This is a genomic window from Nocardioides bruguierae (assembly GCF_023656415.1).
In the GTDB taxonomy this organism is placed as follows: Bacteria; Actinomycetota; Actinomycetes; order Propionibacteriales; family Nocardioidaceae; genus Nocardioides; species Nocardioides bruguierae.
On record NZ_JAMOIL010000003.1, the window covers coordinates 172,651 to 230,321 of the forward strand.

General features: G+C 73.5%; 44 protein-coding genes (1 of these 44 running past the window's edge). 33 read left to right on the forward strand and 11 right to left on the reverse strand.

Annotation, left to right across the window (positions count from 1 at the left end; all coding sequences use genetic code 11):
- The 15 genes from gcvT to M8330_RS04505 form a co-directional block, all read left to right on the forward strand.
- On the forward strand, nt 1-208 hold the final stretch of the coding sequence (gcvT, locus tag M8330_RS04435; RefSeq protein WP_250826354.1) for a glycine cleavage system aminomethyltransferase GcvT. Its footprint begins 887 nt before the window's first position; 208 of the gene's 1,095 nt are visible here — the last part of the coding sequence; the start codon falls outside the window, past its left edge; it ends in the stop codon at nt 206-208.
- Nucleotide 209: 1 nt separating this feature from the next.
- A complete protein-coding gene (locus tag M8330_RS04440) occupies nt 210-533 on the forward strand; it encodes a hypothetical protein (RefSeq protein ID WP_250826355.1) in 324 nt (107 codons plus the stop codon).
- 128 nt (nt 534-661) lie between these two features.
- Entirely contained in the window at nt 662-4,441 is a 3,780-nt protein-coding gene (locus M8330_RS04445) for an Ig-like domain-containing protein (RefSeq protein WP_250826356.1), read from the forward strand.
- Between the two features lie 42 nt (nt 4,442-4,483).
- Nucleotides 4,484-5,338, forward strand: a complete 855-nt coding sequence (locus M8330_RS04450) for a PhzF family phenazine biosynthesis protein (protein ID WP_250826357.1) — start codon at nt 4,484-4,486, stop codon at nt 5,336-5,338.
- 25 nt (nt 5,339-5,363) lie between these two features.
- Nucleotides 5,364-6,176: a thymidylate synthase gene (locus tag M8330_RS04455; protein WP_250826358.1), complete on the forward strand. Its 813-nt coding sequence runs from the start codon at nt 5,364-5,366 to the stop codon at nt 6,174-6,176.
- Complete coding sequence (locus M8330_RS04460; protein WP_250826359.1) at nt 6,176-6,682, forward strand: dihydrofolate reductase; 507 nt, start codon at nt 6,176-6,178, stop codon at nt 6,680-6,682. The genes M8330_RS04455 and M8330_RS04460 overlap by 1 nt, the downstream gene beginning before the upstream one ends.
- Before the next feature lie 22 nt (nt 6,683-6,704).
- On the forward strand, nt 6,705-7,652 hold the full coding sequence (locus M8330_RS04465; RefSeq protein WP_250826360.1) for an LLM class F420-dependent oxidoreductase: 948 nt from the start codon (nt 6,705-6,707) through the stop codon (nt 7,650-7,652).
- Nucleotides 7,653-7,719: 67 nt separating this feature from the next.
- Nucleotides 7,720-8,616, forward strand: coding sequence for a 4-hydroxy-tetrahydrodipicolinate synthase (gene dapA / locus M8330_RS04470; RefSeq protein ID WP_250056943.1), 897 nt, complete (start codon nt 7,720-7,722; stop codon nt 8,614-8,616).
- Nucleotides 8,617-8,678: 62 nt separating this feature from the next.
- A complete protein-coding gene (locus M8330_RS04475; protein ID WP_250826361.1) occupies nt 8,679-10,364 on the forward strand; it encodes a ribonuclease J in 1,686 nt (561 codons plus the stop codon).
- Between the two features lie 17 nt (nt 10,365-10,381).
- Nucleotides 10,382-10,987 carry a methyltransferase domain-containing protein gene (locus M8330_RS04480; protein ID WP_250826362.1) on the forward strand — a complete coding sequence of 202 codons (606 nt, stop codon included), beginning with the start codon at nt 10,382-10,384 and terminating at the stop codon, nt 10,985-10,987.
- 439 nt (nt 10,988-11,426) lie between these two features.
- Nucleotides 11,427-14,096, forward strand: coding sequence for an FtsK/SpoIIIE family DNA translocase (locus tag M8330_RS04485; protein WP_250826363.1), 2,670 nt, complete (start codon nt 11,427-11,429; stop codon nt 14,094-14,096).
- Complete coding sequence (locus M8330_RS22325) at nt 14,093-16,261, forward strand: helix-turn-helix domain-containing protein (RefSeq protein ID WP_250826364.1); 2,169 nt, start codon at nt 14,093-14,095, stop codon at nt 16,259-16,261. The genes M8330_RS04485 and M8330_RS22325 overlap by 4 nt, the downstream gene beginning before the upstream one ends.
- Nucleotides 16,262-16,466: 205 nt before the next feature.
- Nucleotides 16,467-17,843: a 30S ribosomal protein S12 methylthiotransferase RimO gene (gene rimO, locus M8330_RS04495; RefSeq protein WP_250826397.1), complete on the forward strand. Its 1,377-nt coding sequence runs from the start codon at nt 16,467-16,469 to the stop codon at nt 17,841-17,843.
- Complete coding sequence (pgsA, locus tag M8330_RS04500) at nt 17,844-18,461, forward strand: CDP-diacylglycerol--glycerol-3-phosphate 3-phosphatidyltransferase (RefSeq protein ID WP_250056952.1); 618 nt, start codon at nt 17,844-17,846, stop codon at nt 18,459-18,461.
- A gap of 265 nt (nt 18,462-18,726) precedes the next feature.
- Nucleotides 18,727-25,653: an ExeM/NucH family extracellular endonuclease gene (locus M8330_RS04505; RefSeq protein ID WP_250826365.1), complete on the forward strand. Its 6,927-nt coding sequence runs from the start codon at nt 18,727-18,729 to the stop codon at nt 25,651-25,653.
- A 117-nt stretch (nt 25,654-25,770) separates the two neighbouring features.
- Here M8330_RS04505 and M8330_RS04510 read toward each other — a convergent pair whose 3' ends face one another.
- On the reverse strand, nt 25,771-27,543 hold the full coding sequence (locus M8330_RS04510) for a glycoside hydrolase family 15 protein (protein ID WP_250826366.1): 1,773 nt from the start codon (nt 27,541-27,543) through the stop codon (nt 25,771-25,773).
- A gap of 216 nt (nt 27,544-27,759) precedes the next feature.
- Between M8330_RS04510 and M8330_RS04515 the strand changes: the two genes are divergently transcribed.
- Entirely contained in the window at nt 27,760-28,086 is a 327-nt protein-coding gene (locus M8330_RS04515) for a helix-turn-helix domain-containing protein (protein WP_250056958.1), read from the forward strand.
- Between the two features lie 91 nt (nt 28,087-28,177).
- Here M8330_RS04515 and M8330_RS04520 read toward each other — a convergent pair whose 3' ends face one another.
- On the reverse strand, nt 28,178-32,962 hold the full coding sequence (locus M8330_RS04520) for an ATP-dependent helicase (protein ID WP_250826367.1): 4,785 nt from the start codon (nt 32,960-32,962) through the stop codon (nt 28,178-28,180).
- 250 nt (nt 32,963-33,212) lie between these two features.
- On the opposite strand from M8330_RS04520, the gene M8330_RS04525 reads away from it, so the two are divergent.
- The 4 genes from M8330_RS04525 to M8330_RS04540 all read left to right on the forward strand — a co-directional run bounded on the left by M8330_RS04525 (nt 33,213) and on the right by M8330_RS04540 (nt 36,014).
- Nucleotides 33,213-33,788 carry a DinB family protein gene (locus tag M8330_RS04525; protein ID WP_250826368.1) on the forward strand — a complete coding sequence of 192 codons (576 nt, stop codon included), beginning with the start codon at nt 33,213-33,215 and terminating at the stop codon, nt 33,786-33,788.
- A 43-nt stretch (nt 33,789-33,831) separates the two neighbouring features.
- On the forward strand, nt 33,832-34,023 hold the full coding sequence (locus M8330_RS04530) for a DUF3046 domain-containing protein (RefSeq protein ID WP_250826369.1): 192 nt from the start codon (nt 33,832-33,834) through the stop codon (nt 34,021-34,023).
- Between the two features lie 105 nt (nt 34,024-34,128).
- The gene (locus tag M8330_RS04535) at nt 34,129-34,971 is read left to right on the forward strand and encodes an S-methyl-5'-thioadenosine phosphorylase (RefSeq protein WP_250056966.1); all 843 of its coding nucleotides are present in this window, start codon (nt 34,129-34,131) and stop codon (nt 34,969-34,971) included.
- The gene (locus M8330_RS04540) at nt 34,971-36,014 is read left to right on the forward strand and encodes an NAD-dependent epimerase/dehydratase family protein (RefSeq protein ID WP_250056968.1); all 1,044 of its coding nucleotides are present in this window, start codon (nt 34,971-34,973) and stop codon (nt 36,012-36,014) included. The genes M8330_RS04535 and M8330_RS04540 overlap by 1 nt, the downstream gene beginning before the upstream one ends.
- Before the next feature lie 26 nt (nt 36,015-36,040).
- Here the strand turns inward: M8330_RS04540 and M8330_RS04545 are convergent, their stop codons facing one another.
- Complete coding sequence (locus M8330_RS04545) at nt 36,041-37,477, reverse strand: hypothetical protein (RefSeq protein WP_250826370.1); 1,437 nt, start codon at nt 37,475-37,477, stop codon at nt 36,041-36,043.
- Nucleotides 37,478-37,623: 146 nt separating this feature from the next.
- Between M8330_RS04545 and M8330_RS04550 the strand changes: the two genes are divergently transcribed.
- The 8 genes from M8330_RS04550 to M8330_RS04585 all read left to right on the forward strand — a co-directional run bounded on the left by M8330_RS04550 (nt 37,624) and on the right by M8330_RS04585 (nt 43,947).
- A complete protein-coding gene (locus tag M8330_RS04550; RefSeq protein ID WP_250826371.1) occupies nt 37,624-38,292 on the forward strand; it encodes a glycosyltransferase family 2 protein in 669 nt (222 codons plus the stop codon).
- On the forward strand, nt 38,289-38,966 hold the full coding sequence (locus M8330_RS04555; RefSeq protein WP_250826372.1) for a TIGR04282 family arsenosugar biosynthesis glycosyltransferase: 678 nt from the start codon (nt 38,289-38,291) through the stop codon (nt 38,964-38,966). The genes M8330_RS04550 and M8330_RS04555 overlap by 4 nt, the downstream gene beginning before the upstream one ends.
- A complete protein-coding gene (locus M8330_RS04560) occupies nt 38,963-39,664 on the forward strand; it encodes a class I SAM-dependent methyltransferase (protein WP_250826373.1) in 702 nt (233 codons plus the stop codon). Before M8330_RS04555 ends, M8330_RS04560 begins: the two co-directional genes overlap by 4 nt.
- A complete protein-coding gene (locus M8330_RS04565) occupies nt 39,661-40,878 on the forward strand; it encodes a molybdopterin-dependent oxidoreductase (protein ID WP_250826374.1) in 1,218 nt (405 codons plus the stop codon). Before M8330_RS04560 ends, M8330_RS04565 begins: the two co-directional genes overlap by 4 nt.
- Nucleotides 40,875-41,345 carry a hypothetical protein gene (locus M8330_RS04570; protein ID WP_250826375.1) on the forward strand — a complete coding sequence of 157 codons (471 nt, stop codon included), beginning with the start codon at nt 40,875-40,877 and terminating at the stop codon, nt 41,343-41,345. The genes M8330_RS04565 and M8330_RS04570 overlap by 4 nt, the downstream gene beginning before the upstream one ends.
- Nucleotides 41,346-41,583: 238 nt before the next feature.
- A complete protein-coding gene (gene recA / locus M8330_RS04575) occupies nt 41,584-42,645 on the forward strand; it encodes a recombinase RecA (protein WP_250056981.1) in 1,062 nt (353 codons plus the stop codon).
- 14 nt (nt 42,646-42,659) lie between these two features.
- Complete coding sequence (locus M8330_RS04580) at nt 42,660-43,457, forward strand: regulatory protein RecX (RefSeq protein WP_250826376.1); 798 nt, start codon at nt 42,660-42,662, stop codon at nt 43,455-43,457.
- 7 nt (nt 43,458-43,464) lie between these two features.
- A complete protein-coding gene (locus tag M8330_RS04585; protein WP_250056985.1) occupies nt 43,465-43,947 on the forward strand; it encodes a phosphoribosyltransferase in 483 nt (160 codons plus the stop codon).
- Between the two features lie 34 nt (nt 43,948-43,981).
- Here M8330_RS04585 and M8330_RS04590 read toward each other — a convergent pair whose 3' ends face one another.
- The gene (locus tag M8330_RS04590; RefSeq protein WP_250826377.1) at nt 43,982-44,716 is read right to left on the reverse strand and encodes a hypothetical protein; all 735 of its coding nucleotides are present in this window, start codon (nt 44,714-44,716) and stop codon (nt 43,982-43,984) included.
- A gap of 107 nt (nt 44,717-44,823) precedes the next feature.
- Between M8330_RS04590 and M8330_RS04595 the strand changes: the two genes are divergently transcribed.
- Entirely contained in the window at nt 44,824-45,624 is an 801-nt protein-coding gene (locus tag M8330_RS04595) for a HipA family kinase (protein WP_250826378.1), read from the forward strand.
- A complete protein-coding gene (locus tag M8330_RS04600) occupies nt 45,621-46,004 on the forward strand; it encodes a DUF3037 domain-containing protein (protein ID WP_250056999.1) in 384 nt (127 codons plus the stop codon). Before M8330_RS04595 ends, M8330_RS04600 begins: the two co-directional genes overlap by 4 nt.
- 33 nt (nt 46,005-46,037) lie before the next feature.
- Here M8330_RS04600 and M8330_RS21790 read toward each other — a convergent pair whose 3' ends face one another.
- The 4 genes from M8330_RS21790 to M8330_RS04625 all read right to left on the reverse strand — a co-directional run bounded on the left by M8330_RS21790 (nt 46,038) and on the right by M8330_RS04625 (nt 49,542).
- The gene (locus M8330_RS21790) at nt 46,038-46,790 is read right to left on the reverse strand and encodes a sirohydrochlorin chelatase (RefSeq protein WP_284704235.1); all 753 of its coding nucleotides are present in this window, start codon (nt 46,788-46,790) and stop codon (nt 46,038-46,040) included.
- 78 nt (nt 46,791-46,868) lie between these two features.
- Nucleotides 46,869-47,615, reverse strand: a complete 747-nt coding sequence (locus M8330_RS04615; protein ID WP_250057003.1) for a phosphoadenylyl-sulfate reductase — start codon at nt 47,613-47,615, stop codon at nt 46,869-46,871.
- Nucleotides 47,612-47,797 (reverse strand): hypothetical protein, encoded by a 186-nt coding sequence (locus M8330_RS04620; protein WP_250057005.1) that lies wholly within the window; start codon nt 47,795-47,797, stop codon nt 47,612-47,614. Before M8330_RS04620 ends, M8330_RS04615 begins: the two co-directional genes overlap by 4 nt.
- Entirely contained in the window at nt 47,794-49,542 is a 1,749-nt protein-coding gene (locus M8330_RS04625; protein WP_250826379.1) for a nitrite/sulfite reductase, read from the reverse strand. The genes M8330_RS04620 and M8330_RS04625 overlap by 4 nt, the downstream gene beginning before the upstream one ends.
- A 350-nt stretch (nt 49,543-49,892) precedes the next feature.
- On the opposite strand from M8330_RS04625, the gene M8330_RS04630 reads away from it, so the two are divergent.
- Together M8330_RS04630 and M8330_RS04635 are read left to right on the forward strand one after the other, a co-directional pair.
- Nucleotides 49,893-51,335: a glycine hydroxymethyltransferase gene (locus tag M8330_RS04630; protein ID WP_250826380.1), complete on the forward strand. Its 1,443-nt coding sequence runs from the start codon at nt 49,893-49,895 to the stop codon at nt 51,333-51,335.
- Nucleotides 51,336-51,358: 23 nt separating this feature from the next.
- Nucleotides 51,359-51,880, forward strand: a complete 522-nt coding sequence (locus M8330_RS04635; RefSeq protein ID WP_250826381.1) for a GNAT family N-acetyltransferase — start codon at nt 51,359-51,361, stop codon at nt 51,878-51,880.
- A 67-nt stretch (nt 51,881-51,947) separates the two neighbouring features.
- Here M8330_RS04635 and M8330_RS04640 read toward each other — a convergent pair whose 3' ends face one another.
- Both M8330_RS04640 and M8330_RS04645 read right to left on the reverse strand, forming a co-directional pair.
- On the reverse strand, nt 51,948-52,691 hold the full coding sequence (locus M8330_RS04640; RefSeq protein WP_250826382.1) for a response regulator: 744 nt from the start codon (nt 52,689-52,691) through the stop codon (nt 51,948-51,950).
- Nucleotides 52,688-54,328, reverse strand: coding sequence for a sensor histidine kinase (locus M8330_RS04645; RefSeq protein ID WP_250826383.1), 1,641 nt, complete (start codon nt 54,326-54,328; stop codon nt 52,688-52,690). Before M8330_RS04645 ends, M8330_RS04640 begins: the two co-directional genes overlap by 4 nt.
- A 176-nt stretch (nt 54,329-54,504) precedes the next feature.
- Between M8330_RS04645 and M8330_RS04650 the strand changes: the two genes are divergently transcribed.
- On the forward strand, nt 54,505-55,887 hold the full coding sequence (locus M8330_RS04650; RefSeq protein WP_250826384.1) for a cation:dicarboxylate symporter family transporter: 1,383 nt from the start codon (nt 54,505-54,507) through the stop codon (nt 55,885-55,887).
- An 89-nt stretch (nt 55,888-55,976) separates the two neighbouring features.
- Here the strand turns inward: M8330_RS04650 and M8330_RS04655 are convergent, their stop codons facing one another.
- A complete protein-coding gene (locus M8330_RS04655; protein ID WP_250826385.1) occupies nt 55,977-57,653 on the reverse strand; it encodes an acyl-CoA dehydrogenase family protein in 1,677 nt (558 codons plus the stop codon).
- Between the last annotated feature and the right edge of the window lie 18 nt (nt 57,654-57,671).

Here is a 57,671-nt window from a genome sequence, read left to right on the forward strand (position 1 = left end):
CGCCCACATGGAGGTCTCCCACGAGGGACGCCCCGTCGGGGAGATCACCTCGGGCACCTTCAGCCCCACCCTGCGCACCGGCATCGGCCTGGCACTCGTGGCCGCGGACGTGCCGGCCGACGCCCGGGTCAGCGTCGACGTCCGCGGTCGCACCCTGGAGTTCGACCTGGTCAAGCCGCCGTTCGTCGAGACCGGCGTCCGGGGCTGACGTGCTGCCGGCGCTGCCGCCCGCCCGGGAGCCGGCCTTCCGGGACCCCGAGCCCGTCGCCCGCCCGTGGTCGTGGCGGTTGCTCGACGACGCCGGGGAGCCCGCGACCTCGGCACCCCGTGACCGGGAGCGGGACGGGGACCGGGACGGTGAGCCGGAGCCCGAGGACGCGGTGAGCGACGTGCCCGCCGGGTTCCCCAGCCGGGGTGACGCCGAGACGTGGCTCGGCACCGCCTGGCGCGGCCTGGCCGCCGCCGGGGTGGCCTCCGTCGTCCTGGTCCAGGAGGGCCGCGAGGTCACGAGGCTGGTGCTGGGCCGGGGCTGAATCGGGGTCGATCCGGGGCCGGTCCAGTCCGCTCGCGGGACCTTGGTCATCCCCGCAGGGGGTCTTCTCAAACGGTTGCAACCGGTGCCGATGTGAGCAGCATCATCCCTGCTCGCGATCGGACCCCCATGCGCTCGTCACGTCCGCGCTCGTCCCGCCGACCCTGGGCGCTGCGCGCCCCGCGGGTCCGCTCCCTCCTGGCGGGCCTCCTGGCCGCCGCCACCACCGCGGCCGGTGTGGTGGCCCTGCCGACCGCTGCCTCGGCCTCCGTGCCGACCTGCGCGTCCGCGGGCCTCACCGTGACCAGCCTCGGCGGCCCGAACTTCTACATCGGCTCGGGCAGCACGCCGTCCTTCCTCTCCGGCTACACCGGCTACCGGGTGCTGAACGCCTCCGGCGCCCCGCTGGACGACCTGTACGTGACGCTGGGCGACTTCACCGGCGGTGCGCTCGACCTGGCCGCCGGGCAGGCGCCGACGCAGCGGGTGGGCGACCTCGCGGACGCCGGCGACGGCGAGCGGTTCTGGTACCTCACCGCCTCCGGCGCGAGCGCGCTGGCCCAGCAGCACACGGTCACGGTCTCCCAGCACCGTCCCGGCCTGCCCTCCTCGTCCGTGCTGTGCACGACCAGCGGTGGCTTCACCCAGGTCGCGCAGACGACCTCGGCCAACGCCAACAAGGTCGAGACCGTCACCGTCGACGGCGGCACGCCGACCATCGGCTCGACCTTCACCGTCACCGTCACCGGCACCACGGGCACCATCGGCGCGGGGGTCATCGGCGACAGCCAGTCGTTCTGGATGACCCCCTCGGTGGACGCGGCGTGGCCGGCGGACGCCTTCCGGCTGATCGGCACCGAGCTGACCATGTCGCCGGACGGCTCGGCGCCCGCGATCACCTGGACCAACACGCTGCGCCTGGCCGACCTCGGCGCCTCGGCGCGCCCCTACACGGCCGTCTACACCTTCCGCGCCGTCGGCTTCACGCACGCGCCGGCCACGGTGCGTCCGGTGCACCAGATCGCCTCGGGCAACCTGATGAAGTACACCGGCTCCTACCCGGCCTCCCTGCCGCCGATCACCCCGCCGGACAACGACCTGACCGCGGCGGCGACCGCCGACCCGGCGACGCTGCCGACCGGTGGCGGCACCACCACCGTCACCACCGCCGTCGCCGGCACCGCCGGCGCCGAGCTCGACGAGGTCGGCCTGACGCCGCCCGACGGGGCGAGCGTGGTGCCCGGCACCGCCACCTGGTGCGGCGAGCCGGTCGGCGACCCCGAGCTGGTCGACGGCGTCTGGGTCGTGACCGGCCCCTTCGTCCTCATGCCCGGAGGCTGCGACTTCGTCGTGGACGTGCTGCTCGACGGCACCCCGGGCGACCAGGACATCACGGTCGAGCCCACCGTCGGCGACAGCATCGTCGGCACCAGCACCGACGTCGTCGACGGCTCCAACGCCGCCGGCGTCACCGTCGAGGTGAACACCCCGCCGGTCACCGTGCCGCGCACCGTGGTGGTGGACCCGGGCGGCTGGGCCTCGGTGCCGCTGCACCTCCTGGCCTCCGACCCTGACGGCGACCCGCTGGTCCTGACCGACGTCGAGCAGCCCCTCGACGGCACCGCCTTCTGGGACCCGTCCGGGATCGACTACCTCGGCGACCCGCTGCCCGAGGGCGACCCGGTCGGCTACACCGTCTCCGACGGCCGCGGCGGCACCGCCACCGGCACGCTGCTGGTGCTCCCGTTCGGTGCGACGCCGACGGCCGCGCCGCAGACCATCACCGTGGAGCCGGTGCCCGACCAGCTGGTCGGCGACGAGGTCCTCGTCCGCGCCACGGCCACCTCCGGCCTCCCGGTCGCCCTGGCGACCACCACCCCCGAGACCTGCTCCGTCGTCGACCACGGCGACGGCACCGCCACCGTGACGGCGCTCGCCGAGGGCGAGTGCGTCCTGGTGGCGACCCAGGACGGCGACGAGGACTGGGCGGCCGCGACGCCGGTCGAGGTCCCCGTGACCGTCACCCGGGCGCCGCAGGTGCTCACCCTGGACGGCGCCCTCCCGACCGGGCTGGAGCCGGGCGGGGAGGTGGACCTGTCCGTGCTCAGCGACGCCGGCCTGCCCGTCGGCTGGACCAGCCTGACCCCGGAGGTCTGCACCGTCGACGAGGCCGGCCACGTCGTGACCCTGGCTGCGGGCACCTGCCGGCTCGAGGCCTCCCAGCCCGGCGACGCCGCGCACCTGCCGGCCGAGCCGCTGGTGCTCGTCCTCACCGTGACCGGAGCGGCCCAGCCGCAGGTGGTCACCGCCTCGGGCCCGGCCCAGGTGCGCGTCGGTGGCACGGCGACGGTGCTCGGCGAGGCCACCTCGGAGCTGCCCGTCACCTTCACCAGCCTCACCCCCGAGACCTGCTCGGTGGACGAGCAGGGCGCCGTCACGGCGCTCGCCGAGGGCGCCTGCGACATCGAGGTCTCGCAGGAGGGCGACGACGCCTGGCTGCCCGCCGAGCCGGTGGTCGTGCGTCTCGCCGTCGTGCCCCGCGACGCCCAGCTGCTCGGCCTCGGTGCGCCGGCCGTCGTCCTCGCCGGGCCCGCCCCGGTGACCGTCACGGCCACCAGCAGTGCCGGGCTCCCGGTCTCCTTCGTCGCCGCCGGCGCCTGCACCGTGCTCGACGTGACCCACGCCGAGGGGGCGAGCAGCGCGACGCTGTCGGTCACCGACCCGGGTGCCTGCGAGGTCGAGGCGCAGCAGCCGGGCGACGCCGACCACGCGCCGGCGCAGCCCGTCTCGGCCGCCCTCGACGTCGTCACCCCCGTCGACGACGTCCTCCGGGTGCCGGCCGGCACCACCGCCGCCGTGGTGGTCGACGTGCTCGACAACGACCCGGCCGGCCCCGTCCCGAGCCGCGTCGGCCGCGCCGAGCACGGTGCCACGGCCCTGCGTGCGGGCACCGTCACCTACCGGCCCCGCGCCGGCTACCGGGGCGCGGACGCCTTCACCTACACGGTCCGCGACGAGCAGGGGCGCACGGCGACGGCCACCGTCTCGGTCCGTGTGGCCAACGCGGCCCCGAGCCTGGTCGTCTCCGACGTCCGCCAGCCCGCCGGCACCACTCGCACGGTGCGGCTCCGGGTGGCCGACCCGAACCGGGACGACGTGGTGGTCACCGCGGCCGTCGACGAGCCGGGCGTCACCGCCACCGTGCGTGAGGGCCGCCTGGTGCTCCGCGCCGGGCGCGAGGTCTCCGGCCACGTGCGGGTGCGGCTGACCGCGACGGACGAGGTGGGCGCGACCGCGTCCGCCGTGCTCGTCGACGTCGTCACCCCGCCGCGGGTGCGGGTGGCCCGCCAGCGCTTCGTGGAGGGTGCCGGCCGTGCCGACACCCGGGTCTCCTGGAGCCCGGCGCCCACCACCGACGCCCGCTACGAGGTCCTCGTCGACGGGCAGCGCGTGTGCGTGACCGCCGACCTCCTGTGCGACCTGGACCGGGTGCTCGGCCCCACCCACCAGGTGCGGGTGCGGGTGCTCGGTCGCGACGGCACCGCCTCGGGCCTGCGCACGGCGACGCGCACCGAGGGCTCGCGGGTGTGGATGGCGACGGTCTACTTCGACCCGGACGAGTGGGAGCTGACCGACGGCCAGCGCACCCGTCTGGAGAAGATCGCCCGCCGCATCGTCGCCCTCGGCTTCGGCCGCGCCTACGTCGAGGGCTACACCGACGCCGACGGTGACGCCGCCTCCAACCTGCGGCTCGCCCACGCCCGCACCGGCACGGTGGCCGCGCTGCTGGCCGGGCGCGGCATCGGCTCGGACCAGGCCTGGTTCGGCGAGGACGACCCGGTCGCCAGCAACGCGACGACCACCGGCAAGTCCCAGAACCGCCGGGTGGAGATCTACATCGGCTGGTGACGGCCCCCCGCTCACGCCCCCGCGCCTGGCAGGCTCGGGGGCGTGAGCACGCACCCGTTCCGCCAGGTCGACGTCTTCTCCTCCGCCCCGCTCGGGGGCAACCCGGTCGCGGTGGTGCACGACGCCGACGGCGTGGACGAGGCGCGGATGGCGGCGTTCGCGCGCTGGACCAACCTGTCCGAGACCACGTTCCTGCTCGCGCCGACGCCGCAGGGGGCAGCCGCCGGGGCCGACTACCGGCTGCGGATCTTCACCCCCGGCGAGGAGCTGCCCTTCGCCGGCCACCCGACCCTCGGCTCCGCGCACGCCTGGCTGGAGGCCGGGGGAGCGCCCCGCGTGGCGGGCCGCGTCGTGCAGGAGTGCGGGGTCGGCACCGTCGCGCTGCGCGTCGGGGAGGACGGCCTGGCCTTCGCCGCCCCGCCGCGGGCCCGCTCCGGTGAGGTGGACGAGGCCGACCTGGCGCGCGTGGCGCGGGCGCTGCGCGTCGCGCGGCCGGCGATCGTCGACGCCCGCTGGTGCGACAACGGCCCCGGCTGGGTCGGCGTCCGGCTGGCCGACGCCGCCGCCGTCCTGGCGCTGGAGCCGGACCTCACCGCCTTCGACGGCCTCGAGGTCGGCGTCGTGGGCACCTACGCCCCCGGGGAGCACCCGGACGGCGCCGCGGTGGAGGTGCGGGCGTTCTGCCCGGGCTTCGGCGTCGACGAGGACCCGGTGACCGGCTCGCTCAACGCCGCCCTGGGGCAGTGGCTGGCCGGCGGGCTGCTGCCGGAGGCCTACACCGCCGCCCAGGGCACCGTGCTGGGGCGCAGCGGCCGGGTCCGCGTGAGCCGGGTCGGGGCGGACGTGTGGGTCGGCGGCGACACGCTGACCACGATCACGGGCAGCGTGACCCTGTAGCCGCGCCAGCGCCTACGCTGAGGCCGTGCGCGCCTACCTCGACCTGCTCACTCGCATCCTCGACGAGGGCGTGGAGAAGACCGACCGGACGGGCACCGGCACGCTGTCGGTCTTCGGCCACCAGATGCGCTTCGACCTGGACGCGGGGTTCCCGCTGGTCACGACCAAGAAGGTGCACACGCGCTCGGTCTTCGGCGAGCTGCTGTGGTTCCTGCGCGGCGACACGAACGTCGCCTGGCTCCACGAGCGGGGCATCTCGATCTGGGACGAGTGGGCCGACGAGGCCGGCGACCTCGGCCCCGTCTACGGCCACCAGTGGCGCTCGTGGCCGACCCCGAGCGGCACCCACGTCGACCAGATCGCCCAGGTCGTCGAGCAGATCCGGGCCACCCCGGACTCGCGGCGCCTCATCGTCTCGGCGTGGAACGTCGCCGACGTGCCCGACATGGCGCTCGCGCCCTGCCACACGATGTTCCAGTTCTACGTCGCCCCGGCGGACGACGGCGGCCCCGACCGGCTCTCCTGCCAGCTCTACCAGCGCTCGGGCGACGTGTTCCTCGGCGTGCCGTTCAACATCGCCTCCTACGCGCTGCTCACGCACATGGTCGCCCAGGTCACCGGCCTGCGGGTCGGCGACTTCGTGCACACCCTCGGCGACGCGCACCTCTACCTCAACCACCTCGAGCAGGCGCGCCTCCAGCTGACCCGCGAGCCGCGTCCGCTGCCCACGCTGGTGCTGGACCCCTCGGTCACCGCGCTGGACGCCTTCGAGCTCGAGCACATCAGCGTCGAGGGCTACGACCCGCACCCGGGCATCAAGGCCCCGGTGGCGGTCTGATGCCCCTGCCCGACGGCACGCGTGTGGTCCTCGTGGCCGCCGTCGCCCGCAACGGCGTCATCGGCGACGGGCCCGACATCCCCTGGTCGGTGCCCGGCGAGCAGAGGACGTTCAAGCAGCTCACGACCGGCCACACGCTGCTGATGGGCCGCACGACGTACGAGTCGATCGGCCGCCCGCTGCCCGGCCGCACCACCATCGTCCTCACCCGCGACCCCGCGTGGCGGCCCGCCCCGGCGCCGGGCTCCGAGGACGTGCTCGTCGTGACGTCGGTGGCCGACGCGCTCGCCGCGGCGGCCGGCACGCAGGGCGACCTCATGGTCGCCGGCGGCGGCAGCGTCTACACGGCGCTGCTCGAGCACGCCGACGCCCAGGTGCTCACGGAGGTGCCGCTCGACCCGCCGGGCGACGTCCGCTACCCCGCCTTCCCGCCCCGCGACGGCTGGGTCGAGACCGGCCGCGAGCCGTTCGAGGGGTTCACCCGGGTCACCTACGAACGGGCCTGAGCCTGCTGGCAGGCTGGTCGCCATGACTGGCGAGAAGACCGACCTGCGCATCTTCACCGAGCCCCAGCAGGGCGCGACCTACGACGACCTGCTCGCGGTGGCCCGGGAGGCCGAGGAGCTGGGCTACGGCGCCTTCTTCCGCTCCGACCACTACCTGACGATGGGCGGCGACGGCCTGCCCGGCCCCACGGACGCCTGGACGACCCTGGCCGGCCTGGCCCGCGAGACCCGGAGCATCCGCCTCGGCACGCTGGTCACCAGCGCCACCTTCCGCCACCCGGGCCCGCTGGCGGTCCAGGTCGCCCAGGTCGACCAGATGTCCGGCGGCCGCGTCGACCTCGGGCTCGGGTCCGGCTGGTTCGAGGCCGAGCACCGCGCCTACGGCATCCCGTTCCCCTCGCTCAAGGAGCGCTTCGAGAAGCTCGGCGAGCAGCTGGAGCTGATCACCGGCCTGTGGGCCACCGAGGGCGGGTACTCCTTCGACGGCACCCACTACCAGGTCACCGACTCCCCGGGGCTGCCGAAGCCGGTCAACCGCAGCGGGCGCGCCGGCGGCGTCCCGGTGCTGGTGGGCGGCTCGGGCAAGCGGAAGACGCCGGCCCTGGCCGCGCGCTTCGCCGACGAGTTCAACACCCCGTTCGCCGCCTTCGAGGACGCGCTCGTGCAGAACGACCGGGTCCGGGCTGCCTGCGAGGCGATCGACCGCGACCCGGCGTCCATGACCCTCTCCGCGGCCCTCGTGCTCTGCGTCGGCGAGGACGAGGCGGAGGTGGCGCGCCGTGCGGCAGCCATCGGCCGCGAGGTGCCGGAGCTGCGCGAGAACGGGCTCGCCGGCACGCCCGAGGAGGTCGTCGAGAAGATCGCCCGCTACACCGAGGCGGGCCACTCGCGCCTCTACCTCCAGGTGCTCGACCTCGCCGACCTCGACCACCTCCGGCTGGTCGCCGAGCAGGTCATGCCGCACGTGTGAGGTCCCCCGCGGCGGCACGGCGACGCGGGGGAGGGGTTCAGGGGGTGCGGGCGATAGCCTGACCCCCATGAGCACCGCCCCCGCCGCGCCCTTCGGGCGCATGCTGACCGCGATGGCCACCGCGTTCCACGACGACGGGTCGCTCGACCTCGAGTCGACGCAGCGTCTGGCCAAGCACCTCGTGGCCACGGGGCACGACGGTCTCGTCGTCTCCGGCACCACCGGGGAGTCGCCGACGACCACCATCGAGGAGGACGGCGAGATCCTCGCTGCCGTCCGCGCCGCCGTCGGCCCCGACGTGCACCTGGTCGCCGGCATCGGCACCAACGACACCCGCACCTCGCTCCAGCTGGCCGCCCAGGCCGGGGAGCGCGGCGCCGACGGCGTCCTGCTCGTGACGCCGTACTACAACAAGCCCGGCCAGGCCGGCATCCTGCACCACTTCTCCCAGGTCGTGCCCGCCGCCGGCCTGCCGGTGATGATCTACGACATCCCCGGCCGCACCGGCTCGCAGATCTCGCTGGAGACCTACGAGGTCATGCGCGAGTGGGAGTCGGTCGTCGCGATCAAGGACGCGGTGGGCGACCTCGTCCGCGGCCTGCGACTGACCAAGATGGGCTACGCCGTCTACTCCGGCGACGACGCCCTCAACCTCGGCTGGCTCGCCTACGGCGCCAGCGGCTTCGTCTCCGTGGTCGGCCACGCCGCCGGCACCCAGCTGCGGGCCATGCTCGACGCCTGGTTCGGCGGCGACGCCCACGAGGCCACCCAGATCTTCTCGCGGCTGCTCCCCGCGATCGACGCCATGATGGGCGTCGCGAACTACGGAGCCACCACCGCCAAGGCAGCACTCGAGCTGCAGGGCGTTCTCGACAACCGCAACGTCCGCTCACCGCTGGTCGCGCTGACCGACGCCGAGGTCACCGACCTCCGCGCCGGCCTCGAGGCCGCCGGGGTGCTCTGAGCCGCGACACACCGCGGACTCCGGCTGCCCTGCGCGGCGGACGAGAACAGAACAGGAACTGCATGACCAACGCCCAGACCAACCTCGGCACCCCGAAGAAGCTGAAGAAGAACGCCCTGCGGGTCACCCCGCTCGGCGGCCTCGGCGACGTCGGCCGCAACATGACCGCCTTCGAGCACGACGGGCGCATCCTGCTCGTGGACTGCGGCGTCCTGTTCCCCGAGGACTCCCACCCCGGTGTCGACCTGATCCTGCCCGACTGGTCCTCCATCCGGGACCGTCTCGACACCGTCGAGGCGCTGGTGCTGACGCACGGTCACGAGGACCACATCGGCGCGACCCCGTACCTGCTGCGCGAGCGCGAGGACATCCCGCTGGTCGGCTCGCAGCTGACCCTGGCGCTGGTCGCCTCCAAGCTCCGTGAGCACCGCCTGCGCGAGACCGTGCAGCACACCGTCGCCGAGGGTGACGTCATCAAGTTCGGCCCGTTCGAGCTCGAGTTCGTGGCCGTCAACCACTCCATCCCGGACGCGCTGGCGGTCTTCATCCGCACCTCCGCGGGCACCGTGCTGCACACCGGCGACTTCAAGATGGACCAGCTGCCGCTGGACGGCCGGATCACCGACCTGCGCTCGTTCGCGCGTCTGGGCGAGGAGGGCGTGGACCTGTTCCTCACCGACTCCACCAACGCCGAGACCCCGGGCTTCACCCCGAGCGAGAAGCAGATCACCCCGGTCATCGACCAGGTCTTCCGCGAGTCCGACCAGCGGATCATCGTGGCCTGCTTCGCCTCGCACGTGCACCGCGTCCAGCAGGTGCTCGAGGCCGCGGTCGCGCACAAGCGCAAGGTCGGCTTCGTCGGCCGCTCGATGGTGCGCAACATGGGCATCGCCCGCGACCTCGGCTACCTGGACCTGCCCGAGAACGTGCTGGTGGACGCCAAGGAGCTGGCGAACATCGCCCCGGAGAAGCAGGTGCTGATCTCCACCGGCTCGCAGGGCGAGCCGATGTCGGCGCTCTCCCGGATCGCCCAGGGCAACCACAACTTCGTGCACCTGGAGGAGGGCGACACCGTCCTGCTCGCCTCCTCGCTCATCCCCGGCAACGAGAACGCCGTCTACCGCGTCATCAACGGGCTCTCCCGCTGGGGCGCGAAGGTCGTCCACAAGGGCAACGCGATGGTGCACGTCTCCGGCCACGCCAGCGCCGGCGAGCTGCTGTACTGCTACAACATCGTGAAGCCGAAGAACGTCATGCCCGTGCACGGCGAGTACCGGCACCTCAAGGCGAACGCGGCCCTGGCCGAGCAGACCGGCGTCGAGAACACCGTCATCGCCGAGGACGGCACCGTGGTCGACCTGGTCGACGGCGTCGCCTCGGTCGTCGGGAAGGTCGACTGCAGCTACGTCTTCGTGGACGGCTCCTCGGTCGGCGACATCACCGAGTCCGACCTCAAGGACCGCCAGATCCTCGGCGAGGAGGGGTTCATCTCCGTCATCGTCGTCGTCGACTCCTCGACCGGTCGCGTCATCTCCGGCCCAGACATCCACGCCCGCGGCTTCGCCGAGGACGACTCGGTCTTCGAGAACGTCAAGCCGGACATCGTCAAGGCGCTGGACCGTCTCGCCGCCGAGGGCGTCCCGGACAGCTACCAGATGCAGCAGGCCGTGCGCCGCACCATCGGGCGCTGGGTCAACACCCAGCACCGCCGTCGTCCGATGATCATCCCGACGGTCGTCACGACCTGACCGGATCTCCTGATCCCATGACCGAGCCGCGGGCCGGGGTGGACGTTGGCTGGAACCACAACGTCCACCACCACCCGCGGCTCTGTCGTCTCCTCGCGGGCCTGCCCGCCCCCGCGCTGGACGTCGGCTGCGGGGACGGCGGGCTGGTCGCAGCCCTGAGGGCCTCCGGGACGCCGGCGTGGGGCTGCGACCCGGACCATGCCGCGGTCGCGGCAGCCGTGCCCGGCGCCCGCGGCCGACTGCTCCGAGGTTCGGCCGAGTCGCTGCCCGTGCCCGACTCATCGTGCGGGGGAGTGGTCCTCGTCGCGGTGCTGCACCACGTGGACGCCGCCCTCGCGCTGGCCGAGGCGCGCCGTGTGGTCGTGCCGGGCGGTCGGGTGGTCGTCCTCTCGGTCGCCCGCGCACGCGGCTGGCGTGACCTGCCGACCGAGGCCGCCGACGTCCTCGCCCACCAGGTGCTCTCGCGGACCCGGGGCCGGTGGCACGAGCCGCCCACCGCTCGCGCCGAGCCGACCCGGACGTGGGCCGAGGAGGCCGCGCTCCTGCAGCGGCACCTGCCCGGGGCCCGCACGCGTCGGGTGCGGCTGTGGCGGTCGGTGACCGTCTGGGACGCACCGGCCTGACCGCCGGACTCCTCGCGCGACCCGGATCGTGTCACCGCACGCACGCCTCCGAGGGGCTCGTAGGTGCGTGCGGTGACACAACCCCGACCGCGGCCGGTCCCGGTGGGGGAGGGGTCGCGACACGCCGGTGAGACAACCCTCAAGCGACACGTGAGGGTGGGACGCCTGTTAATCCCTGGGACGGCAGTGACTCTCACCTAGTGTGCTCACCATGGCGACCCGTACGTCTTCCCCGCCGGGGTCGCGGAGCACGAGCACGACATCGTCCGGTTCTTCCCCGGCCGGACGCAGCGGCTCGAGCACCCGATCCCGGAGTACGACCACCAGCACCGCCCGGTCCACGTCGACCGGACGGCGCCCGGCGTCCTCCAAGGCCACCTCGAAGACCCCCTCCAAGAGCACCAAGAAGTCGACGAGCAGCCGGCCCGAGCCCCGCGCCGTGCGTAGCGGGCAGGGGCCGGTCTCCCGGTTCTTCGGGCTGGTCTTCCGCGGCCTGCGCGCCGTGTGGCTGGGCATCGCCCACACGCTGGGCGCGGCCGCCCGCGGCATCGGCCGCAGCGCCCGCGACCTGGAGCCGGAGCACCGCCGTGACGGCGGCGGCCTGGCGCTGCTCGCGCTCGCGCTGGTGACGGCGGCGGCGGTCTGGTTCCAGATCTCCAGCCCGGTCACCGACGTGGTGCGCGTGGCGGTCGAGGGCAGCGTCGGCAAGATCGGCTGGCTCGTGCCGCTGGCCCTGGTGTGGGCCGGCTGGCGCCTCATGCGCGACCCGGTCGGCAACGGCCCGGTGGGCCGTCAGGTGATCGGCTGGGCCGCGCTCGCGTTCGGCGTGCTCGGCATCGTGCACCTCGCCAACGGGGACCCGCAGCCGGTCGCCGGCGACGTGACCCCGCTGCGCGAGGGCGGGGGAGCGGTCGGCTACGTCGTCGCCTCCCTGCTCATGGACCTGCTGCGCACCGGCTTCCTGGTCGTGCCGCTGCTGGTCCTGCTCTCCTTCTTCGGCGTCCTGGTTATCACCGCGACGCCCGTCTACCAGGTGCCGCTGAAGCTGGCCGACGCCCGCGACCGGATGCTCGGCCGCACCCCGGAGGCCCAGGCCGAGCTCGCCGCGCGCCGCGGCGAGATCGACCCCGAGATGGGTTCGCCCGCCTACGACTCCCCGCTGGTCGACACGCGCAGCGGGAAGCGCGTGCACGACACCACCGGCGAGGACACCGGTCCGATGCCCGCGGTCGGCGCCACGGCCGCGCGCGAGAAGGACGCCCTCGACGTCGCCATGGAGCAGACCGAGGGCGGCCGCGGCCGCACCCTGTTCCGCCGGGGCCGCAAGAAGACCGGCGAGGACGAGGCGGGTCTCGACATCCTCGACGGCCAGGAGCCCGCGGACGACGGGGCGCAGACCGAGCACATGAGCGCGGTCGACCCCTACGGCGAGTACGCCGAGCACGACGACGCGGACCAGCCGCAGGGCACGCGCGGCTCGGACGACGGCTACGGCCGCGCCGACGACAACCACACCTCGCCCGACGCGGCCGAGGCGCTGGCGGTCGTCGCCGGCGAGGAGCCGCTGCCCGGCAAGGGCCTCGAGGCCCCGCAGCACGCCCAGCTGCCGCCGCGCGTGGAGCAGCTGGAGATCTCCGGCGACATCGCCTACAGCCTCCCGGCCAGCGACCTGCTGAAGGCCGGCTCGCCGCACAAGCCGAAGTCGAAGGCGTCCGACGACGTCGTCGCGCGACTGACCCAGGTGCTGGAGGAGTTCGGCATCGACGCGGCCGTCACCGGCTACACCCGCGGCCCGACGGTCACGCGGTACGAGGTCGAGCTCGGCGCCGGCGTGAAGGTCGAGAAGATCACCGGCATCCAGAAGAACATCGCCTACGCGGTGGCCTCGGCCGACGTCCGCATCCTCTCGCCCATCCCCGGCAAGTCCGCGGTCGGCGTGGAGATCCCCAACACCGACAAGGAGGTCGTCACCCTCGGTGACGTCCTGCGCTCGACCAAGGCGCGCAGCGACCACCACCCGATGGTGACCGGCCTCGGCAAGGACGTGGAGGGCGGCTTCGTCGTCGCCAACCTGGCCAAGATGCCCCACCTGCTCGTCGCCGGCGCCACCGGATCGGGCAAGTCGTCGTTCATCAACTCGATGATCACCTCGATCCTCATGCGCTCCACGCCGGACGAGGTGCGGATGATCATGGTCGACCCCAAGCGGGTCGAGCTGAACGCCTACGAGGGCGTCCCGCACCTGATCACCCCGATCATCACCAACCCGAAGAAGGCCGCCGAGGCGCTGGCCTGGGTCGTGCGCGAGATGGACCTGCGCTACGACGACCTGGCCAACTTCGGGTTCCGGCACGTGGACGACTTCAACAAGGCCGTCCGGGCGGGCAAGGTCGAGCTGCCGCTGGGCAGCGAGCGCACGCTCGAGCCGTACCCGTACCTGCTGGTCATCGTCGACGAGCTCGCGGACCTGATGATGGTCGCCCCGCGCGACGTCGAGGACGCGGTCGTCCGCATCACCCAGCTGGCCCGTGCCGCCGGCATCCACCTGGTGCTCGCCACACAGCGTCCCTCTGTCGACGTCGTCACCGGCCTGATCAAGGCCAACGTGCCCAGCCGACTGGCGTTCGCCACCTCGAGCCTGGGTGACTCCCGCGTCATCCTCGACCAGCCGGGTGCGGAGAAGCTGGTCGGTCAGGGTGACGGCCTGTTCCTGCCGATGGGCGCCTCCAAGCCCGTCCGCGTGCAGGGCTCGTGGGTCTCGGAGTCCGAGGTCCGCGAGGTCGTGCAGTTCGTCAAGACCCAGCTCGAGCCGAGCTACCGCGAGGACGTCACCGCCCCGGCGGCGTCCAAGAAGGAGCTCGACGACGACATCGGCGACGACCTCGACCTGGTGATCCAGGCCATCGAGCTGATCGTCTCCACGCAGTTCGGTTCCACGTCGATGCTGCAGCGCAAGCTGCGCGTCGGCTTCGCCAAGGCCGGCCGCCTCATGGACATCCTGGAGTCCCGTGGCGTGGTCGGTCCCAGTGAGGGCTCCAAGGCGCGCGACGTCCTGGTCAAGCCCGACGAGGTGGACGGCGTCATCGCGACCCTGCAGGGGGAGATGTGAACGAGCACGAGCAGAACCTGACCACGAGCGGCACCGACACCCTCGAGCGGGACGCCGGCACCCCGGCGAGCCCCGTGGTGGAGCTGCGTCGCAACACCCGGCTCTCGGCCGTCGTCCTCGCCCTCGCGGCGCTGCTGACCCTCGGCTACCTCGTGCGGGTGCTCTCCGGGCCCAGCGCGCTCGACCTGGCCGTGCTGCTCGTCGTGCTGGTCGTCGCCGGCCTGCACGTGGCGACGCTGGTCGACTCCCGCGCGCCGCTGCTGGTGGCCGACGGGCTCGGCGTCCGCGTGCGTGAGCGGCGGACGTGGCGGGGCTACCCGTGGCAGGACCTCGCCGGTGTCGAGGTGCTGCCGCGCCGGTCGTGGTGGAAGGACGGCTCGCTCGACGTGCTGCCCGCCCACGGCGACCCGATCGCCCTGCGCCTGGGCGCCGCCACCCGCGTGGCCGGGCTCCACGCGCGGCACCGCGACCTGGTCGACGCCCTCTCCGAGCTGGCCGAGGGCCGTTGCGACGTGGCCGAGATCGACGGCTACGAGTACGTCGACGCGGACGAGTGGGCCGCGGGGCAGGCCTCGCACCAGCCGACCCGGCCGGTGCAGCAGCCCGTGCCCGCCGGCGCGCAGGAGCAGGCGCGGACGCAGCCCGCGGACGCGGTCGTGGCCGCCGTCCCGGTGGTCGTCGCGGAGACCGCTGCGGCGCGACGCGCCGACGAGCCGGTCCTCGCCGAGCCCGTGGACCAGGACACCGAGCGGGACACCGAGCGGGACACCGAGCAGGACGTCGAGCACGACGTCGAGCACGACGTCGTGCACGACGACGTGCAGCACGACGAGCTCGCCCCGGAGCCGCAGGACGTCGACGACGAGCCCACGCCGGTCGTGGACGAGCCGGTCGAGCACGAGCCCGCCGCGGTCGCGGAGACCCTCGAGGCCTCGCCGGTGGAGCCGTCCTCCGACGAGGCGACCAGCCGGGGCTGGGACCCGCTCAGCGACCCGTTCCCCCACGACGAGCCGCGTGCCTCGGCCGACGCCGGCCTGCCGCGCTCGCGCAACCCCTTCACCGACGCCGTGCACCGCATGAGCGGCCTGCTGCCATCCCTCTCGCTGTTCCGCCGCGAGGGCCAGGACGCGGGTGCGACCGAGATGGGCGACCTGCCGTCGGCGACGCCCGAGGCGACCCGCCCGGTCATCGCCGGCGTGCGGGTCGACGGCCCCCGCACCGGCGCCCAGGTCGGCTCCGACGGCGGCAGCCCGCTGACCGTCTTCGGCGCGAACGCCCTGCGCCTGGACCCGGCCGAGACCGAGGACGGGGACGGCGCCCGCCGGCTGCCCGAGGCACGCGAGCTGCGACGCCCCGGCTCGGTGGACCTGGTGGAGGAGACCACCACCTGGGGAGACCGGGTGCGGCCGATCGCCCGGGCCGGCCACCCCGTCGACCCGATCGCGTGGGCGGACTCCGACGAGCCCGCCGACGAGCCCGTCGTCGGGCCGGAGCTGGCCGCGGCCCGCACCCGCCTGGGGCTCAGCGTCGACCAGCTCGCCGACCGCACCCGCGTCCGCCCGCACGTCATCGAGGCCATGGAGGTCGACGACTTCGGCCCCTGCGGCGGCGACTTCTACGCCCGAGGCCACCTGCGCACCCTGGCCCGGGTGCTCGGCACCGACCCCGCACCGCTGGTCGCGCTCTACGACGAGCACTACGCCGACGCGCCGGTCTCGGCGCAGCGCGTGCTCGGCGTGGACCCCGCCGTCCGGCACCCGCGGCTCGGTCGCGGCGGCAGCCCCCGCTGGTCGGTGCTCGTGGCGGCCGTGATGGCGCTGGTTCTCGCGTGGAGCATCGCCCGGCTCGTCGTGGACGGCGGCTCGCCGGCCGTCGAGGACGTGCCGACGCTCAGCACCTCGTCGGCCGCCGGCACCGGTGCCCGGACGACGGTCGAGCTGACCGCGGCCGGCGGTGGCGCCCGGGTCGTGGTGCGCGACGGCGCCAACGAGCTGGTCTTCCGCGGCACCCTGGCGTTCGGCGAGGTCGAGACGCTCGACTGGGTCTCCCAGCCGGTGCGCATCCGCACCAGCGACGGCTCGCTCGAGGTCAGCGTCGGTGGCGTCGCCCAGGGCGCAATGGGCCGCACGGGCCACGCGGCCGAGGACACCTACACCGCCGACTGACGCCGGTGCCAGGCCCTGTCACGGGAGCCGCCACCTGCGGCTCCACCAGCACGCGCCACGACGGCCGAGGGTTCGCCCCGGCCGTCGTGGCGCGTCATACTCGGTGATCGAGATGACGACTACCCAGCCAGCCCCGGACCAGACTCCCGCCGAGACCACCGCCGTGGACGCGGAGGCGGGGGAGCGGCCCCTCCTCTCCGTCGCGATGGTCACCCTCGGGTGCGCCCGCAACGAGGTCGACTCCGAGGAGCTGGCCGGACGCCTGGAGGCCGGTGGCTTCCGGCTCGTCACCGACGCCGCCGAGGCCGACACGGTGGTCGTGAACACCTGCGGGTTCGTCGAGTCCGCGAAGAAGGACTCGGTCGACACCCTCCTCGAGGCCGCCGACCTCAAGACCACCAACGGTGGCCGCGCCCAGGCGGTCGTGGCGGTGGGCTGCATGGCCGAGCGCTACGGCAAGGACCTGGCCGAGTCGCTGCCCGAGGCCGACGCGGTGCTCGGCTTCGACGACTACCCGGTGATCGCCGACCGGCTGCGCTCCATCATGGCGGGCGAGGCGCACACCTCCCACGTGCCGGCCGACCGCCGCACGCTGCTGCCGATCAGCCCGGTCGAGCGGGCGCTGTCGACCGCCCCCGTCCCGGGTCACGCCTCCGGCCCCGCGTCCCTGCGTCGCCGCCTGGACGACGGGCCCACCGCCTCCCTCAAGCTCGCCTCCGGCTGCGACCGTCGGTGCAGCTTCTGCGCCATCCCCTCCTTCCGCGGCTCGTTCGTCTCCCGTCGCCCCACCGACGTGCTGGACGAGGCCCGCTGGCTCGCCGAGCAGGGTGTCAAGGAGCTGTTCCTGGTCAGCGAGAACTCCACCTCCTACGGCAAGGACCTCGGCGACATCCGGCTCCTGGAGACCCTCCTGCCCGAGCTGGCGGCCGTCGACGGGATCGAGCGCGTCCGGGTGAGCTACCTCCAGCCCGCCGAGACGCGGCCGGGGCTGGTCCAGGCGATCGCGCAGACGCCCGGCGTCGTCCCGTACTTCGACCTGTCCTTCCAGCACGCCTCGGCGTCCGTGCTGCGCCGCATGCGCCGCTTCGGCGACCCGGAGAGCTTCCTGGGCCTGCTCGAGCAGGTCCGGTCGCTGGCCCCCACCGCCGGCGTGCGCTCGAACGCGATCGTGGGCTTCCCGGGGGAGACCGAGGAGGACCTGCAGACGCTGTGCGACTTCCTCGTCGCCGCGCGGATGGACGTCACCGGCGTCTTCGGCTACTCCGACGAGGACGGCACCGAGGCCGCCGGGTACGAGGACAAGCTGGACGAGGACGAGGTGCGCGCCCGCACCGAGCACGTCTCCCAGCTGGTCGAGCAGCTCAACGCCGAGCGCGCCGAGGAGCGCGTGGGCGAGGTCGTCGAGGTGCTGGTCGAGGACGTCGAGTCGGACCCCGAGGGGGCCGTCGGCCGCGCAGCCTTCCAGGGCCCGGAGGTGGACGGGACGACCCTGCTGCTCGGCTCCTCGGCCGAGGTCGGCATGATCGTGCGCGCCGAGGTCGTCGGGACCGACGGCGTCGACCTGATCGCCGAGGAGGTCTGAGTGACCGACAGCGCCGCCACCGAGGCACCGAAGCCCTCGAACTGGAACCTCCCCAACGCCCTGACGACCCTGCGGATCGTCCTGGTGCCGTTCTTCGGCTGGGCCCTGCTCTACGACGGGGGTGAGTCCGCGACGTCGCGGATCATCGCCTGGGTGATCTTCGCGGTCGCGATGATCACCGACAAGATCGACGGTGACCTGGCCCGGGCCCGGAACCTGGTCACCGACTTCGGCAAGATCGCCGACCCGATCGCGGACAAGGCGATGACCGGGATGGCGCTGATCGCTCTCTCGATCGTGGGGGACATCTGGTGGTGGGTCACCATCGTCGTCCTCCTGCGCGAGTGGAGCGTGACGCTGCTGCGGCTCTCGGTGCTGCGCAAGGTCGTGATCGCCGCCAAGGACCTGGGCAAGCTCAAGACGACGGTGCAGGCGCTGGCCCTCGGAGGCCTCACGCTGCCGTGGCTGGACTCGGACGTGCCGGCGAGCCTGGAACTGCCGTTCCAGGTGGTCTTCTACGTGTTCCAGGCGTGCCTGGCCGTGGCGGTCGGGCTCACGCTCTGGTCCGGCTTCGAGTTCTACAAGGAGCTGTGGAAGCAGCGCGACCAGCTGCGCTGAGGCGCGCAGGGCCCCTGACCTGGGGTTCTGCTGTGAGATTCCGGTGGACGCGGGGGTCGTGGACCCCCGCGTTCCGCTGTTCCGGACCGCCCGTGTAAGGTCCGCGCCCCTGCGCGCGAGCGATCCAGACCTGTGTAACAACGAGCCGTCCCGTTTCGTTACGCAGCGTTCACCAGAACGCCTGTTTCACGGCATGTGCTCCTGGTTAGGGTGAGGCGCTTCTCAGCATCTGTTGAACTCATTCTCACTTTCGGGAGATTTTTTCATGCCCTCAGCGCGCAAGCGTGTTGCCGGGCTGCTGAGCGTCTCGGTCATGGCGGCGGGCTTGAGCCCGTTGGTCCTGACCGGGGTCGCGCAGGCAGCCACGGACGGCAGCGGCCTCGTGATCAGCGAGGTGTACGGAGGCGGCGGTAACTCCGGCGCCACGTGGACGAACGACTTCATCGAGCTGTACAACCCGACGGACGCGGCCATCTCGGTCGACGGCATGTCGGTCCAGTACCGCTCCTCCGGTGGCAACTCCGGTGGTACCACCGACCTGAGCGGCAGTGTCGCTCCCGGTGCGACCTTCCTGATCCAGGAGGCGGCCGGCAACGGCGGCACCGACGCCCTGCCGACGCCCGACGCCGAGGGGACGCTCGGCATGAGCGGCTCCAGCGGCACCGTCTCCCTCGTGGACGGCACCGAGGTGGTGGACCCGCGGGTCGACGCCAGCGCGGTGGTCGACCTCGTGGGCTACGGCTCGGCGTCCATCGTCGAGACCGCGGCTGCGCCCGGTCTGTCCAGCACCACGTCCGCCTCCCGTGCGGCCGCGGGCACGGACACCGACGACAACAGTGCTGACTTCACCGCCGGTGCGCCGTCCCCGACGAACAGCGCCGGCGAGACCGAGGCGCCCGCCCCGGACCCGGTCGACCCGGTCGACCCGGACGCGGTGAGCATCGCCGAGATCCAGGGCACCGACGCGGCGGCGTCCCCGCTCGACGGGGACACCGTGACCACCGAGGGTGTCGTCACGGCCGTCTACGAGACCGGCGGCCTCAACGCCTTCGTCATCCAGACCGGCGGCACGGGTGCCGGCGCCGACGCGACGCCCGGCGCCTCCGACGCCGTCTACGTCTACGGCCCCGACACCTTCCCGGCCGTCGGCGACTCCGTCGCCGTCACCGCCACGGTGGACGAGTACAACTCGCTGACCGAGCTGGTCGACCCGTCGTGGGAGGCGCTCGAGACCGCCCTCGACCCGGTCACCCCGCTCGAGACCACCTGGTTCGAGACCGAGGAGGAGCGTGAGGCGCACGAGTCGGAGCTCATCCTCCCGACCGGCGACTTCACCGTCTCCAACACCTACTCGACCAACGGCTACGGCACCATCGGACTCGCCTCGGGCGACACCCCGCTGATCCAGCCGACCGAGGTCGAGGACGCGCAGACCGGCGACGTCGCCGGCATCGAGGCCGACAACGACGCTCGCGCCCTGGTGCTGGACGACGGCTCCAGCGCCAACTACCTGGGTTCGGCCGAGGACACGCCGATGGCGTGGCTGACCACCGACAACCCGATCCGGGTCGGCGCGGCCGCCACCTTCGAGTCCCCGGTGATCGTCGACTACCGCTACGGCGCGTGGACGGTCCAGCCGACCGCGCAGGTCACCGACGACGGCAGCGACGTGGTCTCCTTCGAGAACACCCGCCTCGACGAGGCCGCCCCGGCCGAGGTCGGCGGCGCGCTCACGCTCTCGTCCTTCAACGTCCTCAACTACTTCACCTACACCGGTGAGGACAACGTCGCCGACGGCGGCACGTGCGACTTCTACGTCGACCGTGAGGACAACCCGATCGGCGCCGGCTACTGCGACACCGCCGACGGCGGCGACGGCCCCCGTGGTGCCGCGACCGACGCCAGCCTGGCCCGCCAGGAGGTGAAGATCGTCAAGGCGATCAACACCCTGGACGCCGACATCGTCTCCCTCGAGGAGATCGAGAACTCGGTGAAGTTCGGCTTCGACCGCGACGCCGCGCTCTCCACCCTGGTCGACGCCCTCAACGCGGACGCCGGCGAGACCAAGTGGGCCTTCGTCCCGTCCCCGGACGCGGCGGACCTGCCCGACCTGGCCGACCAGGACGTCATCCGCACGGCGTTCATCTACCAGCCGGCCGCGGTCGAGACCGTCGGCGCCTCCTCGGTGCTGACCGGCGACGCCGCGTTCGACAACGCCCGTGAGCCGCTGGCCCAGGGCTTCAAGCTGGTCGGCGACGACGACGCGAACGCGTTCGGCGTCATCGTCAACCACCTCAAGTCCAAGGGCTCGGGCACCGACGACGGCACCGGGCAGGGCAACGCCAACCCCGACCGCGTCGCGCAGGCCACCTCGCTGAGCACCTTCGCCGACGACTTCGCCGCCGACCTCGGTGGCTCGGGCGCGGTGTTCCTCACCGGTGACTTCAACTCGTACACGATGGAGGACCCCATGCAGGTCCTCTACGACGACGGGTACACCGACCTGGCCCCCGAGGGGGAGTACTCCTACTCGTACTCCGGCCTGTCCGGCAGCCTCGACCACGTCCTGGCCAACGAGGCCGGCGCCGCCATGGTCACCGGCTCCGACATCTGGAACATCAACTCCGGCGAGTCCGTCGGCTTCGAGTACAGCCGCTACAACTACAACGCGACGCTGCTGTACCAGGAGAACAAGTTCCGCGCCTCCGACCACGACCCGGTCGTCGTGGGCGTCAGCCCCGACCAGGAGGTCGTCGGCGACGTCGACATCAACCTGCTGAACATCAACGACTTCCACGGTCGGATCAGCGAGGACACCCCGGCGTTCGCCACCGCCATCGAGCAGCTGCGCGAGGCCGAGGACAACACCCTGTTCCTCTCCGCCGGTGACAACATCGGTGCCTCGCTGTTCGCCTCCTCCATCCAGGACGACCAGCCCACGATCGACGTGCTCAACGCGCTCGGTCTGGACTCCTCGGCCGTGGGCAACCACGAGTTCGACAAGGGCGTGGACGACCTCACTGGTCGTGTCTCCGACGCCGCCGGCTGGGACTACCTGGCCGCCAACGTCTACGACACCGACGGCGACCCCATCCTCCCCGAGTACGACACCTTCGAGGTCGACGGCGTGACCGTCGGCGTGATCGGCGTCGTGACCGAGGAGACCCCGTCCCTCGTCTCGCCCGCCGGCGTCGCCGACCTCACCTTCGGTGACCCCGTCGAGGCCGTGAACCGCGTCGCCGCGGAGCTCTCCGACGGCGACGAGTCCAACGGCGAGGCCGACGTCATCGTCGCCGAGTACCACGAGGGCGCCTCCGCCGGCACGCCGGACGACGCCACCCTCGAGGACGAGATCACCGCCGGCGGCGCGTTCGCCGACATCGTGGAGAACACCGCGGCCTCGGTCGACGTGATCTTCACCGGCCACACCCACAAGCAGTACGCGTGGGACGGCCCGATCCCCGGCGAGTCCGGCACCCGCCCGGTCCTCCAGACCGGCTCCTACGGCGAGAACATCGGCCAGGTCGTGCTGACCGTCGACCCCGCCACCGGCGACGTCGTCTCCTACACCCAGCAGAACGTCTCCACCGAGGGCGTCGAGGCCGACACCAGCTACCCGCGGGTGGCCGAGGTCTCCGACATCGTCGACGCGGCGCTGGCCTACGCCGACGAGATCGGCCAGGAGCCGATCGGCACCATCACCGGTGACGTCACCACCGCCTTCACCGACGGCAGCTACGTCGACGGCGAGTACACCGGCGGCACCCGCGACGACCGTTCCTCGGAGTCCACCCTCGGCGACATGGTCGCCGAGGCGCTCCTGGACGGCGTCTCCGACCTCGAGGACGGTGCGGACCTCGGTCTGACCAACCCCGGTGGTCTGCGCGCCGAGCTGTACTACGACGGCGAGGAGGGCTCGGAGACGAACACCGACGGTGTCGTCACCTACGCCGAGGCCAACGCGGTGCTGCCCTTCGGCAACACCGTGACCCTGGTGGACCTCACCGGTGCCCAGCTGCTGGCCGTGCTCGAGGAGCAGTGGCAGCGCAACGACGAGGGCGAGATCCCCTCGCGTCCGTACCTGCAGCTGGGTCTCTCCGAGAACGTGGCCGTCACGGCCGACCCGACCGCCCCCGAGGGCGAGCGGATCACCTCCGTGACCATCGACGGCGAGCCGGTGGACGAGAGCGCGACCTACACGGTCTCCACGCTCAACTTCCTCGCGGCCGGCGGTGACAACTTCCGCACCCTCGCCGAGGGCGACGCGGTCGACACCGGTCTGCTCGACGTGGCGCTCTTCCGCGACTACCTGGCCGCCGAGACCCGGTCGCCGGACTTCGCCCGCCAGCAGGTCTTCTCCGAGGACCTGCCGACGGAGCTGGCCGCGGGCGAGGCCACCTCGTTCACGCTGGGCATGGGTACCAGCGAGGCGCCGGTCTACCCGATCAACGACAAGTCGCTGGACCTGCGCTCGCAGGGCAGCCCGCTCAACACCTCCGCCTCCGTGGGCCTGTACCGCGACGGCGCCCTGGTGCGCGACCTGGGTGACGTCACCGTCACCGACGGTCTCGCCACGGTCGACGTCACCGTGCCGGCGCTGGCGAAGGTGGGCGACACCCTCGAGGTCGTCGCCGACGAGTCCGGCACCACCGTGTCGGTCCCCGTCACCTCCGCGGTCACGGACGTCGACAGCCTCCTGCTGCTGAACATCAACGACTTCCACGGTCGGATCAGCGAGGACACCCCGGCGTTCGCCACCACGATCGAGGAGCTCCGCGCGGAGCAGGGCGAGGACAGCACGCTGTTCCTCTCCGCCGGTGACAACATCGGTGCCTCGCTGTTCGCCTCCTCCATCCAGGACGACCAGCCCACGATCGACGTGCTCAACGCGCTGGGGCTCGCCTCGTCCGCGGTGGGCAACCACGAGTTCGACAAGGGCGTGGACGACCTCACCGGTCGTGTCTCCGACGCTGCCGGCTGGGACTACCTGGCCGCCAACGTCTACGACGCCGACGGCGAGCCGATCCTCCCTGAGTACGACACCTTCGAGGTCGACGGCGTGACCGTCGGCGTGATCGGTGCCGTGACCGAGGAGACCCCGTCCCTCGTCTCCCCGGCCGGTGTCGAGGGCCTCACCTTCGGTGACCCGGTCGAGGCCGTGAACCGCGTCGCCGCGGAGCTCTCGGACGGCGACGAGTCCAACGGCGAGGCCGACGTCATCGTGGCCGAATACCACGAGGGCGCGACCGACGGCACCCCGGACGGTGCCAGCCTGGAGGACGAGATCGCCGCCGGCGGCGCGTTCGCCGACATCGTGGAGAACACGGCGGCCTCGGTCGACGTGATCTTCACCGGCCACACCCACAAGCAGTACGCGTGGGAGGGTCCGATCCCTGGTGAGGAGGGCACCCGCCCGATCCTCCAGACCGGCTCGTACGGCGAGAACATCGGCGCCGTCACGCTCCAGCTGGACACCGAGACCGGTGACGTCATCGACTTCACCCAGGAGAACGTGTCCACCGGCGACACCGAGGTGGACGCCAGCTACCCCCGGGTGGCCGAGGTCGTCTCGATCGTCGACGCCGCGCTGGCCTACGCCGACGAGGTCGGCTCCCAGCCGGTCGGCACCATCACCGACGACTTCACCACCGCCTTCAAGAGCGGCTCGATCGTCGACGGTGAGTTCTCGGTCCCGGCCGACGACCGCACCACGTTGCGTGACGACCGCTCCCGCGAGTCGACCCTGGGCACCCTGGTCGCCGACTCGCTGCTCGACGCCGTGTCCGGCTACTTCGACGGTGAGGGCGCCGACTTCGGTGTCACCAACTCGGGTGGTCTGCGTGCCGAGCTGTACTACGACGGCGAGGAGGGCTCGGAGACGAACACCGACGGTGTCGTCACCTACGCCGAGGCCAACCAGGTGCTGCCCTTCGGCAACGAGGTCAGCATCGTGGCCCTCACCGGTGCACAGGTGAAGGAGCTGCTGGAGCAGCAGTGGCAGCCGTCCGGCGTCAGCCGGCCGTACCTGCAGCTGGGTCTCTCGGAGAACGTGTCGGTCACCGCCGACCCGACCGCCGAGGCCGGCAGCCGCATCACCTCGGTGATGATCGACGGCGAGCCGCTGGACATGGGCGCGACCTACCAGGTCTCCACGCTCAACTTCCTCGCGGCCGGCGGCGACAACTTCACCGCCCTCGCCGAGTCCGACGACGTGGTCAACACCGGCATCCAGGACGCCGCGGCCTTCCGCGACTACCTGTCCGCCGAGACCCGCTCCCCGGACTTCGCCCGCCAGCAGGTCTTCTCCGACGACCTGCCGACGGCGCTGCCCGTGGGCTCGACCTCGTCCTTCACGCTCGGCATGGGCACGACGGACGAGGCGCCGACCGCGAGCAAGACCCTGGACCTCACCTCGCTCTCCAGCCCGGTGAACACCGAGGTCGTCGCCACGCTCGGCGAGACCGAGCTCGGCACCTTCACCGTGACCGACGGCATCGCCGACATCGACGTGGACGTCCCCGCGGACGCCGCGGTCGGCGACTACGTCACCTTCACCGCGGCGCCCTCGGGCACCACGGTGACGGTCCCGGTCGGCGAGGCCACCTCGGTCGCCTCCACGACCACCGCCACGGTGGTCAACGCCAAGAAGGCGCTCGTCAACGGCAACCGCAAGGTCCTGGTCAAGGCCAAGGTCCGGGCCGAGGGCACCACGCCCACCGGCACGGTGACCCTCTCGGTCGACGGCCAGGTCGTCGACACCGCCGAGCTCAACGACAACGGCGGCGCCTACCTGCAGGCCGGCCCGTTCTACACGACCGGCAAGCAGAAGCTCGTGGTCACCTACCAGGGCTCCGACGAGGTCGACGCCTCCTCCGCGACCACCTCGGTGTTCGTGAAGAAGGCCAAGGCCGGTCTCAGCACGCTGAAGTTCCCGGCCAAGGCCACCCGGGGCACGACCCACGTGTCCTGGATCGTCACGGTCCGCGCCCTCGGCGCGGGCACCGTGCCGGACGGCCGCGTCGTCGTCCGCACGGGCGGCGAGCGCTACGTCGGGCGCCTCACGTCGGGCCAGGCCCTCATCACCACCGACCCCTACCGGGGCCTGGGCGTGAAGAAGGTCGTCATCCGCTACACCGGCAGCGACGCGGTGCACGCCCGCAAGGTCGTGCGCCAGGTGCGCGTCACCCGCTGACGCCACCGGCACCGGTGAGAGACCGGTGACCCGCTGAACGACGAGCCCCTCCGAGCCACCAGGCTCGGAGGGGCTTCGTCGTCAGGTCACCCGCGCCGACGGGCGTGTGACGTCGGCTCAGCCGGCGTCCGCCAGCCTGACGGCGGCCTGCACGAGAGCCAGGTGGCTGAAGGCCTGGGGGAAGTTGCCGAGCATGCGGCCCCGGCCGACGTCGTACTCCTCGGAGAGCAGGCCCACGTCGTTGACGAGCCCCACCAGGCGCTCCATCAGCGCCTCAGCGTCCTCGCGCCGTCCGGCCCCGGCCAGGGCGGCGACCAGCCAGAACGAGCACGCCAGGAACGGGTGCTCGTCGCCCTCCACGCCGTCGACGCCGCTGGCGGTGCGGTAGCGCAGCACCAGGCCGTCGCGCAGGAGGTCCTCCTCGATGGCCGCGATCGTGCCGAGCACGCGCGGGTCGTCGGGCGGCAGCAGGCCGAGGGAGGGCAGCACGAGCAGCGCGGCGTCGACCTCTTCGGTGTCGTAGTGCTGGCGGAAGCTGTTGCGCTCGGTGCTGAAGCCGCGGCTCAGCACCTCGTCCCGCACCTCGTCGCGCACCCGGCGCCAGTCCTCCACCGCGCCCTCGAGGTCGTGCTCCTCGACGGCGCGCACGGCGCTGTCGAGAGCCGCCCACACCATCGCCTTGGAGTGGACGAAGTGGCGCGGCTCGCCGCGGACCTCCCAGATGCCGCAATCGGGCTCGTCCCAGTGCGTGACGAGCTCGTCGACCAACGCCCGCTGCAGCGCCCAGGCGTTCGCGTCGTCCTCGCCGGTGGCGCGGCGGACCTTCTCCAGTGCCTGCATGACCTCGCCGAGCACGTCGTGCTGGAGCTGGGAGACGGCGCCGTTGCCCACGCGCACCGGCAGGGAGCCCTCGTAGCCGGGCAGGTGGTCGAGCACGCTCTCGGGCAGCCGCCGGCTCCCGTCCACGCCGTACATGATCTGCAGGTCGGCCGGGTCGCCGGCCACCGTGCGCAGCAGCCAGCCTCGCCAGAGCTCGGCCTCGTCGGTGTACCCGGCGTCCACCAGCGCCTCGAGGGTCAGGGCGGCGTCGCGCAGCCAGCAGTAGCGGTAGTCCCAGTTGCGCCCGCCGCCGATCTCCTCGGGCAGGGAGGTGGTGGGCGCGGCCACGATGCCGCCGGTCTCGGCGTGCGTCATGAGTCGCAGGGTGAGCAGGGAGCGCCGCACGACCGCCTGGTGGGGGAGGTCGTCGCGGCACAGCGCCGCCCACGCCTCGTCCTCCTCGATCGTGCGGCGCACCCGGTCGTCGTGGTGACCGAGGGAGTAGGGCTCCAGGTGGCTCGGGAGCCACGTGAGGGAGTAGGTCTGCGACTCGCCGGCGGCCAGCGTGAAGGAGTCGCAGTGCCGGTGGTCGGAGGCCACGGGCAGGCGGGGGCCGCGCAGCACCAGCTGGTCCGGACCCGCGACGGCGGTGATCACCTCCTCGCCGTCCACCTCCTGGCGTCGGACCCACGGGGTCGCGGCCCCGTAGTCCATGCGCAGCCGCAGCTCATGGCGCATCTCGACGCTGCCCTCGACCCCGTCCAGCCGCCGCACCACGTCGGCGCGACCGTCACCGCGCGGCATGAGGTCCGTCAGCGTGACCGTGCCGGACTCGGTGGTGAAGGTGGTCTCCAGGACGGCGGAGGCGCCGACGTAGCGCCGGCTGACAGTGTGCTCCTCGGCCGGCACGAGCTGCCAGAACCCGTGCTCGTCGGTGCCGACCAGCGCGGCCAGGCAGGCGGGGGAGTCGAACCGGGGGAGGCACAACCAGTCGATGGAGCCGTTCTGACCGACGAGGGCGGCGGTGCGGCGGTCACCGATGAGGGCGTAGTGCTCGATGGGCAGGGCCATGCCCTCCAACCTAGGAGGGCCCGACCCACCCCTTCGGCGCCGTCGTCGCTGCTCAGCGGCCAGGTGTGGGCAGGCGTGCACCGTGCGGGTGATCAGCGGTCGTCTCGGGCGTGGTCAGGTGGAGGGACGGACCCGGGGTTCACCGCTGGAACAAGGGTGGCTCCGGTAACGTTGACCCAACTCCTGCCGATCGGTGGGACGAGAGAGGAGGCCCGCATGGTGCTGTTCCGTCGACTGCTCGGCGACGTGCTCCGTGCCCACCGCGTGGAGCGGGGCCTCACCCTGCGCCAGGTGTCGCAGGAGGCACGCGTGTCGCTGGGCTACATCTCCGAGATCGAGCGTGGCCAGAAGGAGGCGTCCTCGGAGCTGCTGGCGTCGCTGTGCGGCGCGCTCGAGGTGCCGCTCTCGTCCGTGCTCCGGTCGGTCTCCGACGCCGTGGCGCTGGAGGAGGCCGCACTCGGCTCCGCCGTGGACGCCGCCGTCGCGGGCGCCACGCCCATCCCCGTCACCCGCCGAGAGGACGTCGTCGCCTCGGCGGCCTGACGCTCCCGCACGACCGTCACCGGGTCATCCTGCGCTCGCGAGCGCAGGATGACCCAGTGCTGGTTTCGAAAGCGATGTGTCCCGGAGGGCGTCAGCCCCGCAGCTGGAGCCCGCGCGGGGTGGTGGTGAAGCCGGCGGACCCGAGCGCCTCGCGGACCGGTGTGGCCGACCCCAGCAGCGCAGCTCCGTCCGCGCGCTCCAGGGTGATCCGGCCCAGCGACCCGCGGCGGGCCGCGGCCACGAGCGCGCCGGCGGCCGTCGCCAGCTCGTCGGGGTCGTCGGTGAAGCTGAGCAGGGTCTTGCCTCCCCGCTCGAGGTAGAGCGCCAGGCGACCGTCCACGACGACCACGATGGCCCCGGCCTTGCGGCCCGGACGATGACCCGAGGACTCGGCGGCCTCGGCACCCTCGGGCGCGGGGCGCTGCGGCCAGTCGAGGGCCGCGCCGTACGGGTTGGCCGGGTCGGAGGCGGCCAGGACGACGGCCTGCGGCCGCGCGGCCGGGTCGGCGACGCGCGGGGCGTCGGCGTGGGTCCGCAGGCGGTCCACGGCTCCGGCGCTGCCGAACTGGGCCGCTCCCAGGCCGGCCACGAAGTAGCCGCGACGGGTGCGGCCGGAGTCCTCGAAGGCGCTGAGCACCTTGTAGACCGCGGCGAAGCCGCCCGGCACCCGCTCCGCGACCACGCTGCCGCGGGTCAGCACGCCGTACCGCTCCAGCAGCCGCTCGGCAGCCGCGTGCGCGCGCCGGGTCGGGTCCGCGTCCACCTCGGGCAGCAGGGACCACCGGCCGACCGTCTCCGGCGGCCCGCCGCGCACCACCCCGCGGGGACGTGCACCGCCGCGGCCGCTGGTCGTGGACGCGAGCCGTGGCCGGGCCGGGGCGCGGCGGGTGCGCTGGGTGGCCCTGCCCGAGCGGGTCAGGGCACGCAGGGCCGAGAGCGTGTCGTTGCCGACCACGCCGCCCCAGGCCAGCTCCCACAGGGCGGTGGCGACGTTCTGCTCGGTGGCGGTGACGCCGGTGGCGCCCACCTGGGTGACGAGCTGGTGGAAGAACCAGGCGCCGCCGCCGTCCAGCACCTCCAGGAGCGCGGCGTGCAGCGCCGGCCACGACCCACCGTCCTGGGCCCCGGCGGGGCCGGTGGCGGGCGCCGGCAGGGTCAGGTGGGCGGTGTCCGCGAGGTGCAGGGAGACCCAGCCGTCCGCGCCACCGAGCGCACCGTGGCCGGCCCACACCACCTCACCGGTGCTGGTCAGCTCGTCCAGGTGCGCCGGCTCGTAGTCGGTGACCCGGGCGGGCAGGACGAGTGACTCCAGCGCGCTCGCCGGCACGATCGCCCCCGCGAGCTGGTCGATGGCGGCGACCACGCCGTCCACCCCGCGCAGCGCGCCCCGGCGGGCCCGGGGCTCGCGGTGGCCGGGCGACCGCTCGGGGGCGGCCGGCTCGACGGCCTCGACGTGCTGCCAGGCGGGCAGGAACCGGCCCAGGGCGTCGGGGTCGACCGGCTCGATCTCCTCGCGCAGCCGTGCGAGGGAGCGCCGTCGCAGTCGGCGCAGCACCTCGGCGTCGCACCACTCGGTGCCACTGCCGCCGGGGCGGAACTCCCCGTCCATCACGCGCCCCGCGGCCACCAGGCGCTGGAGGGTGTGCCGCACCACCGCGCTGCCGAGCCCCAGCCGGGCGGCGACCTCGTCGGCGGTGAAGGGTCCGTGCGTGCGCGCGTACCGGCCCACGAGGTCGGCGAGCGGGTCGTCGACCGGGTCGGTGAAGGCGTCGGGCGTGCCCGGCGGGACGGGCACGCCGAGGCCGTCGCGCAGGCGCCCGACGTCCTCGACCATCGCCCAGCGCTCCTCGCCGGCCATCCGCACCTGCACCGCGCGGCGGCTCGCGGCCAGCCCGGTGAGCCACTCCTCGACCGTGACGGCGTCGGTGCCGGGCACCGACCGCTCCTGCACCTCGGCGGTGCTCAGCGGGCCGAGCAGACGCAGGGCGTCGGCGACGCCCTCGGCGTCCTTGACCCGGCGGTCCTCGGCGAGCCGCTGCAGCTCGGCCTCCACCTCGGTGACGACGTCCGGGTCCAGCAGCTCGCGCAGCTCGGCGCGGCCGAGCAGCTCGGCGAGGAGGGACTGGTCGAGGGACAGCGCGGCGGCCCGTCGCTCGGCCAGGGGGGAGTCGCCCTCGTAGACGAACTGGGCGACGTAGCCGAAGAGCAGGGTGCGGGCGAAGGGGGAGGGGGTGGTGGTCGTGACCTCCGCGACCTGGACGCTGCGCTGCTCGACGCGGCTCAGCAGGGTCACGAGGCCGGGCAGGTCGTAGACGTCCTGGAGGCACTCGCGCACCGCCTCGAGCACGATCGGGAACGACGGGTACTTCGAGGCCACCTCCAGCAGCGAGGCGGCGCGCTGACGCTGCTGCCACAGCGGGGAGCGTCGTCCGGGGTCGCGGCGGGGGAGCAGGAGGGCGCGGGCGGCGCACTCGCGGAAGCGGGAGGCGAACAGGGCCGAGCCGCCGACCTCGGTGGTGACGACGTCCTCGATCTCCTCGGGCGAGAACACCAGCACGTCGGCACCCGGGGGCTCGGCGTCGGTGTCCGGCACGCGCACCACGATGCCGTCGTCCGAGGCGACGGCCTGGCCGTCGATGCCGTACCGCTCGCGCAGCCGGGCGTTGATCGCCAGGGCCCAGGGAGCGTGCACCGGGACGCCGTAGGGGGAGTGCAGCACCAGCCGCCAGTCGCCCAGCTCGTCGCGGAACCGCTCCAGCAGCAGCGTGACGTCGCTGGGCACGGTGGTCGTGGACTCGGCCTGCTCGTGCACATAGCCGACGAGGTTGCTCGCGGCGTTCTCGTCCAGGCCCTGCTCCCGGGCCCGCGCCTCCGCCTTCGGGCGCGGCATGCCGGCCAGCTCGCGGGTCAGCGCACCGACGGCCTCCCCGAGCTCGGCCGGGCGGCCCAGCGTGTCGCCGCGCCAGAAGGGAAGCTTGCCCGGCAGACCGGGAGCCGGGGAGACGAGCACCCGGTCGTGGGTGATGTCCTCGATGCGCCAGCTCGTGGCGCCGAGCGCGAACACGTCGCCGACGCGGGACTCGTAGACCATCTCCTCGTCGAGCTCGCCGACGCGCTTGCCGGGCCCCTTCTCCTCGCTGCCGCCGACGAGGAAGACCCCGAACAGGCCGCGGTCGGGGATGGTGCCGCCCGAGGTCACGGCCAGTCGCTGGGCACCGGGGCGCCCGGTCACCTCGCCCGTCACCCGGTCCCACACGACCCGGGGCCGCAGCTCGGCGAACTCGTCGCTGGGGTAGCGACCCGAGAGCAGGTCGAGCACGGAGTCGAACGCCGAGCGGGGCAGGGCCGAGTAGGGGGCCGCCCGCCGCACGAGGCCGAAGAGGGCGTCCACCTCGAGGGTGTCCATCGAGGTCATCGCCACGACCTGCTGGGCGAGCACGTCGAGCGGGTTCGCGGGCACGTGCAGGGACTCGATGGCGCCGGTGCGCATCCGCTCGACCGACACCGCGGTGGGGGCCAGGTCGCCGCGGTGCTTGGGGAAGAGCACGCCGTGCGAGGTCTCGCCGACCTGGTGGCCGGCGCGGCCCACGCGCTGGAGCGCGCTGGCCACGCTCGGCGGCGACTCGATCTGGATCACCAGGTCGACCGAGCCCATGTCGATGCCCAGCTCGAGGCTGGAGGTGGCGACGACCGCCGGAAGGCGACCCCGCTTCAGGTCGTCCTCGATGAGCGCGCGCTGGTCCTTGCTGACCGAGCCGTGGTGGGCCCGGGCGAGCACGGGGGCGCCCTCGACGACCCCGTCGGCCACGCCGGCCTGGGCCATGGTCTCGGCCGGGGGAGCACCCGGGCCGGGCGTGCGCGGCACCACGTCGCCCGGCTCGGCCTCGACCCCGGCGCGCTCGGCGGCGATCGCGTTCAGCCGCGCCGTGAGCCGCTCGGCCAGTCGACGGGAGTTGGCGAAGACGATGGTGGAGCGGTGGGCCTCGATGAGGTCGGCCACGCGCTCCTCCACGTGCGGCCAGATGCTGGAGGCCCGTCGGGCAGCGTCGGGGTCGGGCCGGGTGGGGGCCTCGAAGCCGTCGTCGACCTCGAACGGGTCGGGCTCGCGGGCGGCCTCCGCGCCGCCCGGCTGCTCCATGTCCTCGACGGGGACGACCACCTCGAGCTCCCATTGCTTGGCCGCCGGCGGGGCGACGATCTCCACCGGTGCCGGCCCACCGAGGAACTGGGCGACCTCCTCGAGCGGCCGGACCGTGGCGGAGAGGCCGACCCGCTGCGCCGGGCGCTCCAGCAGCTCGTCGAGCCGCTCCAGGGTCAGCGCCAGGTGGGCGCCACGCTTGGAGCCGGCCACGGCGTGCACCTCGTCGACGATCACCGTCTCCACCCCGCGCAGCGACTCGCGCGCCTGCGAGGTGAGCATGAGGAACAGCGACTCGGGGGTGGTGATGAGGACGTCCGGGGGCCGGGTCGTGAGGCGGCGGCGGTCGGCGGCGGTGGTGTCGCCCGACCGGACGCCGACCTGGACGTCGTGGACGCGGGTGCCGAGCCTGTCCGCGGTGTGCCGGATGCCGGTCAGCGGCGCGCGCAGGTTGCGCTCGACGTCCACCGCGAGGGCCTTCAGCGGGCTCACGTAGAGGACGCGGCAGCGCTTCTCCTTCTCCTCCGGCACGGGGCTGGTCATCAGCCCGTCGATGGCGGAGAGGAACGCCGAGAGCGTCTTGCCCGATCCGGTGGGGGCGACGACGAGCGCGTGCCGGCCCGCGGCGATCGCGTCCCACGCGCCCGTCTGCGCGGCGGTGGGCTCGGCGAAGGCCGCGCGGAACCACGTGCGCGTGGGTTCGCTGAACCTGTCGAGGGCGTCGGGCACGTCGCACATCCTGGCCGACGCCACCGACAGCCCGGTCACCCTGCCGGGCCGCGGACCGGGCGCGCCACGCGCCGCGGGTCCGCCCTGCCGGCCGGGACCGGGGGTCCTCGGAGTTGTCGAACGATCGAGCATCCGAGTCCGCCTTCGTCGAACGTTCGATCAACGGCCGGGGGAGGAGCCTGCCCAGTGGCAGGATATCGATGATGCTCGGCTTTCCTGCCGCTTCCGCGAGGAGTGCCACCGCACGAGGATCAGAGACATGAGCACCGGTCACGACCTCGCGCCCTTCGACGCGGCGGCGCCCGCCACCCCCGACACCAAGGACTGGACCTGGGTCCTGGAGCAGCCCTGCCCCGACTGCGGGTTCGTCTCCGGCTCCGTGCCGCGGACCGCGCTGGGCCAGACGCTGCGCGCCCAGCTGCCGACGTGGCGGGCGGTCGTGACGGGAGAGGGGGCGAGGACCCGTCCCGACCCGGGTACCTGGTCGCCCACCGAGTACGCCTGCCACGTCCGCGACGTGCAGCGGGTCTTCGGCGAGCGGGTGCGGGCGGTCGTGGCGGCCGTCGACGAGCCTGCGAGGTTCGCGAACTGGGACCAGGACGCCACGGCCGTGCAGGCGCGCTACGACCTGGCCGACCCGGCCACCACCCTGGCGGAGCTGGAGGCCGGCGTCCTCGAGGTGGTCGACCTCTACGACGGGCTCGACGCCGACGACGAGGCGCTGTGGGCGCAGCGGGGGCTGCGCAGCAACGGCAGCGCGTTCACGCTGGAGACCCTGGCCGCCTACCACCTGCACGACGTGGTCCACCACGGCTGGGACGTGGCCCCCGGCTGAGGCCGACCACGGCCGGGGGCGGGGCCCGGTGCAGGATGGACGCATGCGGCACACCGACTTCTGGACGCGGATGGAGGAGGTCCTAGGCGATCGCACCCGGTCCTTCTCCCGGCTGACCGTGCTCACCCAGCTGGGCGGTCGCACCCCGCTCGAGGCCCTGGAAGAGGGCGTGCCCCCCAAGCAGGTCTGGGCCGCCGTCCACGCGTTCCTCGAGCTCCCCAAGCACCTGAGCTGACACCGGCGCCGGCGGCGCCGGCCGCCCGCGGCCGCTGGCTCGCTGCCGGCAGATCGGCGACGTCCCACCCACCTGGTGTCGCAGCCCTCTGCCAGAGTGGGCCGCATGAGCGAGACCACCACCACGCCCCGCGCCGACGTCGCCGTCATCGGCGGCTCGGGGTTCTACTCCTTCCTGCCCGAGGCCGAGCAGGTCGAGGTCTCCACGCCCTACGGCGAGCCGTCGTCGGCGATCAGCGTCGGCGAGGTCGGCGGCACGCGGGTGGCGTTCCTGCCCCGCCACGGCCGCGACCACCGCTACCCGCCGCACCTCATCCCGTACCGCGCCAACCTCTGGGCCCTGCGCTCCCTGGGCGTCAAGCAGGTCATCGCCCCGTGCGCCGTGGGTGGCCTGCGGCCCGAGGTCGCGCCCGGCGACGTCGTCGTCCCCGACCAGCTGGTCGACCGGACCTACCGCCGCAACCCGTCCTTCGTCGAGCGCGGTGGGGTGCACCTGCCGTTCGCCGACCCCTACTGCCCGGGCGTGCGCACGGCGCTGGTGGGCGCCGCCGAGGACATCAAGGACGGCGGCACCATGGTCGTCATCGAGGGCCCGCGGTTCTCCACCCGGGCCGAGTCGCAGGCCTACGCCGCCTCCGGGTGGACGCTGATCAACATGACCGCGACGCCCGAGGCGCCGCTGGCCCGCGAGATGGGCATGTGCTACGCCTCCATGGCCCTCGTGACCGACATGGACGCGGGCGCCGAGGGCGAGCACGGCGTCTCCGCGGACGAGGTGATGGCGCTGTTCGCGCAGAACCTCGAGCGGCTGCACGGCATCCTCGGCTCGGCCGTCGCGGCCCTGCCCGACCCGGCCGACTGCTCCTGCGCGTCCTGGCTGGAGGCGACCCCGCCGACCTACGCCATCCCCGACCCCGACGCGGCCGGCCTGCCGGGCGCCGGCGCCTGATGCGGGTCCTGCTCACCGGGTCGGAGGGCTTCATCGGCGGTGCGGTCGCCGACGCGCTCGAGGCCCGCGGCGACGAGGTCGTCCGCGTGGACCTGATGCTGCCCATGGCGCACGGCGAGGCCGCCGCGCCGGCCGGCACCCACCAGCGCGACGTCCGCGACGCCGGCACCTGGGGCGACCTGCTGGCCGGTGTCGACGTGGTGTGCCACCAGGCCGCGGTCGTCGGCGCCGGCGTCACCGTGGCGGACCTGCCGGCCTACGCCGGCGTCAACGACCTGGGCACGGCCGCGCTGCTGGCCGCCATGCACGAGGCGGGCGTCGACCGGCTGGTGCAGGCGTCCTCGATGGTCGTGTACGGGGAGGGCCGCTACACCTGCCCCGAGCACGGCGACCAGGTGCCCGGCCCGCGCAGCCGGGCCGCGCTGGAGGCCGGCGACGTCGAGAACCACTGCCCCGTGTGCGACCGCCCGCTGGGCTGGGGCCTGGTGGACGAGGACGCCCGGCTCGACCCGCGCTCCACCTACGCCGTCAGCAAGCTGGCGCAGGAGGGCTACGCCTCCGCCTGGGTGCGACAGGCCGACGCCGCGTCGATCTCGCTGCGCTACCACAACGTCTACGGCCCCCGGATGCCCCGCGACACCCCGTACTCGGGGGTGGCCGCGATGTTCCGCTCCAGCCTGGAGCGTGGGCAGGCCCCGCAGGTCTACGAGGACGGCGGGCAGATGCGCGACTTCGTGCACGTGCACGACGTGGCTCGCGCCAACCTCGCTGCCCTCGACGCCGTGGTCGCGGCGCCGGCGGGGCACGTGGCGGCCTACAACGTCGCCTCGGGCCACCCGATCGGGATCAGGGACGTCGCCACCCTCGTCGCGCGCGGCACCGGCTCCGACCTCCAGCCGGAGGTCACCGGCGGCTACCGGCTCGGGGACGTGCGGCACATCGTCGCCAGCCCGGAGCGGGCCCGGCGCGAGCTGGGGTTCAGCGCGGAGATCCTGCCGGAGCAGGGGCTGCCCGCCTTCGCCACGGCGCCGCTGCGCGCCTGAGCGCCTGAGCACTCGATCGGTCGGCGTCACCAGGACGTGTAGAACAGCTGCTGCACGAGGATCGTGCCGGCCAGCTGCACGGCGAGCCCGACGCGCAGCCACCGCCCGCGACCCTCGAGCACGCCCGGGAGCAGTGCCACGGCCAGCGTCAGCCACGGCACGAAGGGCACCCAGATCCGCTCGGTCTCGGCCTTGCTCATGCGCGAGGCGTCCGCCAGGAGCACCACCAGGGCCGTCGCGAGCGAGAGCAGGACGACGGTGCGCACCGCGTCCCGGGCCGGGCCGGCCAGGGGGGAGACCGCACGCAGGCGGGCCCCGGCGACCGCCAGCGCCCCGGGGACGAGCGGGCCGGTGATGACGACGAGCGCCGCCAGGTTGCCCCACAGCCAGTAGGCGGCCGGGCGGTCGGCGGCGATCCCGTCCCAGTACCGGTCGTGCAGCACCGGGTAGGCCTCCCACCAGGCGAAGCCGGCGAGGGCGAAGCCGAGCACCACGGCCAGCGCGGCCAGGGCCGCCGGGACGAGCGGGCGCCACGAGCGTGCGGTCGCGAGCACGGCGAGGGCGACCAGCCCCATGAGCGGCATCCCGTAGGACATCATCACGCCGGCCCCGAGCAGGAGGCCGGCGACGACGGACCACGGCAGCCAACCACGTCCGCGGGTCGTCGCGGCCACGGCGAGCGCGGCCAGGCCCCAGGCCATGGTCGCGCCGATCACGGCGTCGGCGGAGACCGCCACGAACACGGCGACGGGGGAGAGGACGAGGAAGGGGGCCGCGGCCCGGGCGTGCCGCTCCGCGCCGAGGGCCCGGGCCGCGACGAGCACGGCCAGGGGCAGGGTCGCCCCGACGACGGTGACGACGACGCCGGCGGCAAGGTCGCCGCCGAGGCCCAGGTGCACGAGCCCGACGAAGAACAGCAGCATCAGCGGCGGGTGCCCGGCCACGTGGGTGGGCCAGTTGTCGGGCGCGGCCGCGTAGGGGATGCGGGAGACGTACTCGCCGAGCAGCGCGCCGACGTCCGTCACCGACCGCGCGGTGGGCAGGTACTCCACGTCGCTGCCGAGGACGCGGGACAGGCCGCTGGGCCCGTCGACCAGTGCCAGTGCCAGGCACCAGCCCAGGCAGAGCAGGTAGCCGACCAGCAGCAGCCGACCCCAGCGCGCCGTGCGGGCCCACCGGCCGAACCACGTCCACCCGAGCACGGCCAGGGCGAGCGCCGGCAGCGTGCCCGGCCCGAGCAGCTTCGGCTCGAGCCAGCCGTGCAGGGGAGGGATGAGGGGTGCGTCCACGGAGGACCGGGAGGCCCGGGTGTGGACGTCCCAGCCCAGCAGGTGCGGCAGCGCGAACGCGAGCGCGACCAGCACCAGCGCGACGCCCACGCCCCAGGCGGCCACCCGGCCGTCGCGGTCGTGCGAGCCGACCGGGCGCGTGGCCCGGGGCTCCCGGTCGCTCGTCCTGGACATGGGCAGACCCTAGGCAGCACGGTGCACGAGTCGGCACCCGTCCGGGGGAGGTGAACCTGAGAGGTCGCCGAGAAGTCGCCCCGACCAACGCCTGGTGACTGCTTCCTCACCCACACGGGGGCCGGAAGTCGGTCTAGCGTCACCCCATGCCTCCCGCCGACACGCTGGCAGACCTCGTGCTGCCCTGCCGCGACGAGGGCCCGGCGCTGCGGTCGCTGCTGCCGCAGGTGCCGGCCGCTCTGCGGGTGATCGTGGTCGACAACGGGTCCACCGACGACACCGCCGCCGTGGCCGCCTCGCTCGGGGCCACGGTCGTGCACGAGACGCAACCCGGGTACGGGGCCGCGGTGCACACGGGGCTGCTGGCCGCGACCGCCGAGCACGTCGCGTTCATGGACGGCGACGGGTCGATGGACCCCCGGCAGGTGCTGGCGCTGCTGGACGACGTCGTGGCCGGTCGTGCCGACATGGCGGTCGGCCGCCGGCGTCCCGTGCGACGGGGCGTGTGGCCCTGGCACGCACGCCTGGGCAACGTCCTGATCCTGGCGTGGCTGCGGCGCCGCATCGGCACGAACGTGCACGACATCGCGCCGGTGCGGGTGAGCCGACGGGACGCGCTGCTCGCGCTGGACGTGCGCGACCGCCGCTTCGGCTACCCCGTCGAGCTGCTGCAGAAGATGACGCTGGCAGGCTGGCGCGTCGTCGAGCACGACATCGACTACCACCCCCGGGCGGCCGGCACCCGCTCGAAGGTGTCGGGCTCGGTGCGCGGCACCGCCCGCGCCGCCCGTGACTTCTGGAAGGTGCTCGCATGACCACCCGCGTCCTCGTCGTCGCCAAGGCCCCCGTGGCCGGGAGGGTCAAGACCCGCCTCGGCGCGGACGTCGGCATGCACACCGCGGCCCACGTCGCCGCCGCGTCCCTGCTCGACACCCTCACCGCGGCCGCGGCCGCCGTGGGTGCCGCGCACTGCCACCTGAGCCTGGCGGGCGACCTGGCCGAGGCGGTGCGCGGCGAGGAGCTGCTCGCGGCCACGACCGGCTGGCACGTCCACCCGCAGGTCGGCGACGGGTTCGCCGCCCGCCTGGCCCGGGCCCACGCCGACGTGGCCGCGACCGGCCCGGGCGCCGTCGTCCAGGTCGGCATGGACACTCCCCAGGTCACCCCTGCCCTGCTGCTGGACGCCGCAGCCGGCCTCGAGGACCACGACGCGGTGCTGGGCGACGCCACCGACGGGGGCTGGTGGGTGCTGGCGCTGCGCGACCCCTCCCGCGCGGCCTGCCTGGCCGGCGTACCGATGTCGGTGCCCGAGACCGGTCGGCTGACCCGCGACGCCCTGGAGGACGACGGGCTCACCGTCGGCTCCACCGCCGTCCTGACCGACGTGGACACGGTGCCCGACGCCGACGCGGTCGCCCCGCTGGCAGGCCCGATGTTCGCGGCCTCCTGGGCGGCCGCCCGCCCCGTGACGACCGGAGGCACCCGATGACCATCTCCCGGCCCGACCCTGCCGAGGACCGACGCGTCTCCTTCACCGACGCCTTCTCCTCCGCGTTGCGGGGTGCCCCGGCCGGCTTCGGGCGTGCGGAGGCCGCCGCGCACGCCGACCTCCTGCCCGTGCACGCGTGGTCGGGCGAGGCCACCACCGAGGACGAGGCCCTGCTGGCGCTCTGCGAGGGCGCGACCATCGACCTGGGCTGCGGCCCCGGGCGGATGGCCGCCGCCCTGGTGCGGCGTGGGCACCGGACCCTCGGCGTCGACGTCGTCGAGGAGTGCGTGCGGCTGACCCGCGCCCGCGGCGTGGACGCCGTGCACGGCTCCCTGTTCGAGACCCTGCCCGGCGAGGGCTCCTGGACCACCGCGCTGCTCGCCGACGGCAACGTCGGCATCGGCGGCGACCCCGTTCGGCTGCTCGAGCGGGCCGCCGCGATCCTCGGGCCCGCCGGTCGCGTGGTCGTCGAGGTGGCGGGCCCCGGAGTGCGCTCCACGTCGCGGTGGATGACCCTCGAGGTGGACGGGGTGGCGTGCCGACCGTTCCGCTGGGCCGTGCTCGGCACCGACGACGTCTGCGCCGTGGCGGTCGCCGCCGGTCTCGCCGTGCGCTCGATCGAGCGGGTCGGGCGCCGGTGGGTCGCGGTGCTGGACCGTGGCGTCGAGGGGGTCGCCGGGTCCAGGATGGTGGGATGACGGACGCCGGCGCTCCCGCACCCGGCCGGAGGCGCCTCGCCAGCCTGCGACCGCCGCGCGAGGAGGACTTCTCCCCGCGGCTGCGCAGCCCCGCGGTCGCGGCGCGCGTCGGCGTGGCGCTGGGCGTCTGCTTCGGCCTCGCGTTCCTGACCGGCCTGGTCAGCCACTACTCGCAGCTGCCCGACCCGCCGGTGCCCGTGCCGACGTCCCCGTCCTGGGGCTACCGGGTGACGCAGGGCCTGCACGTGGCCACCGGCATCGCCGCCATCCCGCTGCTCCTGGTCAAGCTGTGGACCGTGCTGCCGCGGCTGTTCCAGGCCATGCCCCGCGGCGTCGGCCCGCTCGCCGTCGCCACCGCCGAGCGCGTCAGCGTGGCGCTGCTCGTCGCCTCGGCGATCTTCATGCTCGTCACGGGGCTGATGAACTCCACGCAGTGGTACCCGTGGGCGTTCTCCTTCCGCAGCACCCACTACGCCGTCGCCTGGGTGGCGGTGGGCGCGATCGTGCTGCACGTGGCGGTGAAGCTGCCGGTGATCCGCACGGCCCTGGGCGCCGACCTGGAGGACACCTCCCAGGACCGCGTCCCCAAAACGTCCCCGACCAGGGGTGTCGACCAGGAGGGGCTCTCGCGGCGCGGCCTGCTCACGGCCACGTGGACGGCGGCGGGCCTGGCGGTCCTCGCCACCGCCGGCGCCACCGTGCCCTGGCTGCGGCGCGTGTCCGTCCTGGGCGTGCGCTCCGGCGACGGCCCCCAGGGCGTGCCGATCAACCGGACCGCCTCCGCCGCGGAGGTGGACCCGGCGGCCGTCGGCGAGGACTACCGCCTCGAGGTCGTGCACGGCGAGCAGAGCGTCACCCTGAGCCGGGCGGACCTGGAGGCCATGGAGCAGCGCACCGAGGCCCTGCCGATCGCGTGCGTGGAGGGATGGAGCGCCCAGGGCACCTGGTCGGGCGTGCGGGTCCGCGACCTGCTCGACCTCGTCGGCGCCCCGGCGGGCGCGGCCGTCGTCGTCGACTCCCTCCAGCAACGGGGCGCCTTCTCCTCCACCCGCCTGCCGGGCAACTTCGCGGACGACCCACGCACCCTGCTCGCGCTCGGCCTCTCCGGCGAGCCGCTGAGCCTCGACCACGGCTACCCGGCGCGGATCATCGCGCCCAACCGGCCCGGGGTCCTCCAGACCAAGTGGGTCCACCGGCTCGAGGTGCAGGCATGAACGCGGGGGAGGGGACGGACGTGGCCGACGGGCCGGGCGGGCCCCGTCAGGTGGGGCAGGTGGGGCAGGTCGGGCGGGTGGTGCTGGGCGCGCTCGGGGTCCTCGTCCTGGGCTACGGGCTGTTCCTGCTGGTCTCCCGCCGGTCGTTCGGCGACCTCGTCGACGCCGGCCTCTGGCTGGCCGGTGGGGTGCTCGTGCACGACGTGCTGCTCTCGGGGCTGCTGATCGCGCTGGGCGCCGCGGCAGCCCGGTGGCTACCGGGGAGGTGGCGCGGGCCGCTGGCCGGAGGACTGGTGGTGCTCGGCTCGCTCACGCTGCTCGCCGTCCCGTTCCTCGGCGGGTTCGGCCGCGCCAACGCGCCGGACAACCCCACGCTGCTCGACCGGGACTACCTCGCGGGGTGGCTGCTGCTGGTGGCGCTCACGGCGCTGGGCGTGCTGCTCGCGCGGTACCGGCCGCGCCGCTGAGCCGCGGCGGCGCAGGCGGCCTGCCGTCGCGTCGGGAGAGGGCGCGACACGCCGTCCGCCGCGTTGTTGATCGAACACTTGTTCGGGCTAGATTGTGTCCACAAGCGTGTCGCGGAGCGCGGTCGTCCACAGCCCCGCCGCGGGTCGAGGGTGACTGTCGGTGCCTTCTCCTAGCGTCGCCCACGACATGAGAGAACAAGGCCAGCCGGGTCAGGCCCGGGGGAGACGGAGACAGAAGATGGCTGCGAAGACCACCACGGACAAGTCCGGGGACAAGAACAAGGCGCTCGACGCCGCCCTCGGCAACATCGAGCGCCAGTACGGCAAGGGCTCGATCATGCGGCTCGGCGACGAGACCCGTGCCCCGCTGGAGATCATCCCCACCGGCTCGATCGCCCTCGACGTCGCGCTCGGCCTCGGCGGTCTGCCCCGCGGCCGCGTCGTCGAGATCTACGGCCCGGAGTCCTCCGGTAAGACGACCGTCGCGCTGCACGCGGTGGCCAACGCCCAGGCCGCCGGCGGCATCGTGGCCTTCATCGACGCGGAGCACGCGCTCGACCCCGAGTACGCCAAGAACCTGGGCGTCGACACCGACGCGCTGCTGGTCTCCCAGCCCGACTCCGGTGAGCAGGCCCTGGAGATCGCGGACATGCTGATCCGCTCCGGGGCGCTCGACCTCATCGTCATCGACTCCGTGGCCGCCCTGGTGCCCCGTGCCGAGATCGAGGGCGAGATGGGCGACAGCCACGTCGGTCTCCAGGCGCGCCTGATGAGCCAGGCGCTGCGCAAGATGACCAGCGCCCTCAACGGCGCCGGCACCACCGCGATCTTCATCAACCAGCTGCGCGAGAAGATCGGCGTCATGTTCGGCTCGCCCGAGACCACCACCGGTGGTCGTGCGCTGAAGTTCTACTCCTCGGTCCGCCTCGACGTGCGCCGCATCGAGACGCTGAAGGACGGCACCGACATGGTCGGCAACCGCACCCGCGTCAAGGTCGTGAAGAACAAGGTCGCCCCGCCGTTCAAGCAGGCCGAGTTCGACATCATGTACGGCAAGGGCATCTCCCGCGAGGGCGGCCTCATCGACGTCGGCGTGGAGGCGGGTCTCGTCCGCAAGGCCGGTGCCTGGTACACCTACGAGGGCGACCAGCTCGGCCAGGGCAAGGAGAACGCGCGCACGTTCCTGCGCGACAACCCCGACCTCGCCAACGAGCTGGAGAAGAAGATCCTCGAGAAGCTCGGCGTCGGCCCGACCGTCGACGCCCCGGCCGACGAGCCGGTCGGCATCGACGACTTCTGAGTCGCCCTTCTCTCATGGGTCACCTGCACGAGGACCGTCCCGCTCCCTCCTGGGCCGGTGACGTCTCCCTGGGCGTGGACGCGTGGACGCGTCGCGCCCCGGAGGCGGCACCTGCCCAGGAGTCGGCCGACGCCGACGACGCCGCGGAGGAGCGAGGCTCGACCCGGGGCGGGCGCGGCCAGGGACGAGGACAGGGACGAGGACGGGGCCGCGGGCGCCGGTCCTCGGGTCCGGGCGGCGGTCAGCGCTCACGCCGGCACGGGGACGACGTGCCCCGGGACGCGCCGGGCCCACCGGAGAACCCGGAGGAGGTCGCCCGGGCGATCCTGCTCGAGCAGCTGACGGGTCGTGCGCGCTCCCGCGCGGAGCTGGCCGAGAAGCTGGCCGCCAAGCTGGTGCCCGACGACGTGGCCGAGCAGCTGCTGGACCGGTTCGAGGAGGTCGGTCTGGTCGACGACGAGGCCTTCGCCCGGGCCTGGGTCTCCTCCCGCCAGCCCACGAAGAAGCTGGCCCGCCGCGCGCTGGCGCAGGAGCTGCGCCGCAAGGGCGTCGACGACGAGGTCGCGAAGGTGGCGCTCGACGAGGTCGACCCGGCCGACGAGGAGGCGGCTGCGCGAGACCTCGTCCGCAAGAAGCTGCGCTCGATGCGGTCCCTCGACGACACGGTCGCCATGCGACGGCTGCTCGGTGCCCTCGGACGCAAGGGGTTCGGCGGCGAGATGGCCTACCGGGTCGTCCACGAGGAGGTCCGGGCCGACCGCGAGGGGGACGACGGGGCGGCCGGTGAGGACACCCCGTGGGACCTGCCATGATGTCGCCGTGGCAGACGAGCGCGAGATCCTGACGTACGAGCTGTTCGGCACCGCGGTGCGCGAGATCGCGCAGTCCGTCGCCGACTCGGGCTACGAGCCCGACCTGGTGCTCTCCATCGCTCGCGGTGGTCTCGGGCTCGGCATGGGCTTGGGCTACGCGCTGGGCGTGAAGAACCTCTCCGCCGTCAACGTGGAGTTCTACACCGGGATCGAGGAGCGCCTCGACGTGCCGATCATGCTCCCGCCGACGCCGGACGCCGTGGACCTCTCGGGCATGAAGGTGCTCATCACCGACGACGTCGCCGACACCGGCAAGACGCTGCAGACCGTCCTGGACTTCTGTGGCGACCACGTGGCCGAGGCGCGCTCGGCCGTCGTCTACGAGAAGCCGTGGACCGTGGTGCGCCCCGACTACGTGTGGCGCCACACCGACCGCTGGATCGACTTCCCGTGGTCGAGCCTGCCGGTCGTCACGCCGCGCGACGCCTGAGCAGGCGCCGCGCGACGCACGCGCTCGCGGACGGTCAGTACCGCGTCGCGGTGTAGACGACGCTCTTGGTCTCGGCGTAGGCGGTCGAGGCCGGGATGCGCAGGCGGTACTTGATCTTCGCGCCGCTCTTCTTGGGGGCCGCGACGTTGACGCGGTAGCGAGCCTTCGCGTTCGTCCGAGTGCGGGTGTAGAGGACCCACTTCTTGCCCTGCTTGCGCTCCACGGCGATGAGCTTGCGCTTGTAGCCGGCCACGACCTTGCCCTTGAGGCCGATGCCGCGCGTGGTGTTGAAGGTCGAGGCGTTCAGGTTGCGCTGCACCTTGGCGGTGATGGTGCTCTTGGAGGGCGCGTAGACCTCGCCGGTGCTGGGGTGAGTGCCGCCGGCGTAGATGACGCGGTAGGTGGCGTTGCCGACGGCCTTGGTGGAGTCGTACAGGTAGGCCGCGTCGTCCTCGGAGGTGGCGATGGTGGTCCACTTCTTGGTGCCGGCCATGCGGCGCTTGACGGTGAGGCCGCCGTAGTAGACCTGGTCGCCGTCGGCGGTCTCAACGTTGATGGAGAGGCTCAGGGCGTCGCCGTGCTTGGGCACGCCCGGCTGGGTGCGGTAGCTGCTCGCGGTGAGCCAGCGGTTGGTGGTGCTGCCGACGATGGTGGTCGTCGTGTCGGCGCTCGCGGCGGGGGCGAGGAGCAGCGAGAGGCTGCTCGCCAGCAGGACGGTGGCGAGACCCGAGGAGAGCAGGCGGACGGATCGGGGGAGACGTGAGGACACGTGGGGTCCGTTCTGGGAGGGGGGTGCGCCGGTCGACGCGCACAGGGACTACCCAGAGAGGCGTCAGTAAAACCCTGTCCTAGACCACTGGCCACTAGGGTGCTCCTGTGATCGAGCACGTCGCGGTGACGCGGTACGTCACCCCGTTGCGGGAGGGCGGCAGCCTCCCGGGAGTCGTGGAGGCCGACGACCTCGGCACCTACGTCTGCAAGTTCCGTGGCGCGGGCCAGGGCCTGAAGGTGCTCGTGGCCGAGGTCGTGGTGGGCGAGCTGGCCCGCAGGTTGGGCCTGCGGACGCCGGTGCTCGTCGAGCTCGACCTCGACGCGGAGCTGGCCCGCTACGAGGCCGACGAGGAGGTCCAGGACCTCATCAACGCCTCGGTGGGCTCGAACCTGGGCATCGACTTCCTCCCCGGCTCGTTCGGCTTCGACGGCTCCACGTCCGTGGGCGCCGAGGAGGCGGCGCGGGTGCTGTGGCTCGATGCGTTCTGCGCCAACGCCGACCGTTCCTGGAGGAACCCCAACCTGCTGGTGTGGAACGGCGACCTGTGGGTCATCGACCACGGCGCCAGCCTGTACTTCCACCACGCCTGGGCCGGGGGGATCACGGACCCCCAGCGGTTCGCGGCCCAGCGCTGGGATGCCTCCGACCACGTGCTGCTGCCGCTGCTCGAAGGCGGTGCGGACGTGCTGGCGGCCGTCGACGACGAGATCGGCTCCCGCATCGACGAGGCGCTGCTGACCGAGGTTCTCGCCGAGGTCCCCGACGGCTGGCTCCAGCCCGTGCCCGGGGCCGACACGGCCGAGGAGGTCCGGGGGGCCTACGTGCGGTTCCTGCTGGCCCGACTGGGCACGCGGCAGTGGCTGCCGGACCTGGCGGACCTGTCGGGGCCGGGGGGCGCGTCGTGACGCAGCGTGTGTCCTACCAGTACGTGGTGCTGCGCTGCGTGCCTCGCCCCGAGCGCGAGGAGTTCTGCAACGTGGGGGTCGTCCTGTACTGCCACGCCACCGACTTCCTCGGGGTCGCGCACCGGGTCGACGAGGCCCGGCTCTCCGCCCTGGCCCCGGGGCTCGACCTGGCGCACGTGCACCGCGGGCTCGCCTACGCCGAGGCGGTCGCCTCGGGCTCGCCGGCGGCCGGGGCCGCCTCGGGTGAGCGCACCAGCCAGCGCTTCGGGTTCCTCAAGGCTCCGCGCAGCACCGTGCTGCAGCCTGGCCCGGTGCACGGCGGGGTCTGCGAGGACCCCGCCGCAGCACTGGGTCGGCTGCTGGACGCCTACGTGGACTGAGCCGGCGGCCCGGCTCAGGACGGTCAGACCGGCTCAGACCGGGACGAGCTCGACGGCGCCGACGGCGTAGCGCGCCAGCACCGTGCGGGCGACCTCCGGGTGCGCACCGAGCGGCTCGGCGACCGCGGCGGCCCCGGCCTCGAGGGCGAGCTCGGCGGCCCGGTCGGCGAGCGGACCGGGGGTGAGGAAGAACGACGCCACGGCGATGTGCCGGCGTCCCTCGGCCCGGAAGGCGCGCACGGCCTCGCCGGCGGCCGGCGGGGCGGCCTGGGCGTAGGCGGTGGTGACGGGGAGCTTGTGGTGGGCGCCCCACACCCGGGCCAGGCGGGCCACGGCCTGGTTGGAGATCGCGTCGGTGGAGCCGACGGCCGCGAGGACGAGCGCGTCGAGCTCGCGGACCCGAGCGGTGCGCAGGGCCTCGCGCAGGCGGCTGTCGAGGACCTGCAGGAAGCAGGCCTCGAGCCCGAGGGCCGGGGTGGCCTGCACACGGAGCGAGTCGTGTCGCTCCTGCATGGTCGAGACCGCCCCGGCCACGGTCGCCGCGGCCTCCGGCGACTCCGTGAGCAGCAGCGGCACCAGCACGATCTCGTCGTGGCCGGCCTTCGCCAGCGCGTCACAGACCGAAGCGACGGAGCCGCGACGCTTCAGCGGCGCGTCCACGTAGGCCGACTCGACCCGCAGGTCGGGGCGTACGGCGCGGACCTCCTCGACGATGGCGGACACGGTGGACGTCGCGCGGGGGTCGTCGAAGCCGGATGCCAGTGCGACCAGGGCGGGAGCGGCCATGGGTGCTTCTCTCCTTGCAGTTGCGGTGGTGCGGTGGTGCTCGTTTCCAGGGGGTGCGGGTGGTGCTGGTGGTGCGGGTCAGGCGTGGATGCCGCACTCGGTCTTGCTGGTGCCCGCCCAGCGCCCGCTGCGCGGGTCCTCGCCGGGGGCGACCCGACGGGTGCAGGGTGCGCACCCGATGGAGGGGTAGCCGTCGTAGGCGAGCGGGTTGACCAGGACGCCGTTCTCGGCGACGTAGGCCTCGACCTGCTCGTCGCTCCAGCGCGCCAGGGGCGAGACCTTGACCTTCTGCTTCTTCACGTCCCAGCCGATGACGGGGGCGATGACGCGGTGGTGGGTCTCGGCGCGTCGCAGGCCGGTGGCCCAGGCGTCGTAGTCGGCCAGGGTCCGCTGGAGCGGCGCGAGCTTGCGCAGGGCGCAGCAGCGGTCGGGGTCGCGACGCCACAGCTCGGGGCCCTCGGTGGCGTCCTGCTCGGCGACGGTCTGCTCGGGCGTGATGTTCCGCAGGTTCACGGGCATCGTGGCCTCGACGGCGTCACGGGTGCCGATGGTCTCGATGAAGTGGTAGCCGGTGTCGAGGAAGACGACGTCGATGCCGGGCACGACCTTCGAGGCCACGTGCGCCAGCACGGCGTCGCCCATCGAGGACGTCACGCAGAACCGCTCGCCGAAGGTCGCTGCGGCCCACTCGATGATGGTCTCGGCGGGCGCGAGCTCGAGCTCGGCACCCCAGTGCCGGACGATCTCCTGGAGCTCCTCCGGGCTGCGGCCGGCTGCGTCGACGCCGCGGGTGACCGCGGCCTGGGCGGTGGCGGCGGCGGTCATCGCGGACCCCTGGCGGGAGCGACCTGCCCGAGCATCCTCAGCGAGAACGCGCGCAGGCAGGACCGGCACTCCCAGGAGCCGTGCGGGGAGCTCGTGGTGCCGTCCTCGGCGGTGACCTCGTGCGGCCAGAGGTCCTCGTCCCCGCAGTAGGGGCAGTGGAAGGGAACGGCGCGCTCGCTCATGACCGTGCTCCTTCCTCGGTGCCGGGGATGACGGCCGAGCCGTCGAGCTGCCACTCGTCGGCGCGGGCCACCCAGTCGGTGAAGGTCTCCTCGGCGGAGCGGTCGGCGAGGAAGTTGCTGACCACGGCGGCGACGTAGTCGTCCAGGCCCTCGCTGGTGACCTTGTGGCCGCGCAGCTTGCGGCCGAAGTTGGCCTGGAGGCCGGTGGCGCCGCCGAGGTGCACCTGGAAGCCCTCGACCTGCCGGCCCTCGTGCATGACCAGCTGGCCCTTGAGGCCGATGGAGGCGACCTGGGTGCGGGCGCAGGCGTTGGGGCAGCCGTTGACGTTGATCGAGAAGCCGCCGCCCATCTGCTCGGTGGTGAGGTCGGGGAACCGACGCTCCAGCTCGGCGATCAGGTCACGGGTGCGGTTCTTGGTGTCGACGATCGCCAGCTTGCAGAACTCGATGCCGGTGCAGGCCATGGAGCTGCGGCGGAAGACCGAGGGACGGGCCGAGAGGCCGATCTCGTCGAGCCGCTCGACCAGCGCCTCCACGCGGGCCGGGTCGGCGCCGAGCAGCACGATCTTCTGGTAGGGCGTGAGCCGGGCTCCGTCGAGGTCGAACTCGTCGATGACGTCGGCCAGCGCGAGGAGCAGGGAGCCGGAGACGCGACCCACCACGGGGGCGACGCCGACGTACTTGCGGCCGTCCTGCTGGTCGTGGACGCCGACGTGGTCGCGGTGCCCCACGGGGGACTCCGGCGACTCCAGCGAGACCAGCTTCTCGCCGAGGTACTCGTTCTCCAGGACCTCGCGGAACTTCTCCACGCCCCAGTCGGCGACGAGGAACTTCAGCCGGGCGCGCGAGCGCAGGCGCCGGTAGCCGTAGTCGCGGAAGATGCCGGCGACGCCGGACCAGACGTCCGCGACCTTGTCCAGGGGCACCCAGACGCCGAGCTTCTGCGCCAGCATCGGGTTGGTGGACAGGCCGCCGCCGACCCAGACGTCGAAGCCGGGGCCGTGCTCGGGGTGCAGCGAGCCGACGAAGGCGACGTCGTTGGTCTCGGGGGAGACGTCGTGGCTGGGGTGTCCGGTCAGCGCCGTCTTGAACTTGCGCGGCAGGTTCGAGAAGGCCGGGTCGCCCAGGTAGCGGCGCTTGATCTCGTCCAGCGCGGAGGTGCCGTCGATGATCTCGTCGGCGGCCACGCCGGCGACCGGCGAGCCGAGGAAGGGGCGCGGGGAGTCGCCGCAGGCCTCCAGCGTCGAGAGGCCGGCGTCCTCGAGCTTCTGCCAGATCGTGGGCACGTCCTCGATGCGGATCCAGTGGTACTGGATGTTCTCGCGGTCGGTGACGTCGGCGGTGTCGCGCGCGTGGTCGCGCCCGATCTCGCCGAGGGCCCGGACGGCGGCCGAGGAGAGCAGCTGGCCGTCGCTGCGGACCCGCATCATGAAGAAGCGGTCGTCCAGCTCCTCCTCGGGCAGCGAGCCGGTGCGGCCGCCGTCGATCCCGGGCTTGCGCTGAGTGTAGAGGCCCATCCAGCGCAGACGGCCGCGCAGGTCCGCGGGGTCGATCGAGTCGAAGCCGCGCTTGGAGTAGGTGTAGAGGATGCGGTCCCGCACGTTCAGCGGGTCGTCGTCCTTCTTGGACTGCTCGTTCTTGTTGAGCGGCTCGGTGTAGCCGAGCGCCCACTGGCCCTCGCCACGGCGGGGACGCGGGATCTCGGTGGTGCGGGCGGGCGCGGCGGCGTAACGCAGGTCGGACATGCGGGGGCTCCTTGGCTGAACGGGGAGCGGTGGGGGAACACCGCGGAGAGAGCAGGGGTTCAGCGGACGGGACACATGGCGCTGCGCGTACGCCCGAGGTCCACGTGGCGGCGGACCACGAGGTGCACATGGGTGTCGAGGAGGCTCACGTCAAGCAGTCTCAGTCCTCGGGACCGACATCTCCAAATGCGGAACTCATCATGTGAGACGCCCGTCCGGCATGTGGGATGCAGGCGGGACGGTGGGTGTGCGGAGACCGTCCCGTGTCTGTCTCGTCACGCCTGCGCAACACCTGACGGCGCCCTCCACCGATGCGCGACCGTGCGCCGGGGGCGACTACGCTGCCGCTCATGACCGACGTCTCCGGCCTCACCAGCAGCGCCTACCAGCAGGCTCTGGAGGTCATCGCCTCCGTCGAGCCCCGGATCGCGGACGCGACCCGCGCCGAGCTCGCCGACCAGCGTGCCTCCCTCAAGCTCATCGCCAGCGAGAACTACGCCTCGCCCGCCGTGCTCATGACCATGGGCACCTGGTTCAGCGACAAGTACGCCGAGGGCACCGTCGGCCACCGCTTCTACGCGGGTTGCCAGAACGTCGACACCGTCGAGTCGCTCGCCGCCGAGCACGCCCGGGCGCTGTTCGGCGCCGAGTACGCCTACGTGCAGCCGCACTCCGGCATCGACGCCAACCTCGTCGCCTTCTGGTCGATCCTCGCCCACCGCGTCGAGGGCCCGTGGCTGCAGAAGGCCGAGAAGAAGAACGTCAACGAGCTCACCGAGGAGGACTGGGAGTCCCTGCGTCGCGAGCTCGGCAACCAGCGCCTCCTGGGCATGAGCCTGGACGCCGGCGGCCACCTCACCCACGGCTTCCGCCCGAACATCTCCGGCAAGATGTTCCACCAGAACCAGTACGGCACCGACCCCGAGACGGGTCTGCTCGACTACGACGCCGTGGCCGCCAAGGTCAAGGAGTTCAAGCCGCTCGTGCTCGTCGCCGGCTACTCGGCCTACCCGCGCCGGGTGAACTTCGCCAAGATGCGCGAGATCGCCGACTCGGTGGGCGCCACGCTCATGGTCGACATGGCCCACTTCGCGGGCCTGGTGGCCGGCAAGGTCTTCACCGGCGACGAGGACCCGGTGCCCCACGCCCACCTCGTCACCACCACCACGCACAAGTCCCTGCGCGGCCCGCGCGGCGGCATGGTGCTGGCGACCGAGGAGTACGCCCCCAGCGTCGACCGCGGCTGCCCGATGGTCCTCGGCGGCCCGCTCAGCCACGTCATGGCCGCCAAGGCCGTGGCGTTCGCCGAGGCCCGCCAGGACTCGTTCCGCACCTACGCCCAGAACGTCGCCGACAACGCGAAGTCGCTGGCCGACGGCCTGATGAAGCGCGGCACGAAGCTGGTCACGGACGGCACCGACAACCACATCGTGCTGCTCGACGTCTCCGGCTACGGCCTCACCGGCCGCCAGGCCGAGTCCGCCCTGCTCGAGGCCGGCGTGGTCACCAACCGCAACTCGGTGCCCGCCGACCCCAACGGCGCCTGGTACACCTCCGGCGTCCGCATCGGCACCCCGGCGCTGACCACCCGCGGCTTCGGCCACGACGAGTTCGACAACGTCGCGGAGCTCATCACCCAGGTGCTCAGCAACACCCAGCCCGGCACGACCAAGGCCGGCACGCCGTCCAAGGCGTCCTACGTGCTGGGTGACGGCGTGGCCGACAAGGTCAAGGCCGCCTCGGCCGAGATGCTCGACAAGCACCCGCTCTACCCGGGCCTCGACCTGGCCTGAGGCCCACCTCCCCAGGAGGGGACGTGCTCGACGACGTGCAGGCGGACGTCGCGGGCGCCGACGACTGGTCGGCGTTCCGTGACGTCCGCCTGCGTGCGTTGCGGGACGCACCGAGCGCGTTCGGGACCACGCTGGCCAAGGCCGAGGCGAACCCCGAGCAGGTCTGGCGCGAGCGCGTGCGCGGCCCCGGGCCGCTGCTGCTGGCCCGGGCCTCGCGGATGGATCCGCCTGTCGGCATGGCCGGGCTCTTCGTGCCGCCCGAGCAGGAGCAGTGCTTCGTCTGGGGCGTGTGGGTGGCTCCCGAGGTCCGCGGACGCGGCCTGGCCGAGACCCTCACTCGTCGGCTGCTGGCGCTCGCGCCCGCGGAGCGGGACGTCGTCCTGCACGTCACCGAGGGCAACGACGTCGCTCGTCGGCTCTACGAGCGCCTCGGGTTCGAGACGACCGGGGTGGTCGAGCCGCTGCGGGAGGGCTCGGCGCTGGTGGTGCACGAGATGCGCAGGCTCCGGACGTCGCGGCCAGGAGTGCCGGCCCCGGCTCGGTGACCTCGGCCGGCTCCGGGAGCGGCACCGCCCCCGTCGTCCCCGCCCCGTCGTCCCCGCCTGAGCCGGCTCACACCCAGCGGTACTCGACCTCCGGCCGCCCGCCACCGCCGTAGCGCGGGTGCCGCTCGGCGGTGCCGGTGTCGGCGAGGTGCTCGAGGTAGCGGCGCACGGTGACCCGGGAGGCGCCGACCAGGTCCGCGACCTCGGAGGCCGACAGGCCACGGTCCGCCTGGCGCAGCGCCGCCGTGACCTCGCGCAGGGTCTCCGGGCTCATGCCCTTGGGCACCGCCGCGCCCGGGGCGCGGCGCAACGAGCCCATGAGCGCGTCCACGTCGTCCTGGCCGAGGTCCTCCCCGCGCAGCCGGTTCGCCTCCGCCTGCGCCCGGAAGGCCGCGTGCTGCTCCAGCTTCGCCCGGAAGCCGGCGAACGTGAACGGCTTGACCAGGTAGAGCACCACGCCCTGGGCGACGGCGGCCCGGACCACGTCCGCGTCCCGGGCCGCCGTCACGGCGATCACGTCGCACAGGTGCCCCGCCGCCCGCATGCGGCGCAGCAGGCCGAGGCCGTGCCCGTCGGGCAGGTGCATGTCCAGCAGCACCAGGTCCACCGGACGACCCTGGGTGCGCATGGCCTCGAGGAAGCGGGAGGCCTCCTGCGCCGAGCGCACCGTGCCGGCGACGGTGTAGCCGGGGACGCGGCGCACGTACTCGGCGTGGGCCTCGGCGGCCCGGGCCTCGTCCTCGACGACCAGGACGCGCAGGTCGTCGTCCGAGCCGGGCCCGGTGCGGCCCGTCGTCTCGTGCTCGCTCACGCGTCCTCCTCGGTCTCGCGGGCTGTCGTCGCCCGCGGGTGCAGCACGACGGTGACCTGCGCGCCGCCGAGCGGGCCCGGGCCGATCTCGATGCTGCCGCGGTGGCGTCGGACGACCTGGGCCACCAGCGTCAGGCCCAGCCCGCGGCCCGCGCCCGGCTCGGCCTTCGTCGTCCAGCCGCGCTCGAGCACGCGCTCGGCGTCGCCCTCGGCCAGCCCGGGGCCGGAGTCGGCGACCCGGACGCGGACGGCGCCGTCGACCGCCTGCCCGAGCTCGACCTCGACGCGCCGGGGGTGGCCGGCACCCTCGGCGCGGTCGGTGCCGCCCAGGGCCTCGAAGGCGTTGTCGACGAGGTTGCCGAGCACCGTCACGAGGTCGCGTGCCGGCAGCACCACGGCCTCGAGCGTGCCGACCACCGTCAGCTCCACGCCCCGTTCGGCGGCCTCCGCCGTCTTGCCGAGCAGCAGTGCCGCGGCCACGGGGTCGCCGACCGCGGCGCTGACCCGGTCTGCCAGCAGCTGGGCGACCGCGAGCTCCTCGGTGGCGAGGTCGACCGCCTCGTCCGCGTGGCCGGTCTCCACCAGGGAGACGACGGTGTGCAGCCGGTTGGCGGCCTCGTGGTTCTGCGCCCTCAGCGAGTCGACGAGGCCGCGGACGGCGTCGCGCTCGCCGGTGACCTGCTGGAGCTCGGTGCGGTCGCGCAGCGTCACCACCGCGCCCACGCCGCGTCCCTGCCAGCGGGCGGGCGCCGAGGAGACCACCAGCAGGCGGTCGCCCGCCAGGTACAGGTCGTCGGTGTCCACCGCGTCGCCCAGGGCGGCGGCCACCAGGCCCGGGGCCAGCCCGCAGTCGACGAGCCGTCGCCCCTCCACGTCCGCCGGGAGGTCCAGCAGGCGGCGCGCCTCGTCGTTGGCGAGCCGGACCCGGCCCTCGCTGTCGAGCAGCAGCAGGCCCTCCCGCACCGCGTGCAGGACGGCGGAGTAGTACTCGTACATGCGGGTGATCTCGTCCGCCCCCAGGCCGTGGGTCTGGCGCCGGAGCCGACGCCCCACCCACCAGGCGCCCGCCACCCCGAGCGCGAGCACGAGGGCCGCGACCACGGCGATGCGCAGCACGTCGTGCCACACGCCCGCCTCGATCCGGTCCAGCGTGATGCCGACCGAGACCATGGCCACCAGGGTGCCGTCGTCGCCGAGGACGGGGACGACGGCCCGCATGGACGGCCCCAGCGTGCCCGCGTACTCCTGGGTGAAGGGGACGCCGCTCGGCGCCGTGCCCACGTCGCCCTGGAACGGGAGGCCGATCATCGCGGGGTCGGGGTGGGTCAGCCGGAGCCGGGCCGGCGTCATGATCGTGATGAAGTCCACCCCGGTGTCGGCCCGCACCGCCTCCGCGTAGGGCTGGAGCACGGCGGACGGGTCCTCGGAGGCCAGGGCGTCGCCCACCGTGGGGGAGTCCGCCAGCGTGCCGGCCACGGCCAGCGCCCGGTCGGTGGCCCGGCCGCGCGCGTCGGAGCGGGCGTCGGCGACGGACAGGGCCAGCGCCACGACGACGAGGATGCCGACGAGACCGACCTGGAGGAGCAGCACCTGCCGCGACACCGGGACGTCGCGACCGCGCGCACGGCGGGGGAGCACGGCACGGATTGTGCCCCAGGACACGCTCGCCCCGCCCACCGGCGGCGTCGGCGGGGTGCCGCAGTGCCCCGCGCTCAGGTGTCCGTGATCACAACGACCACAACGGTGACGCACCTCACAGCAGCGGGGAACCTCGGTCCGTCGGGTCGGTCCCGGCACCCGGACGAGGAGGTCTCATGAGCAGCAGCCCCGGCACCACAGCCACCACAGCCACCCGCTCGCGCACCCACTACCTGTACCTGGCGGTGATCGTCGCCGTCGTGGCCGGCATCGTCGTGGGCCTGGCGTTCCCGTCGGTCGGGGTGGCGCTCAAGCCGCTGGGCACCGGCTTCGTGGCCCTCATCAAGATGATGATCCAGCCGGTGATCTTCTGCACGATCGTGCTGGGAGTCGGGTCGGTCGCCAGCGCTGCCCGGGTGGGCAAGGTCGGTGGCCTGGCCCTCGGCTACTTCCTGCTGATGTCGACGGTCGCGCTGGCCATCGGCCTGGTCGTCGGCAACCTCATCCACCCCGGTGACGGGCTGCGGCTGACCGACGAGGTCGCCGGCGTGGGCGCCGCGACGGCCGGTGAGTCGCACGCCAGCACCGCCGACTTCCTGCTGGGCATCATCCCGACCTCGCTGGTCTCGTCGCTGACGTCCGGCTCGGTGCTCCAGACGCTCCTGGTGGCCCTGCTCGTCGGGTTCGCCCTCCAGGGCATGGGGAAGGCCGGCGAGCCGGTCCTCCGCGGCGTCGGCCACCTGCAGCGCGTGGTCTTCCGCGTCCTCGCGATGATCATGTGGGCGGCCCCCGTGGGTGCCTTCGGTGCCATCGCCGCCGTCGTCGGCGCCACGGGCGTCGACGCCCTGAAGAGCCTCGCGGTGCTGATGATCGCCTTCTACGTGACCTGCGTGATCTTCGTGGTCGGCGTCCTCGGCGCCATCCTCAAGGTGGCGACGGGCGTCAACGTCTTCAAGCTGTTCGCCTACCTGGGCCGGGAGTTCCTGCTGATCGTGTCCACGTCCTCCTCGGAGTCGGCGCTGCCGCGCCTGATCGCGAAGATGGAGCACGCCGGCGTGGAGCGCTCGACCGTCGGCGTCGTCGTGCCGACCGGCTACTCCTTCAACCTCGACGGCACCGCCATCTACCTGACGATGGCCTCGCTGTTCATCGCCGAGGCGCTCGGCGACCCGCTGAGCATCGGCGAGCAGATCTCGCTGCTGGTCTTCATGGTCATCGCCAGCAAGGGCGCGGCCGGCGTCTCCGGCGCGGGCCTGGCGACCCTGGCCGGTGGCCTGTCCTCGCACCGACCGGAGCTGCTGGACGGCGTCGGGCTCATCGTCGGCATCGACCGGTTCATGTCCGAGGCCCGCGCCCTGACGAACTTCGCCGGCAACTCGATCGCGACCATCCTCATCGGCCACTGGACCCACAGCCTCGACCGCGCACGCCTGGACCGGGTGCTCTCGGGCCAGGAGCCGTTCGACGAGGCGACGATGCTGGACGAGCACGAGGACCAGCCCGCCCCGGCCGCCGGCGAGCACACCCCCGCCGACGTCCGCGAGCGCCAGACCGTCTGACGCAGGACCCCGCAGGACCCCGCAAGACGCTCGAGGCCCCCGCCGTCCGGCGGGGGCCTCGTCGTGCGTGAGCCTCGTCCCTCGTCGGCTCAGGCCTGGGGCGTCGTCCGCTTCACCACCGCGGCGGGGTCGCCGCTCTCGAGGCAGCCGAAGACACCGTCGTGGCCGGGGGAGAGCCGCGAGCCGCAGAACAGGTCGGCGACCTCGGGCGGGGCGAACCGCACCAGGAGGGCGCCCTGGAGGACCAGCGCCATCCGCGAGGCCAGGCGGCGGGCCTGGCGCTCCATCTGGTCGGGCTCGCCCATGAGCCGCCCGAGCAGGGCGAGGGTCTCCTGGACGGCCCGGTCGAGCCGGTGGTCGCCACCGCTGGCCAGGCCGACCTCGGTGATCCAGGCGTCCAGGACGCCGGGCTCGCGCGAGAGCGCCCGCAGCACGTCGAGGGCGTTGACGTTGCCGGAGCCCTCCCAGATCGAGTTCAGCGGGGACTCCCGGAACAGCAGCGGCAGGCCGGACTCCTCCACGTAGCCGTTGCCGCCCAGGCACTCCATCGCCTCGGCCACCACCGTCGGCGTGCGCTTGCAGACCCAGAACTTGGCCAGCGGCAGGGCGATCCGGCGCAGGGCGGCCTCGTGGGCGTCGTCGCGCCCGTCCACGGCGGCGGCCAGGCGCATGCCCAGCGCCGTGGCGGCCTCGGTCTCGATCGCGAGGTCGGCGATCACGTTCTGCATGAGCGGCTTGTCCGCGAGCGTCCCGCCGAACGCGTCGCGGTGGGCGACGTGCCAGGAGGCCTCCGCCACGGCCCGCCGCATGGTGGCGGTGGAGCCGAGCACGCAGTCGAGCCGGGTGGCGGCCACCATCTCGATGATGGTCCGCACGCCGCGTCCCTCCTCGCCGAGCCGGTGGGCCAGGGTCCCGTCCATCTCGAGCTCCGAGGAGGCGTTCGAGCGGTTGCCGAGCTTGTCCTTGAGCCGCACCACGTCCAGGGCGTTGCGGGTGCCGTCCTCGAGCACCCGCGGCAGCACGAAGCAGGTGAGGCCACCGGGGGCCTGGGCGAGCACGAGGAAGAGGTCGTTCATCGGTGCCGAGGTGAACCACTTGTGGCCGTGCAGCGTGTAGGTGCCGTCGTCCCCGCTGGGCACGGCCCGCGTGAGGTTGGTGCGGACGTCGGACCCGCCCTGCTTCTCGGTCATGCCCATGCCCGCCAGCAGGCCGGCCTTGGTGCCGGGGGCGCGCAGGCCGAAGTCGTAGGTGGTCGACGTCAGGCCGGGCTCGAAGCGCTCCGCGAGCGCGGGGTCCGCGCGCAGGGCCGGCACCGCGGCGTACGTCATGGTGGTGGGGCAGGCGTGCCCCGGCTCCGGGCCGAACCAGGCGATGAAGCCGGCGGCACGGCGCACGTGCGCGTGCGGTTGCCCGACGGCCTCGGCGGCCCAGGCCGCGGCCCCCAGGCCGTGCGCGGTGGCGCGCGTCATCAGGTGGTGCCAGGACGGGTGGAAGTCGACCTCGTCCACCCGGTTGCCCCACCGGTCGTAGGGGCGCAGCACGGGCGTGTGCGTGTTGGCCAGGACCCCGTGCTCGCGGACCTCCGCGCTGCCCGCCTCCGCACCCAGGGCGGCGAGACCCTCCAGCACCGACCCGTCGGCGTGCCGCAGCACGGCGTCGCTCAGCGCGGCGTCGCCGGTGACGGCGTTGTGCCCGACCAGTGGGGGAGCCTGGTTGGTGGAGCGGCGGATGTCGGCACGGCCGGGCAGCGGTGTGTCCTGCGTCATGGGGCCACCGTAGGTCGG

Coding starts and splice junctions, on each gene's coding strand:
- M8330_RS04445 (WP_250826356.1), top strand. CDS start 662: ATGCGCTCGTCACGTCCGCGCTCGTCCCGCCGACCCTGGGCGCTGCGC.
- M8330_RS04460 (WP_250826359.1), top strand. CDS start 6,176: ATGCCCCTGCCCGACGGCACGCGTGTGGTCCTCGTGGCCGCCGTCGCC.
- M8330_RS04465 (WP_250826360.1), top strand. CDS start 6,705: ATGACTGGCGAGAAGACCGACCTGCGCATCTTCACCGAGCCCCAGCAG.
- dapA (WP_250056943.1), top strand. CDS start 7,720: ATGAGCACCGCCCCCGCCGCGCCCTTCGGGCGCATGCTGACCGCGATG.
- M8330_RS04475 (WP_250826361.1), top strand. CDS start 8,679: ATGACCAACGCCCAGACCAACCTCGGCACCCCGAAGAAGCTGAAGAAG.
- M8330_RS04480 (WP_250826362.1), top strand. CDS start 10,382: ATGACCGAGCCGCGGGCCGGGGTGGACGTTGGCTGGAACCACAACGTC.
- rimO (WP_250826397.1), top strand. CDS start 16,467: ATGGTCACCCTCGGGTGCGCCCGCAACGAGGTCGACTCCGAGGAGCTG.
- M8330_RS04505 (WP_250826365.1), top strand. CDS start 18,727: ATGCCCTCAGCGCGCAAGCGTGTTGCCGGGCTGCTGAGCGTCTCGGTC.
- M8330_RS04510 (WP_250826366.1), bottom strand. CDS start 27,543: ATGGCCCTGCCCATCGAGCACTACGCCCTCATCGGTGACCGCCGCACC.
- M8330_RS04515 (WP_250056958.1), top strand. CDS start 27,760: ATGGTGCTGTTCCGTCGACTGCTCGGCGACGTGCTCCGTGCCCACCGC.
- M8330_RS04520 (WP_250826367.1), bottom strand. CDS start 32,962: ATGTGCGACGTGCCCGACGCCCTCGACAGGTTCAGCGAACCCACGCGC.
- M8330_RS04525 (WP_250826368.1), top strand. CDS start 33,213: ATGAGCACCGGTCACGACCTCGCGCCCTTCGACGCGGCGGCGCCCGCC.
- M8330_RS04530 (WP_250826369.1), top strand. CDS start 33,832: ATGCGGCACACCGACTTCTGGACGCGGATGGAGGAGGTCCTAGGCGAT.
- M8330_RS04535 (WP_250056966.1), top strand. CDS start 34,129: ATGAGCGAGACCACCACCACGCCCCGCGCCGACGTCGCCGTCATCGGC.
- M8330_RS04540 (WP_250056968.1), top strand. CDS start 34,971: ATGCGGGTCCTGCTCACCGGGTCGGAGGGCTTCATCGGCGGTGCGGTC.
- M8330_RS04545 (WP_250826370.1), bottom strand. CDS start 37,477: ATGTCCAGGACGAGCGACCGGGAGCCCCGGGCCACGCGCCCGGTCGGC.
- M8330_RS04550 (WP_250826371.1), top strand. CDS start 37,624: ATGCCTCCCGCCGACACGCTGGCAGACCTCGTGCTGCCCTGCCGCGAC.
- M8330_RS04555 (WP_250826372.1), top strand. CDS start 38,289: ATGACCACCCGCGTCCTCGTCGTCGCCAAGGCCCCCGTGGCCGGGAGG.
- M8330_RS04560 (WP_250826373.1), top strand. CDS start 38,963: ATGACCATCTCCCGGCCCGACCCTGCCGAGGACCGACGCGTCTCCTTC.
- M8330_RS04565 (WP_250826374.1), top strand. CDS start 39,661: ATGACGGACGCCGGCGCTCCCGCACCCGGCCGGAGGCGCCTCGCCAGC.
- M8330_RS04570 (WP_250826375.1), top strand. CDS start 40,875: ATGAACGCGGGGGAGGGGACGGACGTGGCCGACGGGCCGGGCGGGCCC.
- recA (WP_250056981.1), top strand. CDS start 41,584: ATGGCTGCGAAGACCACCACGGACAAGTCCGGGGACAAGAACAAGGCG.
- M8330_RS04580 (WP_250826376.1), top strand. CDS start 42,660: ATGGGTCACCTGCACGAGGACCGTCCCGCTCCCTCCTGGGCCGGTGAC.
- M8330_RS21790 (WP_284704235.1), bottom strand. CDS start 46,790: ATGGCCGCTCCCGCCCTGGTCGCACTGGCATCCGGCTTCGACGACCCC.
- M8330_RS04615 (WP_250057003.1), bottom strand. CDS start 47,615: ATGACCGCCGCCGCCACCGCCCAGGCCGCGGTCACCCGCGGCGTCGAC.
- M8330_RS04620 (WP_250057005.1), bottom strand. CDS start 47,797: ATGAGCGAGCGCGCCGTTCCCTTCCACTGCCCCTACTGCGGGGACGAG.
- M8330_RS04625 (WP_250826379.1), bottom strand. CDS start 49,542: ATGTCCGACCTGCGTTACGCCGCCGCGCCCGCCCGCACCACCGAGATC.
- M8330_RS04630 (WP_250826380.1), top strand. CDS start 49,893: ATGACCGACGTCTCCGGCCTCACCAGCAGCGCCTACCAGCAGGCTCTG.
- M8330_RS04650 (WP_250826384.1), top strand. CDS start 54,505: ATGAGCAGCAGCCCCGGCACCACAGCCACCACAGCCACCCGCTCGCGC.
- M8330_RS04655 (WP_250826385.1), bottom strand. CDS start 57,653: ATGACGCAGGACACACCGCTGCCCGGCCGTGCCGACATCCGCCGCTCC.